Annotated in this window: 39 protein-coding genes; 23 read left to right on the plus strand and 16 right to left on the minus strand. The window is 63.8% G+C overall.

The window, feature by feature from the left end:
- Both AC2VNO_RS05330 and AC2VNO_RS05335 read right to left on the minus strand, forming a co-directional pair.
- Nucleotides 1-408: ATP-binding cassette domain-containing protein (locus tag AC2VNO_RS05330; protein ID WP_486933165.1), on the minus strand; the 408-nt coding region annotated here is incomplete at its 3' end.
- A gap of 32 nt (nt 409-440) precedes the next feature.
- A complete protein-coding gene (locus tag AC2VNO_RS05335; protein ID WP_486933166.1) occupies nt 441-1,433 on the minus strand; it encodes an arabinose ABC transporter substrate-binding protein in 993 nt (330 codons plus the stop codon).
- Nucleotides 1,434-1,587: 154 nt separating this feature from the next.
- Here AC2VNO_RS05335 and AC2VNO_RS05340 point away from each other — a divergent pair, with 154 nt between their 5' ends.
- Entirely contained in the window at nt 1,588-2,544 is a 957-nt protein-coding gene (locus AC2VNO_RS05340) for a LysR substrate-binding domain-containing protein (protein ID WP_486933167.1), read from the plus strand.
- Nucleotides 2,545-2,575: 31 nt separating this feature from the next.
- On the opposite strand, the gene AC2VNO_RS05345 is transcribed toward AC2VNO_RS05340, so the two are convergent.
- Complete coding sequence (locus AC2VNO_RS05345; RefSeq protein WP_486933168.1) at nt 2,576-3,502, minus strand: Gfo/Idh/MocA family protein; 927 nt, start codon at nt 3,500-3,502, stop codon at nt 2,576-2,578.
- A gap of 174 nt (nt 3,503-3,676) precedes the next feature.
- Here AC2VNO_RS05345 and araD1 point away from each other — a divergent pair, with 174 nt between their 5' ends.
- Nucleotides 3,677-4,675: an AraD1 family protein gene (gene araD1 / locus AC2VNO_RS05350; RefSeq protein WP_486933169.1), complete on the plus strand. Its 999-nt coding sequence runs from the start codon at nt 3,677-3,679 to the stop codon at nt 4,673-4,675.
- A gap of 152 nt (nt 4,676-4,827) precedes the next feature.
- Here araD1 and AC2VNO_RS05355 read toward each other — a convergent pair whose 3' ends face one another.
- On the minus strand, nt 4,828-6,543 hold the full coding sequence (locus tag AC2VNO_RS05355; protein WP_486933170.1) for a DEAD/DEAH box helicase: 1,716 nt from the start codon (nt 6,541-6,543) through the stop codon (nt 4,828-4,830).
- A gap of 440 nt (nt 6,544-6,983) precedes the next feature.
- Here AC2VNO_RS05355 and AC2VNO_RS05360 point away from each other — a divergent pair, with 440 nt between their 5' ends.
- A complete protein-coding gene (locus tag AC2VNO_RS05360; protein WP_486933171.1) occupies nt 6,984-7,439 on the plus strand; it encodes a YaiI/YqxD family protein in 456 nt (151 codons plus the stop codon).
- 5 nt (nt 7,440-7,444) lie between these two features.
- Here the strand turns inward: AC2VNO_RS05360 and AC2VNO_RS05365 are convergent, their stop codons facing one another.
- Nucleotides 7,445-8,449: a LacI family DNA-binding transcriptional regulator gene (locus tag AC2VNO_RS05365; RefSeq protein ID WP_486933172.1), complete on the minus strand. Its 1,005-nt coding sequence runs from the start codon at nt 8,447-8,449 to the stop codon at nt 7,445-7,447.
- 463 nt (nt 8,450-8,912) lie between these two features.
- Between AC2VNO_RS05365 and AC2VNO_RS05370 the strand changes: the two genes are divergently transcribed.
- From AC2VNO_RS05370 to AC2VNO_RS05390, 5 genes are all read left to right on the plus strand, one after another.
- A complete protein-coding gene (locus AC2VNO_RS05370; protein ID WP_486933173.1) occupies nt 8,913-9,968 on the plus strand; it encodes a sugar phosphate isomerase/epimerase family protein in 1,056 nt (351 codons plus the stop codon).
- A gap of 19 nt (nt 9,969-9,987) precedes the next feature.
- Complete coding sequence (locus AC2VNO_RS05375; RefSeq protein WP_486933174.1) at nt 9,988-11,154, plus strand: Gfo/Idh/MocA family protein; 1,167 nt, start codon at nt 9,988-9,990, stop codon at nt 11,152-11,154.
- Complete coding sequence (locus AC2VNO_RS05380; protein WP_486933175.1) at nt 11,151-12,665, plus strand: sugar ABC transporter ATP-binding protein; 1,515 nt, start codon at nt 11,151-11,153, stop codon at nt 12,663-12,665. The genes AC2VNO_RS05375 and AC2VNO_RS05380 overlap by 4 nt, the downstream gene beginning before the upstream one ends.
- Before the next feature lies 1 nt (nt 12,666).
- Nucleotides 12,667-13,662, plus strand: coding sequence for an ABC transporter permease (locus tag AC2VNO_RS05385; protein ID WP_486933176.1), 996 nt, complete (start codon nt 12,667-12,669; stop codon nt 13,660-13,662).
- Nucleotides 13,663-13,754: 92 nt separating this feature from the next.
- The gene (locus AC2VNO_RS05390) at nt 13,755-14,723 is read left to right on the plus strand and encodes a substrate-binding domain-containing protein (protein WP_486933177.1); all 969 of its coding nucleotides are present in this window, start codon (nt 13,755-13,757) and stop codon (nt 14,721-14,723) included.
- 45 nt (nt 14,724-14,768) lie between these two features.
- Here the strand turns inward: AC2VNO_RS05390 and AC2VNO_RS05395 are convergent, their stop codons facing one another.
- On the minus strand, nt 14,769-15,773 hold the full coding sequence (locus AC2VNO_RS05395) for a glutathione S-transferase family protein (protein WP_486933178.1): 1,005 nt from the start codon (nt 15,771-15,773) through the stop codon (nt 14,769-14,771).
- Between the two features lie 101 nt (nt 15,774-15,874).
- Nucleotides 15,875-16,774: a LysR family transcriptional regulator gene (locus tag AC2VNO_RS05400; RefSeq protein ID WP_486933179.1), complete on the minus strand. Its 900-nt coding sequence runs from the start codon at nt 16,772-16,774 to the stop codon at nt 15,875-15,877.
- 99 nt (nt 16,775-16,873) lie between these two features.
- Between AC2VNO_RS05400 and AC2VNO_RS05405 the strand changes: the two genes are divergently transcribed.
- From AC2VNO_RS05405 to AC2VNO_RS05420, 4 genes are all read left to right on the plus strand, one after another.
- Complete coding sequence (locus AC2VNO_RS05405; RefSeq protein ID WP_486933180.1) at nt 16,874-17,722, plus strand: pirin family protein; 849 nt, start codon at nt 16,874-16,876, stop codon at nt 17,720-17,722.
- Between the two features lie 217 nt (nt 17,723-17,939).
- Nucleotides 17,940-19,679: a peptidoglycan DD-metalloendopeptidase family protein gene (locus AC2VNO_RS05410; protein WP_486933181.1), complete on the plus strand. Its 1,740-nt coding sequence runs from the start codon at nt 17,940-17,942 to the stop codon at nt 19,677-19,679.
- An 89-nt stretch (nt 19,680-19,768) separates the two neighbouring features.
- Nucleotides 19,769-21,628 (plus strand): ABC transporter ATP-binding protein, encoded by a 1,860-nt coding sequence (locus AC2VNO_RS05415; RefSeq protein WP_486933203.1) that lies wholly within the window; start codon nt 19,769-19,771, stop codon nt 21,626-21,628.
- Nucleotides 21,629-21,959: 331 nt separating this feature from the next.
- Nucleotides 21,960-22,232: a hypothetical protein gene (locus AC2VNO_RS05420; protein WP_486933182.1), complete on the plus strand. Its 273-nt coding sequence runs from the start codon at nt 21,960-21,962 to the stop codon at nt 22,230-22,232.
- A 49-nt stretch (nt 22,233-22,281) separates the two neighbouring features.
- Here the strand turns inward: AC2VNO_RS05420 and AC2VNO_RS05425 are convergent, their stop codons facing one another.
- Nucleotides 22,282-23,910, minus strand: a complete 1,629-nt coding sequence (locus tag AC2VNO_RS05425) for a L,D-transpeptidase family protein (protein WP_486933183.1) — start codon at nt 23,908-23,910, stop codon at nt 22,282-22,284.
- Between the two features lie 167 nt (nt 23,911-24,077).
- Here AC2VNO_RS05425 and AC2VNO_RS05430 point away from each other — a divergent pair, with 167 nt between their 5' ends.
- The 6 genes from AC2VNO_RS05430 to AC2VNO_RS05455 all read left to right on the plus strand — a co-directional run bounded on the left by AC2VNO_RS05430 (nt 24,078) and on the right by AC2VNO_RS05455 (nt 31,222).
- A complete protein-coding gene (locus AC2VNO_RS05430; RefSeq protein WP_486933184.1) occupies nt 24,078-24,815 on the plus strand; it encodes a murein L,D-transpeptidase catalytic domain family protein in 738 nt (245 codons plus the stop codon).
- 295 nt (nt 24,816-25,110) lie between these two features.
- Entirely contained in the window at nt 25,111-26,463 is a 1,353-nt protein-coding gene (locus AC2VNO_RS05435; RefSeq protein WP_486933185.1) for an MFS transporter, read from the plus strand.
- Nucleotides 26,464-26,556: 93 nt separating this feature from the next.
- On the plus strand, nt 26,557-27,846 hold the full coding sequence (locus AC2VNO_RS05440; protein WP_486933186.1) for a nitrate- and nitrite sensing domain-containing protein: 1,290 nt from the start codon (nt 26,557-26,559) through the stop codon (nt 27,844-27,846).
- A gap of 324 nt (nt 27,847-28,170) precedes the next feature.
- The gene (locus AC2VNO_RS05445; protein WP_486933187.1) at nt 28,171-29,472 is read left to right on the plus strand and encodes a CmpA/NrtA family ABC transporter substrate-binding protein; all 1,302 of its coding nucleotides are present in this window, start codon (nt 28,171-28,173) and stop codon (nt 29,470-29,472) included.
- A 35-nt stretch (nt 29,473-29,507) separates the two neighbouring features.
- The gene (ntrB, locus tag AC2VNO_RS05450) at nt 29,508-30,362 is read left to right on the plus strand and encodes a nitrate ABC transporter permease (RefSeq protein WP_486933188.1); all 855 of its coding nucleotides are present in this window, start codon (nt 29,508-29,510) and stop codon (nt 30,360-30,362) included.
- 11 nt (nt 30,363-30,373) lie between these two features.
- A complete protein-coding gene (locus tag AC2VNO_RS05455) occupies nt 30,374-31,222 on the plus strand; it encodes an ABC transporter ATP-binding protein (protein ID WP_486933189.1) in 849 nt (282 codons plus the stop codon).
- Between the two features lie 51 nt (nt 31,223-31,273).
- Here AC2VNO_RS05455 and AC2VNO_RS05460 read toward each other — a convergent pair whose 3' ends face one another.
- From AC2VNO_RS05460 to AC2VNO_RS05475, 4 genes are read right to left on the minus strand one after another with little or no spacing between them, the layout of a single operon-like run.
- Nucleotides 31,274-31,636 carry an AtuA-related protein gene (locus AC2VNO_RS05460; protein WP_486933190.1) on the minus strand — a complete coding sequence of 121 codons (363 nt, stop codon included), beginning with the start codon at nt 31,634-31,636 and terminating at the stop codon, nt 31,274-31,276.
- Nucleotides 31,623-33,041 carry an acyclic terpene utilization AtuA family protein gene (locus tag AC2VNO_RS05465; protein ID WP_486933191.1) on the minus strand — a complete coding sequence of 473 codons (1,419 nt, stop codon included), beginning with the start codon at nt 33,039-33,041 and terminating at the stop codon, nt 31,623-31,625. The genes AC2VNO_RS05460 and AC2VNO_RS05465 overlap by 14 nt, the downstream gene beginning before the upstream one ends.
- The gene (locus AC2VNO_RS05470) at nt 33,038-34,966 is read right to left on the minus strand and encodes a TRAP transporter permease (RefSeq protein ID WP_486933192.1); all 1,929 of its coding nucleotides are present in this window, start codon (nt 34,964-34,966) and stop codon (nt 33,038-33,040) included. The genes AC2VNO_RS05465 and AC2VNO_RS05470 overlap by 4 nt, the downstream gene beginning before the upstream one ends.
- Before the next feature lie 18 nt (nt 34,967-34,984).
- Nucleotides 34,985-35,959 carry a TAXI family TRAP transporter solute-binding subunit gene (locus AC2VNO_RS05475; RefSeq protein ID WP_486933193.1) on the minus strand — a complete coding sequence of 325 codons (975 nt, stop codon included), beginning with the start codon at nt 35,957-35,959 and terminating at the stop codon, nt 34,985-34,987.
- A gap of 131 nt (nt 35,960-36,090) precedes the next feature.
- Here AC2VNO_RS05475 and AC2VNO_RS05480 point away from each other — a divergent pair, with 131 nt between their 5' ends.
- Both AC2VNO_RS05480 and AC2VNO_RS05485 read left to right on the plus strand, forming a co-directional pair.
- Nucleotides 36,091-36,990, plus strand: a complete 900-nt coding sequence (locus tag AC2VNO_RS05480; RefSeq protein ID WP_486933194.1) for a LysR substrate-binding domain-containing protein — start codon at nt 36,091-36,093, stop codon at nt 36,988-36,990.
- A 56-nt stretch (nt 36,991-37,046) separates the two neighbouring features.
- Nucleotides 37,047-38,159: a histone deacetylase family protein gene (locus AC2VNO_RS05485; RefSeq protein WP_486933195.1), complete on the plus strand. Its 1,113-nt coding sequence runs from the start codon at nt 37,047-37,049 to the stop codon at nt 38,157-38,159.
- Here AC2VNO_RS05485 and AC2VNO_RS05490 read toward each other — a convergent pair.
- A complete protein-coding gene (locus AC2VNO_RS05490) occupies nt 38,153-39,442 on the minus strand; it encodes a phospholipase D-like domain-containing protein (RefSeq protein WP_486933196.1) in 1,290 nt (429 codons plus the stop codon). The genes AC2VNO_RS05485 and AC2VNO_RS05490 overlap by 7 nt on opposite strands.
- A 183-nt stretch (nt 39,443-39,625) precedes the next feature.
- Between AC2VNO_RS05490 and AC2VNO_RS05495 the strand changes: the two genes are divergently transcribed.
- The 3 genes from AC2VNO_RS05495 (at nt 39,626) to nosR (ending at nt 42,061) form a co-directional block, all read left to right on the plus strand.
- On the plus strand, nt 39,626-40,048 hold the full coding sequence (locus tag AC2VNO_RS05495; protein ID WP_486933197.1) for a GFA family protein: 423 nt from the start codon (nt 39,626-39,628) through the stop codon (nt 40,046-40,048).
- 70 nt (nt 40,049-40,118) lie between these two features.
- The gene (locus AC2VNO_RS05500) at nt 40,119-40,604 is read left to right on the plus strand and encodes a redoxin family protein (protein ID WP_486933198.1); all 486 of its coding nucleotides are present in this window, start codon (nt 40,119-40,121) and stop codon (nt 40,602-40,604) included.
- Between the two features lie 92 nt (nt 40,605-40,696).
- The gene (gene nosR, locus AC2VNO_RS05505; RefSeq protein WP_486933199.1) at nt 40,697-42,061 is read left to right on the plus strand and encodes a response regulator c-di-GMP phosphodiesterase, NosR family; all 1,365 of its coding nucleotides are present in this window, start codon (nt 40,697-40,699) and stop codon (nt 42,059-42,061) included.
- A 30-nt stretch (nt 42,062-42,091) separates the two neighbouring features.
- Here the strand turns inward: nosR and AC2VNO_RS05510 are convergent, their stop codons facing one another.
- The 3 genes from AC2VNO_RS05510 to AC2VNO_RS05520 form a co-directional block, all read right to left on the minus strand.
- On the minus strand, nt 42,092-43,165 hold the full coding sequence (locus tag AC2VNO_RS05510; protein ID WP_486933200.1) for an AI-2E family transporter: 1,074 nt from the start codon (nt 43,163-43,165) through the stop codon (nt 42,092-42,094).
- A 152-nt stretch (nt 43,166-43,317) separates the two neighbouring features.
- Entirely contained in the window at nt 43,318-45,057 is a 1,740-nt protein-coding gene (locus AC2VNO_RS05515; protein ID WP_486933201.1) for a bifunctional protein-serine/threonine kinase/phosphatase, read from the minus strand.
- Nucleotides 45,058-45,066: 9 nt separating this feature from the next.
- A partial coding sequence (locus AC2VNO_RS05520; protein WP_486933202.1) for a formate/nitrite transporter family protein occupies nt 45,067-45,753 on the minus strand: 687 nt, incomplete at its 5' end.

The raw sequence follows: 45,753 nt of genomic DNA on the forward strand, positions 1-45,753 counted from the left end.
AGGGTGAATGCTGCCCTCGCCGAGCTCCGCGAGCATGCGCATCGCCCGTTCGCGCAGTCGCCGTCGGTCGATGAAGCCGTGATGAGCCGGCAGTTGGCCGAGAAGGAGGTTCTCGGCCACCGACATGTTGGGCGCCAGGGTCAGCTCCTGGTAGATGATGGCGATGCCCTGGCCGAGCGCTTCACGGGCGTTGGCGAACACATGGCGCTTGCCGCCGATCAACAGCGTCCCTTCAGTGACTCGGTTGATCCCACTCAGCACCTTGAGCAGGGTCGACTTGCCGGCGCCGTTCTCGCCCATCAGCGCATGCACCTGGCCGGAGCGGGCGCCGAAGCTGACCTTATCCAGCGCTCGCACGCCGGGAAAGACCACGCTGATGCCGTCGAATTGAAGATAGGGTTCGGTCATGTCGCTCTCCCGGTCACCGCGTTCCCTCACGTTCACAGCCCGAGTTCGGCGCGCACGTCCTGCCAGTTGTCACGCGTCATCAGGGTGCCGGAAGTCTCGGTGTTGGCCGGCGGCTCCTCGCCTTCGGCGATCCAGCGATAGAGGTTCTCAGCCGTCTGGCGCCCGTGCTGGGTGGAACTCACCGCCACGGTGCCGTGGAAACCCGTTGGGTTGCTGCGCGAGAACTCGGCAAAGGCCGCCCCGGAACCGTTGATGCCCACGCCGATCACGTCGTCAGCGGAAAGACCGTACTGCTCGGTGGCACGCACGCCGCCCAGCACGCTCTCCTCGTTGAGGGCGTAGATGATCCAGTGTTCGAAATTGCCGCGCTGGGAGATCACCGGCGAGGCGGCCGAGAAGGCGCTATTGGTATCGGTATTCTGCTGGGGTGCATCGAATACGTTCTCGGCAGGGAAACCCCAATCGATCAGCGCGTCGGTGGCACCGTCAGTGCGCTCCTTCGCCGTAGGCAGCTCGTTGTTGGTGATGCGCAGCGCCGCAACTTCCTGCGGGTCCCAGCCGCGAGCCTCGATTTCAGCGGCAATCGCCTCACCCACCTGCTGGCCTATCTTGTAGCCCGACATGCCCAGGTGCGGCACACCCTCGAGCGGCTCGCCGTTGCCGTCAACGAACTGATCGTCGACCGTGATCACCTTCATGCCGTACTGGTTGGCACGATTCATGACAGCCGGGCCCAGGCGAACGTCCGGCGGACAAATGACGAAGCCCTGGGCACCTTGTGAATAGAGGTTGTCGATGGCGCTGAGCACCTCCTGGCCGTCTTCGCCGCCCAGCCGGACGACACGAAAGCCCAACTCTTCGCCGACCTGCGTGGCGGCCTGCTGCTCGTTGATGAACCAGGCCTGCTCGGGCTTCTTGACGATGAAGCCGATACGAATATCGTCCTGTGCGTGGGCACTGCCCAACGTCGCCAGAGTCAAGGCGCCGCCCAACGCCAGACGGGAAAGTGTGGTAGTGATTGGCATGGGTCTCTCCTCTGAGGAGGTTATTGTTGTCGGAGCGACACGGTCGTCGCTGATACAGACGCTACAGTAGACAGCGCTGACATAACCAACCAATACGCAAATTCCCTTATCTTGATATACATATGGGTATCGATAAGTGAAGCGGAGAGGTGGCATGGGCACGTTGGATGACGACTGGTTCCTGAAAGCACGACTAAAGTTGCGACATTTCCAGTTATTCCTGGCCCTCGACGAGCAGCGCAACCTGCATCGTGCGGCGGCACAGCTGGGCATCAGCCAACCTGCGGCTTCGAAGCTGCTGGGCGATATCGAATCCCAGTTGGGGGTCAAGCTGTTCGATCGCCAGCCACGCGGGCTCGTGCCGAATTGGTACGGGGAGGTGATGGTCCGGCATGCGCAGGCCATACTTTCGGATCTTCACAACACCGGCAAAGAGCTCAACGCCCTGCGCGAGGGCAACGCCGGCAAGGTGGCCATCGGTACGGTAATGGCACCGGCAGTCACGCTGCTGGCCAGCGCCATCGAGCGGGTACACCGCAGCCACCCCAGGCTCAAGGTCAGCGTCGATGTCGACGTCAGCAAGCGTCTCGTGCCAAGGCTGCTGGAAGGAGAGCTGGATTTCGCCATCACCCGGATACCGGCCGGCTTCACGGCCGATCCGTTCGTGTTCGAGGAGATCGGCGAGGAGGAGATCTGCTTCGTGTGTCGGGTGGGGCACCCTCTGTCGGGAGCCGAGCCGTTGACGCTCGAGGCCATGGCCGCCTACCCATGGGCACTCCAGCCCCAGGGCGCATTGATGCGGCAACGCGTCGATGCGCTGTTTCTCTACCACGCCGTCGAGCCCCCGGCGCAGATCGTCGATACCACCGACATACTGGTGGCCATGGCCTTGATCGACCGCTCGGATACGATCACCGCTATCACGCGGCAAGTGGCTGAACTGCTGTGCACCCCCACACGCTTTCGCATCCTGCCCTACCACCAGCGGCTCAGCGTGCAGCCGTTCGGCCTGGTGAGCCTGAGGCGTCGCCGACTCTCTCCGGGAGCGGCGACGTTGATGAGCATGCTGCGCGAGCTGGTAGCCCACCAGCGCCAGCAAGGATTACTTTAGGTTTTTCGAAGACGGCCTGTGCTTCCCTGGCTCACTCGATGAAGGGCTCCGTCGGTTCGCGCCAGGCGGCAAGACAGGCATCCGCCACATGACGCAGGGGCGCCAAGTCAACGTCGTTGCGCCGCTCCCCAATCAGCTCGGCGAATCGAGCATAAAGATTCGGATACTCGCGCTCCTCGGCATCGAGTAAGCACTGGCCGTCGATCTCGAGCCGACGGCCGCCCTGTTGCAGGCTGAGCCGTCCCGCCTCGGTCTCGACGTGGATGCTCCAGATCGGTGGGCTCGGCTGGCGAAAGTCGAAGCCGGCCACGATCGGCGTGCCCTCCGCGTCGCTGAAGGTCAGCGCCGCGGCGATGGGGGCCTGGCAATTGCTCGGCACCCATAGCCGCGCATCGCGCAGGAAGAAGGCCCGAGGCAGTATCTCGGTGGCGATCGACAGCGCGTTGATGCCGGGGTCGAACACCCCCATGCCGGCCGGCTCCCAGATCCATGCCTGACCGGGATGCCACACCCGCACGTCTTCCCGCCAGTCGATCTCGACACGCTCTATGCGCCGCTCCTTCAGCCACTCGCGAGCCTGCGCCACGCCAGGGGCGAAGCGTGAGTGCCAGGCCGCGAACAGGGTACAACCCTTACGCTCGGCCAGCTCGATCAGATCCGCCACCTCGCTCAGGGTTGCGCCGGGGGGCTTCTCCAGCAGCACGCTCTTGCCCTGCTCCAGGGCGATGCGCGCCTGGGAATAGCGCAGGTGCGTCGGCGTGCAGATGGCCACTGCTTGCAGCTCGGGATGCGCCTCGAGCATTTCGCCCAGAGCTGCGTAGCCGGGCACCGTATCGTGGCGGGCACAAGGGTCCGCGGTAGCGACCAAGTTGAAATCGCGGCTCTCGGCCAGAGCCGGAAGGTGCTGGTCACGGACGATCTTGCCCACTCCTACCAGGCCTATGTGAATGACAGACATCGCGTTTTTCCTTCTTTCCAAGCGACAGTCGCTACGGACAGCGGGTGGAGGTATATACGAAAGTACAAATTGAACATGATTAACGATATGTTGAACATACGATCCTTGCAATCCACCCATCAGCGGTCGTGGCCACCGTCTGGCCTTGAGCGGATCTATCCAGGAGAACCATGCATGCGCTTGATTCAATGCAAGCACCAAGGCCAAGTTCAGGCGGCCAGGGTCGAAAACAACCGTGAAGTTCGTCTGCTCGACGCCGACACCTATACCCTGGCCCGGCGTGCCATCGCGGCGGGCCAGTCGCTAAGCGATGCCGTCGATGCAGCGCTTACCGAGACCATCCTCGACTACCAGCGCCTGATCGACGAGAAACGCCTGTTGCCGCCACTGACCCATCCCGACCCGGCTCACTGCCTGGTCACCGGCACTGGCCTTACTCACACGGGCAGTGCCGATACGCGTTCGGCCATGCATGCGTCGGCGCAACAACAGACGCAGCCAAGTGAGGAGGAGCTCACCGACTCCATGCGCATGTTCAAGCTCGGCATGGAAGGCGGCAAGCCGCCGGAAGGCAGCGTCGGAGCCCAGCCGGAGTGGTTCTACAAGGGTGACGGTGCGTGCGTTGTGGCTCCTGAAGCGGAGATTCCCGTGCCGCACTTCGCCGAGGATGCCGGTGAGGAACCGGAGCTCGCCGGTCTCTACGTGATCGGCGATGACGGTCAGCCGTGGCGGGTGGGTTATGCCATCGGAAACGAATTCTCCGACCACGTGACCGAGCGCTTCAACTACCTCTGGCTGGCCCACTCCAAGCTGCGCGCCTGCAGCTTCGGCCCGGAGCTGTTGGTGGGCGAACTGCCCGAGTATCTGGAAGGCGTGAGCCGCATCGTGCGCGGCAACGAGACCGTATGGGAGAAGCCGTTCCTCACCGGTGAGGCCAACATGGCCCACAGCCTGGCCAACCTGGAGCACCACCATTTCAAATACCCCGGCTTTCGGCGGCCCGGCGACGTGCATGTGCACTTCTTCGGCACCGCCACCCTGAGCTTCGCCGACGGCGTCCAGACCCAAGCAGGTGACCGCTTCGAGATCGAGCTGAGCGCGTTCGGCCACCCCCTGCGCAATCCCCTACGCTTCGAGACGGTCAAGTCCGTCATCAATGTGCAATCGCTCTGAGAGCAGGCAAGGGGTCCATCATGCCTAGGATGGGCAAGATGCTGCTCGGCCGTAGAGCCGTCAGCGGAAATTCCTGAGACAGCAAAAGGCCCCGACACCGTTGATGGTGGCGGGGCCTTTTGCGTCATACCGGGCCTATGGCCCGGCAGTTCTCAGGCGCTGGTGCGACGGCGCACCGGTGCATCGCCATCTTCACGGCGACGACGCGGAGCGCGCTCGGGAGCACCGCTATCCTCGCTGATCTCCAGCGGACGACCGGCAACGCGGGCGCGGGCCATCTTGGCCAGGATGCTGGGCGGCAGCGAGCTCGGCAGTTCCACCACCGAGAAGGCGTTACGGATGTCGATACGGCCGATCCGCGAACCTTCGATGCCACCCTCGTTGGCCAACGCGCCGACCAGTTGGCCCGGCTTGACGCCATCCTTGTGGCCGACAGCCACACGATAGCGGGTCATGCCTTCGCTGGGAGCACGGTCGCGACGCGGGGCCTTGCCGTCACGCGGGGCACGCTCGCCGCCACGCTCGACACGCTCCTTGCGCGGCGCCTGCAGGCGGCCGATGGGCGCTTCGTCGGCGCGGGCCAGGGCGGCAAAGGCACAGGCCAGCTCGACCGGGTCATGGCCTTCCGCCACCAGACGCTCGACCAGCGCACGCTGCTCGTCGGCACCGGCGGTCAGGGAACCGATGATGCGCTGATGGAAGACCTCGTCACGATGGGCGCGGATAGCGGTCTCGTCGGGCACTTCCATTTCGCTGAGCTTCTGGCCGGTGGCCTGCTCGATCCAGCCCACCTTGCGGCCTTCGCGGAAGCCGACGAAAGTGATCGAGATGCCGGTACGCCCTGCGCGGCCGGTACGACCGATGCGGTGAGTATAGGCTTCGGCGTCCTGGGGCAGGTCGTAGTTGAAGACGTGGGTGATACGCGGCACGTCGAGGCCGCGAGCGGCCACGTCGGTAGCGATCAGCACGTCGACCTTGCCGCGCTTGAGACGCTGGATGGTGCGCTCACGCAGGCTCTGGTCCAGATCGCCGGAGAGGCTTGCCACGTTGACACCACGGGCGGAGAGCTGCTCCATCAGCGTGGTACAGGCGGCACGAGTGCGCACGAAGACGATGGCGGCATCGACCGGCTCGACTTCGAGAATGCGTGCCAGCGCTTCCAGCTTGGCGCCGCCATCGACGCGCACCAGGCGCTGTTCGATGTTCTCGCCAGTCGTGGTGCGTGACTCGATGGCGACCTTGACCGGGTCGACCAGATAGCGATTGACGATGCGCTCGATCTCGGTCGGCAGAGTGGCCGAGAAGAACACCCGCTGGGCTTCCTTGGGGGTATCGGCGACAACGCGCTTGACGTCGTCGATGAAGCCCATGCGCAGCATCTCGTCGGCCTCGTCCAGCACCAGGGAGGACAGACCATCGAGCTTGAGGCTACCGCGATCCAGGTGATCGATCACCCGGCCCGGCGTGCCCACGACTACCTGGGCGCCACGCTTGAGCGCACCCAGCTGCTCACGATATTCCTGGCCACCGCACAGGGTGACGACTTCCAGGCCCTGCAGGTTCTGGCCGTACTTGCTGAAGGAGGCAGCTACCTGCTGAGCCAGCTCACGGGTGGGTGCCAGCACCAGCACCTGGGGTTCGCGGCGAGTCAGCTCGAGACGCGAAAGCAGAGGCAGCGCGAAAGCTGCGGTTTTGCCGGTACCGGTCTGTGCCTGGCCCAGCATGTCACGCCCTTCCAGCAGTGCCGGAATGGTCTGTGTCTGAATCGGTGAAGGAGTTTCGTAACCCAGTGTTTCGACAGCGGCGAGAACGGCAGGCAGCAGAGCAAGATCGCCGAAGCTCGGCGAGGCGACAGAAGTCGAGGTCATCAATCACACCTTGGTAGGCCGGCACTCGCCGGCAAATCACATTGAGGCATCCCCGACACAGCACATTGCAGGTCGGTGGCCCTGTCGTCGCTGGCCTACAAGGCCTGGACAGAGCGGATCACGTTATCGTGGGACGCCGGTCGCACCTGGCATCCGGTTCGCGCCTTCGGCGGGAACCGCTGTGGCGACCTTTTTGCGCCGATGTCGCCCGATTGGCGGCATCCTGTAGCGCTCCATCTTCACATCTCGGACGTTGCAGCAATCGCTGTCAGTCTCGGTGATTGCCTCTCAAGCGCGTGGCGCTTGGAGCGAATCGTCATGATGGCGGGGTCAACACATGCGAGGAGCGCGCATGCTAACATCAAGACTGGTTTCATGACCAGTACTTTCAACGCTACGATCACACAAACCGTAAATTTACCTTCGAGGAGCCTTCCTGAATGCCCACGCTCTGGGTCGATGCCGATGCCTGCCCACGGGTCGCGCGCGACATCATCGTTCGCGCCGCCGAGCGCACCTCTACAGCGACCTGGTTCGTCGCCAACCACGCGATCCCTCTGCCGCCCTCGAAATGGGTCAAGTCGCTGTCGGTGAGCCATGGTTTCGATGCCGCCGACAACGAGATCGTGGCGCGCCTCGAGCCCGGCGACCTGCTGATCTGCTCCGACCTGCCGCTGGCGCTGGAGGCCATCGACAAGGGGGCGGCGGTGATGACCACCCGTGGCGAGATTCTCGACAAGAACAACATTCGCGCTCGCGTCCAGATGCGCGATTTCATGGAAACCCTGCGCTCCAGCGGCGAGCATACCGGCGGCCCCAAGGGCTACAGCGACGCCGACCGGCGCGAGTTCGCCAATGCGCTGGACAGGTGGCTGGCGAAACAGCGCAGCCGGTAACCCCCTCAGGGGCCGGGACGCGCGGTGCTCTTGCGCACGATGAGCTGTGTGCTCAGGGTCTGCCGCCGCACCACGCCCTCCCCCGCCAGAATGCCCAGCAGCATGCGCATGGCCTGCTGCCCGATCTCATGACGGGGCTGGCTGACGGTGGTCAACTCCGGCACGCAGTACTCGCTGAACCCGATGTTGTCGAAGCCCACCACCGAGAGCGCCTGCGGTACGCGAACGTTCAACTGGCGAGCTGCCTTGAGTACGCCGATCGCCATCTCATCGCTATGGCAGAAGATGGCGGTAGGCCGCGTAGCCGCCTCGTCGAGCAGGGCCAACCCCTGCTGATAGCCCGAGCGAAAACCGAAGTCGCCCTCGACCACCCGCGCCCATCGCGATAACCCCCGAGCTGCCAGCGTGTCGCGATAGCCACGGGTTCGCTCGCGACAGATCGGGTTGCCGGCCGGACCGGAGACCGTGGCAATGCGCTCATGCCCCAGCGAGACCAGGTAGTCGATGGCATGAGCAGTGGCCTGATAGTTGTCGATGGCGACGGTCGGCAGATCGATATCGGCGAAAAATTCACAGGCCATGACCAGGGGGGCGTCCGCGCGGGTGTCGGCGTGCTTGACCAGCGCATGGGGAATGTCGGACGTCAGCAGGATGATGCCGTCGGCCTGGTTGGTAGGCAGCAGGTTGAAATAGGCCTCGGCCCTGGCCGGGTCGCGTTCGCAATCGCCTATCAGCACCTGGTAGCCGGCCTTGTGGGCCACCTCCTCCATGCCGTTGATGATCTCGGAAAAGAACGGGTTGGAGATGTCGGGCAGCAGCGTGACGATGGTCCGCGACTCGGCGCGGCGCAGGTTACGCGCTGCCACGTTGGGTGCGTAACCGACCTCGGCGATGGCAAGCGCCACGCGCTGACGGGTGGACTCCGACACTTTTTCCGGGCTGGCCAGAGCCCGCGATACGGTGGCCGTGGAACAGCCTGCTGCCTTGGCAACGTCCTTAATGGTGGGCATGAAAAGTGTTCGCCTGGAGAAGGTTCGCTGGGAGAAGGTTCGCCGGGGAGAATTCACTTCCTGCGGGCTTGGCTCTTAGCATAACGTGTCGTCCCGCCGGGGTAACGCAAGGCGGCCCTGCCCCGCCATGCTCGACATATTGTGGATTCACCCTCGAACCGATGTAAAGCGTTACACCTCAACTCGACCGCTCACCCAGCCCCGGAAGGCGCCCACCATGAAAGCGAAGCCGCCCTTCTTTAGTCTAATAAAAAGAAGCCCATCTCCAGATCCCACGCCCTCTTCAGGCCCGTAGCCACCGCTTCTCGTCCGCCAATCATGGCCCTTCCCAGCGCCTTCTCCGACCCCATCCCTCTGCTTGACCGACATTGACCTTGCTGCTGCAATGTAATCCATTACATCAAACGGACGTCTTGCCACGAGGCGTCGGCCGCGCCAACAAGACCAACACGCGAGGTGCTCGATGAAGACCATCAAGGGGCCGGCACTGTTCCTTGCCCAGTACGCCGGCGACGAGCCGCCCTTCGACAGCCTGGAAGGCATCGCTCGCTGGGCCTCCCGGCTGGGCTTCGAAGGGGTTCAGATCCCCACCTGGGACAAGCGCCTGTTCGACCTGGAGCGCGCCGCCGAGAGCCTGGAGTACTGCCAGGAGATCCAGGGCATGCTGGCCGAATACGACCTGGTCATCTCCGAGCTCTCCGCCCACCTGCAGGGGCAACTGGTGGCAGTGCATCCGGCTTATGACTCGCTGTTCGACGGCTTCGCGCCGGCTGAGCTACACGGCAACCCCGAGGCGCGCCAGGCCTGGGCCGTGGAACAGCTCAAGCTCGCTGCCCGAGCTAGCGCCAACCTGGGGCTGAGTGCGCTGGCCACTTTCTCCGGCGCGCTGCTGTGGCCCTTCCTGTACCCCTTTCCCCAGCGCCCCGCCGGGCTGGTGGAAGAGGGTTTTGCCGAACTGGCTGCTCGCTGGAAGCCGATCCTCGACGCCTGCGAAGCCGAAGGCGTCGACCTCTGCTTCGAGATTCATCCCGGCGAGGACCTGCACGACGGTGCCACCTTCGAGCGCTTCCTCGCCGCGGTCGACGAGCACCCGCGCTGCTGCATCCTCTACGACCCGTCGCACCTCTTGCTGCAACAGCTCGACTACCTGGCCTTTCTCGACCGTTACCACCGGCGCATCCGCATGTTTCACGTCAAGGATGCCGAGTTCCACCCCACCGCCCAGCAAGGCGTCTACGGCGGCTATAGCTCCTGGGTAGAGCGCGCCGGCCGCTTTCGCTCACTGGGTGATGGCCAGGTCGACTTCAAGGGAATCTTCTCGCGCCTGACCCAGTACGACTTCGAGGGCTGGGCGGTGATCGAGTGGGAGTGCGCCCTCAAGCATCCCGAACAGGGGGCCGCCGAGGGAGTCCGGTTCGTCACCGAACACATCATCCAGGTCACCGAGCGCGCCTTCGATGATTTCGCCGATGCCGGCACCGACCGCAACGCCAATCGTGCCTTGCTGGGGCTCGACTGACCGACCGAGGAGGGCGGATATGAGCGCAACACCACGCAACGAGGCACCGCGACGCCTGCGACTGGCCATGGTCGGCGGCGGCCAGGGCGCACTGATCGGCGGCGTGCATCGCATCGCCGCACGCCTGGACGACCGCTACACACTGGTTGCCGGCGTCTTCTCCTCGCAGGCCGATCGCAACCGGGCCACGGCACGCGAACTGGGCGTGGACGAGACGCGCTGCTACGTCGACTATCAGGCCCTGCTGGCCGGCGAGGCCGACCGCGAGGAAGGCGCCGAGGTGGTTGCCATCGTCACACCCAACCACCTGCACTTCCCGGTGGCACTGGCCTGCCTGGAAGCGGGCAAGCACGTGATCTGCGAAAAGCCGATGACGCTAGACGTCGACGAGGCGCAGCAGCTGTACACCGCGGTGAAGACCAGCGGCAAGCGTTTCGTACTGGCGCACAACTACGTCGGCTACCCACTCGTCCAGCATGCCCGCGAACTGGTGGCTCGCGGTGAGCTGGGGCGTATTCGCAGCGTGCAGGTGGAGTATCTGCAGGAGTGGCTCAGCGAAACGCCGGGGGCTGACAATCGCCAGGCCGCCTGGCGCCTGGACCCGGCCAGGGCCGGGGCGGCGGGCTGCCTGGGCGATATCGGCGTGCATGCCTTCCATCTGGCCCAGTTCATCTGCGGCCAGCACGTCAGCGAGGTCAGCGCCGACCTGTTCAACGCCGTGCCGGGGCGCAGGCTCGACGACAACGTACACGCCCTGCTGCGCTTTACCGGCGGTGCCAGGGGCATGCTGTGGGCCAGCCAGACCGCCCCCGGATTCGAGAACGAGCTGAGCATCCGCGTGATAGGCGAGAAGGCCAGCCTGCGCTGGGCGCAGGAGTCCCCCAACGAGCTCCACTTCTCCCCGCTCGACGGCCCCTCCCAGCGCCTGACGCGCCGCGACGACCGGCTCGCCGCCGACGTCTCCCGCGGCATTCGCATCCCAGGCGGTCACCCGGAGGGCTATCTGGAAGCCTTTGCCAATCTCTACCAGGCGCTTAGTGACGGTCTCGATGGCGATATCGACTCGCCCTGGCTGCCGGGCGTGGAGGATGGCCTCGACGGCATGCGCTTCATCGCCGCCGCCATCGCCTCGAGCCGTTCGGCCGGTGCCTGGACCGTGCTGCAAGACACGGGAGGCGAATCATGAGTAGCCCCCTTCTGCGCCTGGAAGGGATCCGCAAGGCCTTCGGTCCGGTCACGGTGCTCGAGGACATCGCCTTCGACCTCGCTCCCGGCGAGGTGCTGGGTATCCTCGGCGAGAACGGCGCGGGCAAGTCGACGCTGCTCAAGATCATCAGCGGCGTCTACACGCCCAGCGCCGGCCGGGTAATCCTCGACGGCCAGGCCTTCAGCGCACTCGACCCGATCACGGCGCGCCGCCACGGTGTGGCGATGATTCCCCAGGAGTTCAACCTGATCTCGACCCTGCGGGTCTACGAGAACGTCTTCCTGGGTCAGGAGATTCGTCGCGGCGGTCTGCTCGATCGCGCGCGAATGCGTCAGCGCACCCGCGAAGTGCTGCACTCGCTGGCGGTGGAACTCGACCCCGAGCTGCCCATCGAGCAGCTCAGCGTGGCGGAGCGTCAGATGGTCGAGGTGGCTAGGGTGCTGGTCAACGATGCGCGCATCGTGATTCTCGACGAGCCGACCACGGTGCTTACCGATCGCGAGGTCGCGGTGCTGTTCGAGGTGGTGCGCGCCCTGGTCGCCAAGGGGGTGGCGGTGCTGTTCATCTCGCACAAGCTCAAGGAGGTCAAGCAGCTGTGTGACCGGCTGTTGATCCTGCGTGACGGCCAGCAGATCGAGCTGTGCCAGGTCGGCGAGCTCAGCGAAGAGGACATGGCCTGCAAGATGGTCGGTCGCGAGCTTTCCCAGATCTACCCCGACAAGCACTCCACGCCGGGCGAAGCGGTGCTGCAAGTGCGCGGCCTTGGTGTTACCGGCCTGCTCGCGGACATCGATTTCACCCTGCGTCGCGGCGAGGTGCTGGGGCTCTCCGGTCTGGTCGGCTCGGGGCGCACCGAGATCGCCGAGACGATCATGGGCCTGCGCCGCAAGAGCACAGGCGAGATCGAGTTCGACGGCAAGCCGCTGACCATCGATTCACCGCGCGCCGCCCATGCCAACGGCCTGGCCTACCTGTCGGAGGATCGCCAAGGCAAGGGGCTGGTGCTGTCGTTCAACGTGATGGAGAACATCACCGCCCTGAGCCTGCCGCGCTATGTGCGTGGACTGATACGCCATCGCGCCGAGAGGCGACGCGCCGAGGAGTACCAGCAGCGCCTGGCGATCAAGGCGGCGCGACTCAGCGACCCGGTGCAGCTGCTCAGCGGCGGCAACCAGCAGAAGGTGTATCTGGCCAAGCTGCTGGACATCGACCCCGAGGTGCTGATCCTCGATGAGCCCACCCGCGGCATCGACATCAACACCAAGCAGCAGATCTATCGCCTCATCCGCTCGCTCACCGACCAGGGCAAGGCGGTCATGGTCATCTCCTCGGAGCTGGAGGAGATCATCGGCCTGTGCGACCGGGTACTGGTGATACGCGAAGGGCGCATCGCCGCCGAGCTCAGCGACGACCAGATCAACGAACGAGACATCATGCTCTATGCCGCCGGAGCGCGTCAGCGCGATCCGGCGGGGGGAGAGGTACATTGAAATGAACGACGCATCGAATACCAAACCGACGGGGCAACTGGGCCTGCAGCGACTGCGCCGGCTACCGGTCAACGCCACCATCCTGGCACCGCTGCTGGCGCTGCTCATCCTCTTCGTGCTCTCCTCGCTGGCCAGCGAGTACTTTCTCAACGCGCGCAACATCACCAACGTGATGCGCCAGGTCTCCTACACCGGCATCATCGCCATCGGCATGACCTTCGTCATCATCGCCGGCGGCATCGATCTCTCGGTGGGCTCGATGGTGGCACTGGTAGGCGTACTGCTGCTCTACGTGGTCAATACCATCGCCGACCCCATCCAGGCCGTGCTCCTCGGCATGCTGGCCGCCGTGGTGGCGGGGTCGCTGTTCGGTTTGTTCAACGGGTTGCTGGTCACCCGAGGGCGAATGGCTGCCTTCGTGGTCACCCTGGCCAGCATGTCGATCTTCCGCTCACTGGCGCTCTATTTCACGGACGCCGGGGAAGTGACGACCCGCAACCCGTTCTTCTCCAGTATCGGCGGTGGTTTCTTCCTCGGCCTGCCGATTCCGGTCTGGGCGTTCTTCGGCCTCGCCATCGTCGCCCATATTCTGCTGTTCCATACCCCCTATGGACGGCATGTCTGTGCCGTGGGCGCCAACCCGCAGGTGGCGCGCTACTCCGGCATTCGCGTCGAGCGAGTGGTCCTCAGCACCTTCGTCATCGCCGGGGTTTGCGTGGGCATAGCCGCCATCATGCTGAGCTCGCGACTCAACTCGGTCAGCCCCAGCGACGCCGGCTACTTCTACGAACTCGACGCCATTGCTGCCGTCGTCATCGGCGGTACGGCGCTGTCCGGCGGGCGCGGCTCGATCTGGGGCACGGTCATCGGCGCGCTGATCCTCGGCATCATCAACAACATGCTCAACCTGACCGGTGTCTCGCCCTACCTGCAGGGCCTGGTCAAGGGGGCCGTAATCCTGCTGGCGGTGCTGCTGCAATACCGGCGCACCGGCTGACTGGAAGATGGCCGACGGCCCCGATACCGTCGCGCCGTCATCACTGGGTACGCCAGCCCATTCGTTCGACCCATGCAACGGGAGTGACAACAATGACGATAACACGCGTTCTCAAGCAAACCGCCGTGGCCACCGCCTTGGCCGCCACGTCGCTGATGGCCAGCGCCGACGATTACCACATCGGCGTCACCGTACCTTCTGCCGATCATGGCTGGACCGCCGGCCTGCTATGGTGGGCACAGCGCGCCACCGAGGAGCTGGCAGAGCAGTATGACGACGTCAGCTTCACGGTGCTGTCGGCCAGCTCAGGTACTGCCCAGGTGTCGAATGTCGAAGACCTGATGATCCGCAACATCGATGCCCTGGTAATCCTGCCCCACAACCCCGCCACGCTGCAGCAGGTGATCGCCGAGGCCTACGAGTCGGGCATCTATACGGTGGTGGTCGACCGCGAACTGGAGGAGCCCAATCAGAACGTCTTCATTGCCGGGGACAACCCGGGGCTGGGCGAAGTGGCGGCCCGCTACATGGCCGAAGCGCTAGGCGGCCAGGGCGACATCCTGGTGCTCGAAGGCCCCTCGATCCCGATCAACTCACAGCGCGTCAATGCCTTCAATGCGGTGATGGAAGATTACCCGGGCATCAACATTCTCGACTCCCAGACCACGGACTGGAACCCGCAGCGGGCCCTGAGCGTGACCGAAGACCTGCTCGGCAGCAATTCGCATGTCGACGCGATCTGGGCCGGTGACGACGACGTATTGATTGCCGCCCTGCGGGCGGTGGAAGAGAACCAGCGCGACGACATCCAGTTGATCGTCGGCGGTGGCGGCTCGCAGCGGGTCATCGAGATGATCCGCGACGACCACCCGGTGGTGCGCGGTACGGTCACCTACCCCCCCAACATGATCGCCTCCGCCATCGCCTTGGCCGTGCATGGGGTCAAGGGTGAACGTCTCGGCAGCATGTATCACGGCGTGCCGTCGCGGGTGATCCTGGCAGCCGACCTGATCACCGCCGACAACGTCGAGTCGTTCTACCAGCCGGATGCCGCCTACTGAGCGAACGGCAGCTGAGATACCGCCGCTCCCGCGGGGGCGGCGGCGTCACCCCTTCTCGCGAATCCCCCGCCCCGCCAGCCGCTCGCGATCGTGCGGCCGCTCGAAGTCGAGCTGGGGGCCCTTGGGCACGATGCGGGTCGGATTGATGGTCTCGTGGCTGTAATAGTAGTGACGCTTGATGTGCTCCAGGCTCACCGTCTCGGCCACGCCCGGCCACTGGTACAGCTCGCGCAGGTAGTTGGAGAGATTGGGATAATCCTCTATGCGCTGGAAATTGCACTTGAAATGGCCGTAATAAACGGCATCGAAACGTACCAGGGTGGTGAACAGACGGATATCCGCCTCGGTAAGCCACTCCCCGGCCAGGTAGCGATGTTCGCTCAGTCGCCTTTCGACGCGGTCGAGCGCCTCGAACAGCGCCGTGACATGCTTTTCGTAGACCTCCTGCTCGGTGGCGAAGCCCGATTTGTACACACCGTTGTTGATATGTTCGTAGACGTCTTCGTTGATCGCGTCGATGGTCTTGCGCAGGTCGACGGGGTAGAAATCGAGGCGATTGTCGGCGAGATCGTCGAAAGCGTCATTGAGGATGCGCACCAGCTCAGCCGACTCGTTGTTGACGATACGACCTTCCTGCTTGTCCCACAGCACCGGCACCGTGACACGGCCGGTGTAGGACGGGTCGGTCAGGGTATAGAGTTCGCGATGATACTCGACGCCATTGACGGGATCGCCACTCGCGCCTTCGTCCTCATGGTAGCTCCAACCCTGGTCGAGCATCAGGGGACTCACCCAGGAAACGCCGATCAGCTCGTCAAGGCCCTTGAGCTTGCGCATGATCAGAGTGCGGTGGGCCCAGGGACAGGCCAGCGAGACATATAGATGAAAACGCCCCGCCTCGGCCGGCACGGCGCGCTGACCGTCGGCGCCGGGGCTGCCGTCACGCGTTACCCAGTCGCGCAGCTTGGCGGACTCGCGCACGAACTCACCGCCATGCTTCTTGGTGTCGTACCACTGGTCATGCCACTTGCCATCGATCAACAGGCCCATTACGTCCTCCGGAAAAGCATCGTGTAGTAAACCAGAGTAAACCGCCCAGGCTTTCACTCAAGCGCAGTTTTTACGCCGCTGGCATCGAAAAAAATGAACGATCACGCCGCTGCAGGGCACTCGCTGACGACAGCCTCCTGCAGCGCTCGCGCCATGGCACGAGTCGCCGGGCCAGCCCGGTCGCGATCGCGGAAGATCATCTGCATGGGCAGCTCCCTGGTGCCGCCGGCTGCCAGCGGCAGCGGTCGCAGCGCGCCGCTTTTCAGCTCGCCGTGGATTCGCGTTTCGGGCAGCCAGGCAAAACCCAGGCCGCGCCGGACCATGTCGATGGAGGTCTCGAGATGGCTGACGGTCCAGCGCTGTTCCGCCTTGAGCCAGCCGGCATCCATCGATTGGCGCAGCGCCGAATCGCGTACTACCAACTGTCGGTGGCGCTGCAGGTCGCGCAAATCGAGCTCGCGATCGAGTGCGTGCAGCTCATGCTCGTGATGAGCCACGGCAATGAACCGAACCGACACCAGAGGCTCACCGAGAAAACCCTGAGCGGCCAATCCGGAAACGGCGATATCGGCTCGGCCGTCGTACAGCATCTCGATGCCGCCGTTGAGCACCGTCTCATGGAGCTGAACGCGGACATAGGGATACGCGGCAGAGAAACGACTCAGCGCCACTGCCAGGGCATCGGGGGGAAATATCTGGTCGATCGACAATACCACCTCGGCTTCCAGCCCTTCGGAGAGACGTTCGGCGACGTCTTCCAGGGCATCGGCGCTTTCGATCAGTTGACGGGCTCGGCGCAGCAACATCTCCCCCGCCTCGGTCAGGCGTACCTGTCGGCCTACCGGCTCCAGAACCTTGACGCCCAGCTGCTGCTCCAACTTGTGCACGGCATGGTTGAGCGTCGAGGGGCTCTTGTGAACCGCCTCGGCGGCACGGGCGAAGCCGCCATGGTCGACGACTGCCGCCAGCATCTGCCACTGGGCCAGGGTGACACGAGACATATTCGACTTCCTCGAATGAAAGGTGCGAAACGTTGCGCTTAATTTTCGAAAAAAACGGCCTAGAATGCCAGCTATATCCACTACCGGAGACCGCACGCCATGGCTACCAACTTCAGCTCTCGTCGTATCGAGCGTCTGATACAGAGTCACCCGAGCCAGGATGGCGACGGCGTTCGTATTCAGCGCATCCATTGCTTCGATGGGGAGCTCGATCCCTTTCTGATGCTCGACGAGCTGGGCTCGGACCGAGCCGACGACTATATCGGCGGCTTTCCCCCGCACCCCCATCGTGGCATCCAGACCCTGACCTACATCGTGCATGGCGGTATTACCCATGAAGACCACCTGGGTCACAGCAGCACCATCCAGGCGGGAGATGCGCAATGGATGCACACCGGGCGCGGCATCGTGCACTCGGAGATGCCTCTCACCGATAGCCAAGGCCTGCACGGATTCCAGCTGTGGCTCAACCTGCCGGCCCGAGAGAAGATGAGCGAGGCACGCTACCGCGACGTGCGTAGCGGCGAAATGCCACGTCTTGAAGGAAAAAAAGCGGAACTGATCGTGCTCGGCGGCAGCTGGACGACGCTGGATGGCGAGAGCATCTCCGGCCCACTGGATGCCCTGGCCGGCGAGGGCGGTGTTGCCCATGCCCGGCTCGAGGCCGACGGCCAGCTCTCTCTCTCGGCACCCAGCGAAACGCTGGCGGTGTACGTCTTCGCAGGCACGCTGGCCATAGAGGGAGAAGAGGTTTCGGCGGGTCAGCTAGCCCGCCTGGGCGCTGGCGATAGCGTTAGCCTGTCGAGCCCGGAAGGCGCGCAGTGCCTGCTGCTTACCGGCACGCCCCACCGCGAGCCGATTGCCCACTACGGCCCCTTCGTGATGAACCACAGACACGAGATCGACCAGGCCCTGCGCGATTATCGTGACGGAAGTTTCACCGGCTGACGCCGTTACAGAAAAGGGGTTGTCACACCCCTTTTCTTCACGTTCAATGGACATTGCTGAACACTGTTCGGCAATGTAACCGCGGCTTGGACCCTTCTCCAGAAGGCCCCGAGCAGCGCTACTGTATGCACGTACAGTCTAGGCAGGCCATATATCATGGGTTAAGGTTCCCCGTGCCTTTTTTTATTCTTGTCATCTTTTTATATGGCCGATACACATGTTGCGAATCCTTCATTCGCTGCCCCGTACGCATAAGTTATTGCTGCTACCTGTTGCCACCATGGTGACCGTACTGGGCGCGCAAAAGATTGTTACCCTCGTCGAGAATACTCAGCGTCAAGGGCAAATTCCCGAAACCGTACTCTTTCCGCTTTCTCCCGAGGCCCAGCCCGGCCTCCCCGCTCTCAACAGCGAACGTTATTCTGTCGCCGATGCCATCGAAATCGCCACCCAAGCCATCGACGCCACGCGAGACTACATCCCGCTATCCCAGCTCAGACCCAGCGAAATCATCGATCTTTCCGGCGTCGCTCTGGCCCAGGCCGAGCCGGCACCAATGGCCGCACCGACCCCAGCTCCCACCGCTGTCGAGCTCGATACCGCTACCCTGACTGACGACAGCGGTATCGAACTGACAACGGAAATCGATTCCGGCGCACTGCACATGGCTCTGGTGATCGGCACCCTGGCCAACGGGATGCTCGACGATACCTTCACCGACGACGAAGCCCTGGCCGCCGATGCCACCTCCTATGAGGACTATCCGGACGAGGAGCTGACGCTGTTCGCCGACGGCCCCCTCCACTTCGATCTGGAAGTCGCGGCGGCCGAGCCCTTCGTGCCGGAGTGGCGTACCTACACCATTCAGCAGGGCGATACCTTCGCCGTGCTGGCTCAGAACGAACTCGGCCTCGGCTACAGCGAAGCGATGCGCCTTCTCGACAGCCTGCCCGACAAGCGTCTGCTGACCAACTGGCGGGTAGGCAACACCTTCGAGTATCAGCTCGACGAACAGGATCGGCTGCAGGCCATGCGCGTCATGCGCAATGCTCGCGAAGGTTTCATGCTCGAGCGCGACGAAGACGGTTTCGACGTCGCCACCATCGAGCGTGCCGGCGAAGCCACCCAGCGCCTGTTCGCCGGCAGCGTGAGCGGCAGCTTTGCCCGCTCGGCCCAGGCCACCGGCCTTTCCAGCACCGAAGTGGCCCAGGTCACGCGCCTGCTGGAGAAGAAGCTCGACTTCCGTCGTGACACTCGCCGCGGCGATGAATTCCAGGTACTGGTCGAATCCGACATCATCGATGGCACCAGCTTCGACTCCCGTGTACTGGCTATCCATTACCAGGGCGCGCGCATGGACCTGACCCTGGTGCGCAACGGCAGCGACAACAATTTCTACACCCCGGACGGCCAGAGCCTCGATCCTGCCTTCGCCCGCTACCCGTTCGAGGGTAGCTACCGCATGAGTTCCGGTTTCAATCCGCGCCGCACTCACCCGGTGACCGGACGCGTCAGCCCCCACCGCGGCACCGACTGGGCGATGCCCATCGGCACACCGATCGTCGCACCGGCCGACGGCCGCGTCGAGAAAGTGGGCAATCACCCCGTGGCAGGCCGCTACATCGTGGTTCGCCACGACAACGGCTACCGCACGCGCTATCTCCACCTTTCACGGGCCATCGTGAATCGCGGCGACCGCGTCACCATGGGTGAGCGCATTGCTCTCTCCGGCAACACCGGACGCAGTACCGGGCCTCACCTGCACTATGAGGTAATCGTCAACAACAACGCCGTGGATGCCTTGAAGGTGGACCTGCCCGAGAGCAAAAGCCTCGAAGGCGAGCGCCTGATGGCCTTCCAGCGCGAGGCGGAGCCGTTGCTCGCCGTACTGCGCTCCGGCCAGACCGGCCCGGTGGTGGCCCAAGCATCGGTCGACAGCGAAAGCGACGACGACTGATCGAGAATCGCCAAACAACGGTACGATGAACGACGCCCTGCTCTCGAGCAGGGCGTCGTCTCTTGAACGGAGCCTTTACCCACCCGACCATGCGCCGCACCACTCCCGTACCCGTGCCGCCCAACGGCAGCCGTCTGGCCGCCTTCTTCGGCGTATTCCGCTACAGCCGTCGGGCGCTGGCCCTGGTGTGGCAAACCTCTCGTACGCTCACCCTGGGTTTGGCGATCTGCACGCTCATTGCAGGCGTACTGCCGGCGGTCGCCGCCTGGATCGGCCAGCTGATCGTCGATGGCGTAGTCGAAGCCATGGCCTATCACCGGGAGACAGGAGCCGCACTGACCCTGGAGAGCGCCTGGCCGGTGCTGCGCTACGTGCTGGCAGAAGCCGCTGTGATTGCCGCTATCGCGCTGGCACAGCGCGGACTGGCGGCACAGCAGTCACTGCTGAGAGCGCTGCTGGGGCAGAAGGTCAACGTCATGATCCTGGAGAAGGCAGGCAGCCTATCGCTCGCTCAATTCGAGGACTCGGAGTTCTACGACAAGCTGACCCGGGCCCGCCGTGAGGCATCGATTCGACCGTTGGGGCTGGTCAACAAGACCTTCTCGCTGCTACAGAACGCCATCTCTCTGGTCAGCTTCGGCGTACTGCTGGTGCAGTTTTCGCCCTGGGCGATCCTGATTCTGGTGATAGGCGCCCTGCCGGTATTCGTCTCCGAGGCCAAGTTCTCCGGCGACGCCTTCCGCCTGTTCCGCTGGCGTTCGCCCCACACTCGCATGCAGATGTATCTGGAAACCGTGCTGGCGCGCGAGGACAGCATCAAGGAGGTCAAGCTGTTCGGGCTGGAGCCGCTCCTGCTCGAGCGCTACCGCAAGATCTTCGAGACCCTTTACGGCGAGGACCGCCGGCTGACCCTTCGTCGCGAGACCTGGGGCTTCCTGCTCGGCCTGCTGGGCACGCTGGCGTTCTACGGCGCCTATGCCTGGGTAGTGGTGGAGACGGTTTCCGGCACGTTGACCCTGGGCGAGATGACCATGTACCTGATGGTATTCAAGCAGGGCCAGGCGGCGCTCTCCGCCAGTCTCACCTCGATCAGCGGCATGTACGAGGACAATCTCTACCTGTCGAATCTCTACGAATACCTGGAGCAGCCGGTGGCTCCCGAAGCCGGCCGCCTCACTCAAGGTGCCCAGCCCGGCGACGGCATTCGTTTCGAACAGGTAGGCTTTCGCTACCCCGGCGCCGAGCAGCCTGCGCTGCGAGACATTTCGCTGCACGTGGCTCCCGGCCAGAGTCTGGCCCTGGTCGGTGCCAACGGCTCCGGCAAGACCACGCTGATCAAGCTGCTGACCCGCCTTTACGTTCCCAGCAGCGGCCGTATTCTGCTCGACGGCAGCGACTTGAATGAATGGGACGTTGCCACCCTGCGGCGACGGATCGGCGTGATCTTTCAGGATTTCGTGCGCTATCAGCTCAAGGTCGGTGAGAACCTCGGTGCCGGCGACGTCGAGGCCTTCGCCGATGAAGCGCGCTGGCAGGAGGCCGCCGAGCGCGGCCTGGCCGATGAATTCATCCGCAACATGCCCGGTGGCTACCACACCCAGCTTGGCCGCTGGTTCAAAGGCGGCCAGGAGCTCTCCGGCGGACAGTGGCAGAAGATCGCCCTGGCGCGAGCCTACATGCGCGAGAGCGCCGACATCCTCGTGCTCGATGAACCCACGGCCGCCATGGACGCCGCCGCCGAAGCTGCCGTGTACGCCGACTTCCGTGAGCATCGTCGCGACAAGATGACCATTCTCATCTCGCATCGCTTCTCCACCGTGCGCGCCACCGACCAGATCCTCGTGATCGACGACGGGGAAGTCATCGAGCGCGGCGACCACGACAGCCTGATGGCCCAGAACGGTCGCTATGCCCGGCTCTTCCGGCTGCAGGCCGAGGGTTATCGCTAAGGGCGGACAATCTCGCCTCCATCCGTTGACGCTTGTTGAGCGATTGGCTATAAGAAAAGAGTCGCATCGTCGATGCGGCGCACAACCCAACACCCATACATCATCCAGAGAAGCGTTCCTCATGCGCTGGCTAACCTCAGGCAATCAGGCAAATTGGCAGCATCGCGTATTTCATAACGCGATGCGCACCCGTTTGCTGCTGCCGTGGGCCGGCCGTCGAATCGACGACACCTGAAGGACGCTGGCCGCGGCACTTGTCGCGGCCAAGCCAGTTCGTCTTCTCGCTTTCCCCGCACAAGTTCCCGGCCTCCAGATCAAGGAGACCGAGATCATGGCTGTACTAACCACCACCCGTCGTCTGCTGCGTGCCATATGCGCCCACTATGCCGGCCGTCGTCGCGACGCCTCGCTACGCGACTGTGACCCGCGCATGCTCAAGGATATCGGCCTGCGCTGGGAGCGCGGCAAGCTGGTCGCGCTCCATCCGGATCGGTTCGCCAACGCCAAGCCCATGGAAGCGGCAGCCGATACCTTACGCAGCACCTCTGCTGCAGCGGCCTTCGCTGACGACTCATGTCCACACTGCGGGAGCAAACTGACGTAGCCCGGGCCCCGGCCACAGGAAGTGGCCGGGGCTTCTCCCCGCCCGTTGGTTACAGTGCCAACGGTCGATCCAGCTCGCGCAGCAGCTCGGCGTCACGCTCGTAGATATCGGGGCGGAACGAGAGCATGCCGTCGTCGTCCGGATTGACGGTCCAGTAGTGCAGGATGACCGGCATGCGGTTGGCGAGCGAAACGTTGCGCGTCTCACCGCTGTCGATTCGCGCCCCGATGTCCTGGTCGCTGTCGGTATCGTCGAAGAGCAGCTGAGCCAGTTCACGAATGTTCTCGACGCGGATGCAGCCGGAGCTGAATGCGCGCTGATGACGAGAGAAATTCCCTTGGGCAGGGGTATCGTGGAGATAGACCATGTGATTGTTGGGAAAGCGGATGACAAGCTGACCCAAGGCATTCCGCGGCCCCGGCGCTTGGCGCAACACGATGTTGCCGGGGTTGTCCCAGTCGACTTTCCAGGGATCGAGAGGCTGGCCGGAACGGTTCAGCACCTGGATTCGCTCACGCCAGAGGTAGCCGAGATCGCGACGCACCGCAGGCAGCACGTCCTGACGCAGGATAGTGGGCGGAATCGTCCAGGTCGGATTGACGGTCATATGGGTAATGTCGGAGCGCAGCGAGGGCGTGCGCCGATAGGGTTGACCCACTACGATTCGCGAGCGCCAGATGTCGCCGTCAGGGCGATAATAGCTGAGCTGGTAGCCGGCGATGTCCACCAGCACGTAGGCATCGGGCAGGCCGTGCAGCAGCCAGCGGGCCCGCTCCATGTTCAGCCTGATCTGATCGACACGTCGCTCGACCGACACATTCAGCTCTGCCAGCGTCTGGCGCCCCACGATTCCGTCGGGCTCAAGCAGATGACGCCTTTGGAAGCGTTTCACTGCCGCTTCGAGCTTCTCGTCGTAGCGGCGCGGGTCGGAAACCTCACGCTGCGCACCGGCGGAAGCATCAACGTCGCTCGCCCTCTCTTCTAGCTCGCCCTCCACGGCCAAACGTTCACGCAGGAGCTCCACGTCGTCATCGGTGTCGCCGGGGCGAAGGGCACTGTCCCGTTCCGGCAGACGCTGCCAGCCACCCTGACGCTCGATGGCACGATAGCGGGCCAGCCCGTCACGCAGACGCTGATAGGGCGTATAGGGCGGGCGAGCTTCGTCGAGGATGCGGCCGAGCTGCTGCCGTTCCACCGCGTCGGCAATTGCCGCGAGATCCAGATCAGGCGCCTCGACTGGCACTTCCCAGTCGGCATCCAGCGCGTGGGGATCGACCTTGCCCCGCTGAAGATGCTTGAGCGAGGTCAGCAGCATCTGGCTGGCCAACAGGTCGAAGCGAGCCAGCTGCGCATTGTCGGCCTCGCCCTCTTGCACGGCACGATACTGCGCCTGGATGTCCTCGGGAAGATAGTCCGCGGGCGTCAGACCATCCTCTTCCAAAGCATGAAGCGTTGAAAGCAGTTCGTCGACACTGCCCTCTTGCTGCCACAGCGGCCGATAATCACGCTGCGCATAAAATTCCTGCAGCGCGTCGCTCTCATCGGCCAGCAGCCGCGAGATTTCGGCGTCGAACTCTCCGCTATCGGCATCGACCTGCGGCGGTCGAACCTCTGCCCAAGCGCCCGGCAGCGTGCCCAGCACCAACAGCACTGCGCCCATCCATGTAATACCCCGCATCTATCGCTCCTGCTTCGTTGATGACCGGTCTGGCCTTCCTGGCCTCTCACTTCATAATAGTGGCTGGTTAGCACCAGCGAGCCAGCCTATTTCATTACATTCTTTCATACTCGTTTACGCACCGACTTTTGCCAATCGGCGCGACGGACTTTCCAGGGCATTTCTCCATGCGAACGCTACTGTCTTCTTTTCTCCCCTTGCCGACCCTCGCCGCCGCTCTGCTCGCCACTCTGCCCGCCACTCTGCCCACCGCCCATGCCGGCGGCTTCATGGCTCAGGCAGGGCTGGTTTTTTCGGCCGCCGCGCCACTCGGACAAACCTTGCAGCGCCTGGCCCCCGGCGCCGACTCCCATGTGCTCGAGCTTGCCGCCAACGCCCTGGCCTGTGCCGAGCCCGATGCGGAGCGCCTCGCCGTCATCGACTTTTCCCGCTCTTCCAGCGAGCCTCGCCTGTGGGTCTTCGACCTGGCGCGAGAACAGCTGATGTTCGAAGAGCTGGTCTCGCACGGCCGCGGTTCGGGCGACGCCGAAGCTACCGTGTTCTCCAATACGCCGGAGAGTTATCAGTCGAGCCTGGGGCTGTTTCGCACCATGAACAGCTACTACGGCCGCAACGGCTATTCGCTGCGCCTGGAGGGCCTGGAGGCTGGCGTCAACGACCTGGCCTATCAGCGCGCCATCGTCATCCATGGGGCCGACTACGTCAGTGAAGCATTCATCCGCAAGACCGGACGCCTGGGACGAAGCCACGGCTGCCCTGCGGTACGCCAGGAGGTGACCTACCCGCTGATCGACAGTCTCAAGGAGGATCATTATCTCTTCGCCTACTACCCCGATCCCGAGTGGCTGGAAAGCTCGGCGTTTCTTCGCTGCGACAGGGCTGAAGCTCAGTTGGCGATGTACTGATCCCCCTTCGCCAGCCCGCCGCCCCCTGCGGCACCAGCAGGGGGCAAACGCCTTCCGCACTGCACCATCACGGAACCGCCGACAGGCGGCCCAACGCCTCCATAGTGGTTAATTCAAAAACTAAGCAACTGAATAACAAAGACAAGATAGAAAAGTGGCAGATCTGTTGCTTGATACAGATCAATGCCGGGTAGGCGTAGACCAGGCTTCCAGGAGGAAGTACGAGTGCGTCAGACCTGACCTTCAACGGAGAAGGGCGAACGCTTGAATCGACAATCCGTATGAGGTCACTCCCATGGAAATTCTCAACAAGGCGAACCGCATTCGTCTCTTGAGCCTGAGCACGCCTCAGATGCGTGCCTTCCATTTCTCCTGGTTCGCTTTCCACATCTGCTTCTTCGGCTGGTTCGGCATCGCTCCCTTGATGGCGGTGGTGCGCGAAGATCTGGCCCTGACCCAAACCCAGATCGGCAACACCATCATCGCGTCGGTGGCCATCACCGTGATCGTTCGCCTGTTGATCGGCGTGCTGTGCGATCGGATCGGCCCGCGCAAGACCTACACCGGCCTGCTGATACTCGGCTCGTTTCCGGTGATCAGTATCGCTTTCGCCAATAGCTTCGAGACCTTTCTGCTGGCACGTCTGGCCATCGGCGCCATCGGTGCCTCCTTCGTGATCACCCAATACCACACCACCATGATGTTCGCTCCCAATGTGGTGGGCACGGCCAACGCGACCAGCGCCGGCTGGGGCAACCTGGGTGGCGGTACCACGCAAATCGTGATGCCGCTGATTTTCTCCGGCTTGTTGATGCTGGGCGTCAGCGAGACGCTGGGCTGGCGTCTGGCCATGGTAGTGCCCGGCGTGGTGATGTTCTTTACCGGTATCGGCTACTGGCTGTTCACGCAGGATGCGCCCAACGGCAACTTCGATGAGCTGCGCGAACGCGGCGAGCTGCCACCGGCCGGCGGCGAGAACGGTGCCGGCAAGAGTTTCCTCGCCGCCGCCAAGGACATTCGGGTATGGGCGCTGTTCGTGGTCTATGCCATCTGTTTCGGGGTCGAGCTGACCATCAACAACATCGCCGCCATCTACTTCTTCGACCATTTCGATCTGACGCTGGCCACCGCCGGCATGATCGCCGGGCTGTTCGGGCTGATGAACGTCTTCGCCCGCACCATGGGCGGCATCTTCTCCGACCTGTTCGCCAAGAACGGCGGGCTCAAGGGCCGGGTACGCTGGCTGTTCATCGCGCTGATCTGTGAAGGGCTTGCCCTGGTGGCCTTCTCGCAGATGCACGTGCTCTCCTACGCCATCGGCATGATGCTGGTCTTCAGCCTGTTCGTGCAGATGGCCGAAGGCGCCACCTACGGGGTGGTCCCGTTCATCAACAAGAAGGCCTTGGGCGCTGTGGCGGGAATCGTCGGTGCCGGGGGCAACGTGGGGGCCGTAGCCGCCGCTTTCCTGTTTCGCAGTGAAGCCATTACCTACCAGCAGGGCCTGTTCTATCTAGGGTTGGTGGTACTGGTACTGGCCTCCTGTGCGCTGCTGGTGCGCTTCAGCGACGAAGTGGAAGCGGTCGAAGCGGAAGCCTACCGCGATGCCGTAGGTGAGGATACCGGCGCCGGCGCGCTGTCGCTGCGCTGATCGCAGGTGTCGTAGCAGTTGGCTGCCACGACGCTTGCCCAATCTGGCCGCCGCCCTCGAGGCGGCGGTCATCGTGTGAGCATGAGGTGAACCATGACACCTGCCGAACGCCTGCTACTGGCAGCCAAACGCTGCGAAATCGACGATCTCGAACACCTCACCGCCGCCTGCGACATCGTCGGCGACATCAGCCGTTTCGTCCATGCCCTGCAAAAGGAGCGCGGCGCCTCGAACGTCTATCTGGCCTCACAGGGCCGGCGCTTCGCCGAGCGTCGTCACGAGCGTATCGCAGAGTGCCTGGAAACCGAGCGGGCGTTGTGGACCAGCCTCGAAGCCTTGGGCGATACCGCCGGGCGTCCTGCCACCAACGCCCGCCTGCTCAAGCGCATCGCCTTCGTCTGGCATGCACTCGACGGGCTGCAAACGCTGCGCAGCGCGATCGAAGCCCTGCAGACCAGTCCGGATAACGCAACGCAGTCCTATAACCAGCTGATCAGTGCACTGCTATCGGTCGTGTTCGAGGTGGCCGATACCGCCGGCGACCCTGAGGTCACGCTCGCTCTGGTGGCCATCTTTCACCTCATGCAAGGCAAGGAACTGGCCGGCCAGGAGCGTGCCTGCGGCGCCGCCGGCTTCACCTCCGGAGAGTTCGACGATGCCCACCGCCAGCTGCTGCTGCATCTGATCGACGCCCAGCAGCGCTGCTTCGATATCTGTCTCGAGTTCACCACTGCACAGGGTCGTCAGCAGTGGCAGCACGAAATGCCCGCCCGCACTCTGGCCGGTATCCAGCAGCTGCGCGAAATGGCCTGCGGCGACACGACGCTGCCAGAGAGCGCCACTACCCTGGGCGAAACCTGGTACGAACTGACCACCCGCCGTATCGACGCCATGCAGCGAGTGGAGGCCTACCTGATTGGTGAGCTGTCGAGCCTGTGCCTGGCCAAGACGCTCGACGCCCGCCGCAGCCTGTCCTGCCAGGGCGAGCTGGGCAAACAGCTGGACGAGGCTTCGCCGGGGGTCTGCCAGCAGTTGGTGGAGCTATTCGGGGGCAGCGCCACCCAGGAGCTTGGCGAGGTAACCGCCCGCGTGGTGGGCTCTTCACTCAACCGCTCGCTGGTAGAGTTGATGCGCGCCCAGGCTGGCCGCCTGGAGAGCCTGAGCGACGAGCTGGAAAACACACGCCGGGCGCTGCGCGAGCGGAAGCTGATCGAGCGCGCCAAGGGGGTGATCATGACGCACCGGCAAATGACCGAAGAGCAGGCCTATGCCTTCTTGCGCAAGATGGCAATGGATCAGAGCAAGGGTATGGCCGAGATCGCCCAGACCTTACTCGGCCTGTCCGACATTCTCGCGCCACCAGCGCTGAAAGCGACACCGTAGCGCCCGTCACGAGCGCGAACGGCAATGGTGCAATGCACAACCGTGACGCACCTTCAGGGCGCTCAGCACGACGAACGGGAAATTGACTCGAATCACGCAAAGCAATTCAATTTTTTGATTTATTTATAGTTTTTAAACAAAACAGGCGCAATGGCACCCAAGCTGCAATGGCTGATCGTCCGCTGAGTCAACGACGGTTCAGCGCTTCCATGCAGCATCAGGACCAGACAACGGCGTCTGCCCGGATTCCCATGACATCGTCATGCGAATCAGGGCAGGCGCCGTTTTTTCTCTTGGTCAGCCACTTTCTCTGGGAGCCATACAATGAACAAGACACGCAAGGGCCATACACTCGACCGCCGCCGTTTTCTCAAGCAGACAGCCAGCCTCGTGGGCGGTACCGCCCTGCTCGGCAGCCTACCGGCCAGCTGGGCCTTCGCCAGCGGCAACCCGGAAACCACCTCGGCCAAGCTCGGCTTCATTGCCCTGACCGATGCCGCTCCGCTGTTCGTCGCGGTGGAGAAAGGTTTCTTCGCCGCCCACGGCATGAGCGACGTGGAGGTACTCAAGCAGTCCTCCTGGGGCACCACCCGGGACAACCTGGTGCTCGGCTCGCAGCGCAACGGCATCGACGGCGCCCACATTCTCACGCCCATGCCCTACCTGATGAGCGCCGGCGCCATTACCCCGAACAACCGGCCGGTGCCCATGAGCGTCCTGGCGCGTCTCAATCTCAACGGCCAGTGTATTTCGGTCGGCAGCGAGCATGCCGACCTCGAGGTGCGTCTCGATACCAGCGAGTTCGCCCAGGCGATCGCCGCCAAACGTAGCGGCGGCGACGCAGTGAACGCCGCCATGACCTTCCCCGGCGGTACCCACGACATGTGGATTCGCTACTGGATGGCTGCCGGCGGCATCGACCCGAATCGGGACATCTCCACCATTACCGTGCCCCCCGCGCAGATGGTGGCCAACATGCGTGTCGGCAGCATGGACACCTTCTGCGTCTGTGAGCCGTGGAACCATCAGCTGATCAATCAGGGCATCGGCTACACCGCCAACACCACCGGCGAGCTGTGGAACGACCATCCCGAGAAGGCGTTTGCCATGCGCTCCGACTATGTCGAAGCCAACCCCAACGCCACCAAGGCACTGATGATGGCGATCATGGAGGCGCAGATGTGGTGTGAAGACCCGGCCAACCACGAGGAGATGGCTCAGATCTGCTCCCGTCGGCGCTGGATCCATGCCCCCTATGCCGACCTCATCGATCGCATTCAGGGCAACTTCGATTTCGGCACCGGCCTGGTGATCGAGGACCATCCGCAGATGATGCGCTACTGGAAGCATCATGCCTCCTACCCGTTCAAGAGCCACGACCTGTGGTTTCTCACCGAGAACAAGCGCTGGGGCTACCTGCCCCAGGATTTCGACAGCCAGGCGCTTATCGAGCAGGTCAATCGTGAGGATTTGTGGCGTGAAGCGGCCGCGGCCCTCGGCATCGACGCCGCCGACATTCCCGACTCCACCTCACGCGGCGTGGAAACCTTCTTCGACGGCAAGACTTTCGATCCCGAAGACCCCCAGGCCTATCTCGACAGCCTCGAGATCAAGCGGCTCGCCTGAAGCGCCAACGCACCGCATAGGAAGGAGACAGTATCATGAGCACAGTGCAACGTAGCGACAGCATGTCCCGCTCGGCCCGGCTCGGCTGGGTTCCCGACCTCAGCAGCCTGCAGCACATGCTGATTCAGAAGGTAGTGCCACCGGTGGTCATCATGGCCTTGTTGGTCGCGGTATGGGAGATCCTCTGCTCGACCCCGGGCGCCGCCTTGCCGGCCCCTTCACAGGTGCTGCGCGATACCTGGGATCTGATCGTCAATCCCTTCTACGACTACGGCGGCAACGACGTGGGCATGGCTTGGCAGATCCTCGCCAGCCTCGAGCGGGTGGCGTATGGCTACTCACTGGCGGTGGTCGCCGGTATCAGCCTGGGCGTGCTGGTCGGCCAATCGACCTGGGCCATGCGCGGCCTCGACCCGGTGTTCCAGGTGCTGCGCACCGTTCCGCCGCTGGCCTGGCTGCCGATCTCGCTGGCCGGCTTCCAGGACAGCGCTCCCTCGGCGATCTTCGTGATCTTCATCACCGCCATCTGGCCGATCATCATCAACACCTCGGTGGGGGTACGCATCATCCCCGAGGACTACCGCAACGTGGCCCGGGTGCTGCGCCTCAACGGCTATGAGTACTTCACCCGCATCATGCTGCCCGCCGCCGCCCCGTACATCTTCTCGGGGCTACGCATCGGCGTCGGCCTGTCGTGGCTGGCCATCGTCGCCGCCGAGATGCTGATCGGCGGCGTGGGTATCGGCTTCTTCATCTGGGACGCCTGGAACGCCTCGATGATCAGCGACATCGTGCTCGCCCTGATCTACGTCGGCATCGTCGGCTTCGCCCTCGACCGCCTGGTCGCCTTCATCGGCAATCGCGTCACCCGCGGCACCGCCCAAGGCTGAGGAGAAAGAACATGAGCAACCGTTATCTGAGCATCGAGAACGTCGACATGACCTTCCATGGCAAGGGGGTGGAAACCCAGGTGCTCAAGAGCATCGACCTGACCGTGGAGCGTGGCGAATACATCTCCATCATCGGCCACTCCGGCTGCGGCAAGTCCACCCTGCTCAACATCGTCGCCGGGCTCATCGAATCCACTTCCGGTGCGGTGATCCTCGACGGCAAGGAAGTCAACTCGCCGGGGCCCGACCGCAGCGTGGTGTTCCAGAACCACTCGCTGCTGCCCTGGCTCACCGTCTATGAGAACGTGGCCCTGGCGGTGAACAAGACCTGTGCGCGCACCAAGAACAAGGCCGAGCGCCACGAGTGGATCGTCAAGAATCTGGAGATGGTGGGCATGGGCCATGCGCTGGCCAAGCGCCCGGCGGAGATTTCCGGTGGCATGAAACAGCGCGTGGGCATCGCCCGAGCACTCGCCATGGAGCCCAAGGTGCTGCTCCTCGACGAACCCTTCGGCGCACTCGACGCCCTGACCCGGGCTCACCTGCAGGAGGAGGTGATGCGCATTCAGGACGAACTGGGCAACACCGTGATCATGATCACCCACGACGTCGACGAGGCGGTGCTGCTCTCGGACCGCATCGTGATGATGACCAACGGTCCCTCGGCGCGCATCGGCGAGATACTCGATATCGACCTGCCACGCCCCCGCGACCGCATCGCCCTGGCCGACGACCCGCGCTACAACCACTACCGCCAGGAAGTGCTGCGTTTCCTCTACGAGAAGCAGCGCAAGGTGGAAAGCCTGGCCCAGCGGCGCAGCGCCGCCAAGCAGCAGAACAAGGTCAAGGCCCAGGCATAGTGCTGGATGAAGTGACATCGGGCCACCTACGGGTGGCCTTTTTCTTGGTCGTCACTTGCCCTCGAGCGTTACGCTCATGCCCAGCAGCAAATAAGAGAGCGTCTTGCCGTGGCCATCCAGGTTCAGTGCCCCGTTGACGCCACCCTGCAGCACGTCGTCGATCACCAGATTCATCCCCGAAAGGCTCGGCATCAGGTAGCGGCGAACGCCGCTGGCGCCGCGGTGCGCGAACAGCGTCAGCACTCGCTCCTCGGTGACCTGCTCGACCAGCGTTTCGTAGTGGCGAGGGTCGTAGGCGAAAAGCGCCAGATTGAGCCGGTCGCCCTTGTCGCCGGCACGGGCATGGGCCAGGCGATGAAGGGGCATCGAGCCCTCCACAGGGCTTGCGCCCAGGTTCGCTTCAACGTGTGCCATGGGCAACTCTCCTTTCGTTGGCCATCTTCGTCTCGAAAAGAGTGGTATCGAACAGCGTGGCGAAGGCTTCCACGTCGCTGCGTTTGACCAGGTAGGAAGCCGTGCATACCCGCCGCTGGAACTGGCGACGCACCCCCCCGCCCCCTGCCGGGCCGGCGCAGTAGAGCGCCAACAGCTCCTGGGTGGCACGTTCCACCCAGCGCCGCTCGGCGTGCTCCACGGCCAGTCGCAGGCGGTAGTCGCCGCCGGCCGGGGATGGCGCCGTACGCTGCAGGTCGCCGGCGTCGCTGTCGAAAACGCTGGCGTGCCCGACGATATCCAGCCGCGAGCGCAGCTCGGGCGGCGCCCGGAACGTCAGCCGCTCGCGCAAAATCTCGGCAGCCAATTGCGCCCGTGCCAGCGCATTGGGCCCGGCGTAGGAAATTTCCGCCTCGCCCTGCCAACCGCCTTCGTAGCACACGGTGGTCTTGAACCGTTGCGGCGCAGGCTTGCCGCGAATGCCGCTTACCGCCACCCGGTCGGGTCCGATCTCCTCCACCCGCACGGCGGAAAGATCCACCACCACGTCGGGCGTCAGGTAGTTGGCCGGGTCGTGCACCTCGTAGAGCAGCTGCTCCTTGACCGTACGCTCGGTGACCATGCCACCGGTTCCGGCGGGCTTGGTCACTACCAGGCTGCCATCCTCTTCCACTTCGATGATCGGATAGCCGACTCGCGCCAGGCCCGGCACATCCTTGCAGCCGGGGTCGGCAAAGTAGCCCCCGCTGACCTGGGCGCCGCACTCACCCAGATGACCGGCCATCATGCCGGCGGCCAGGCGGTCCCAGTCGTTCCAGGCCCAGCCGAAATGGTGCACCAGAGGCGCCAGGAATAGCGCCGGGTCGGCCACCCGGCCGGAAACCACTACCTCGGCGCCGAGTTCGAGCGCCTCGACCAGGGGCGCCGCCCCCAGATACACGTTGGCCGAAATCAGCGCCTCCTCGCCCGGCAGCTCGCGACTCTCCGCCTCCCAGCGCCGCAAGTCCAGCTCACCGAGGCGGGCGCGAATGTCGTCGCCGTGGACCCGGCCGATGTTGACGTCACCCCGCCCGCCGCTTGCGGCCAGCTCCGCCACCACCCGGCAGGCGCCGTCCGGGTTGGCCGCACCGAAGTTACCCAGAATGGCGATGCCGTGGCGCAGGCAGTCGTCGAGTACCGGCGAGAGCAGCTCTTCCAGTAGCGGCTCGTAGCCCGCCGCAGGGTCGTCACGCATGGCGCGATGGGCTGCCGCCAGGGTGCGCTCTCCCAGGGTCTCAAAGAGCAAGGCGGCAGGCTGACCGCGGCGGATCAGCTCGGCCACCACCGGAATGGCCGCATCGGTACGATCGCCGGAGAAGCCGGCCCCGCTGCCCAACAGGAAGGTCATGAGTGGGTCTCCTTGGCAGGCATGGTTGGGGCGCTCGATGTCTTCCCGGCGTATGTCTTCTCGCAGTTTGTCTCGGCAGTCAGGCGCTGGCGGCGCCGGGCGTAGAGTGCCACCAGTACGAGCAGCGCACCGGCCGTCGTCAGCCAGCCGGGGATGAGCGCCAGACCCACCACCAGTACGAGCCCCGCGATATCGAGCAGCCGGTTGCCGGTGATCGCCACTCGCGACATCAGCGAGGCGAAGGCGAGCACGAAGACCACGCCCTGGGAGCTGGCCAGCAGAATATCGACCGCACTGCCGAAACCCGCCAGGGCCGGATAGATCAGCAGCAGGAACGGAATCACGTAGATCGCCGCCGCCAGGCGCACCGCCTCCCCCGCTGCCGGCAGCCAATTGGTCCCGGCGATGCCCGCCGCAACGAATACCGCCACGCACACCGGCGGCGTGATCACCGACAGGGTGGCGAAGTAGAACACGAACAGATGGGCGATCAGCGGCTCGACGCCGATGGTGGTGAGCGCCGGCGCCAGCACCGAGGCCACCAGCACGTAGGCCGCCGTAGTCGGAATGCCCATGCCCAGGATCAGACACACGCCGCCGACGATGAAGGCCACCAGGAACAGCGACTCACCGCCCACATTGACGATCAGGCTGGCCAGGGTCACGCCGATACCGGTCATGCCGATCATTGCCACCAGCATCTGCGCCCCGGCCAGCAGAACGCCGATGATCACCATGCCCTTGCCGGCGTCGATCAGCCCCGCAAGCAGCTTGCCGGCGATCTCGCGCAGCGGCCTGCGCGCCAGCAAGGCGAAGGGCACGAAGGTCAGCACCGTCATCAGAATGCCGTAGAAGGCCGACATCTGGATCGAGCGTCCCGACAGCACGCCGTAGAAGAGCCCGCCCAGCGCAGCCAGGATCGGAATGATCCGTTCCGGACGCAGCACCTCGGGCCAGCTCGGCAGCTCATCATCGGGCACCACCTGCAGGTTGCGCCGCCGTGCCACCAGATGAATGGTCAGGAACACGCCGAGATAGAAGAGGATCGCCGGCAGCAGCGCAGCGAGTGCGATACGCAGGTAACTCTCACCGAGGATCTCGGCCATGATGAAGGCCGCGGCGCCCAGGATCGGCGGCGCGATCTGGCCACCGGTGGAAGCCACCGCCTCCACCCCCGAAGCGAAGGGTGCCGGGTACTTGAGCCGCTTCATCATCGGAATGGTGAAGTTGCCTGTCGTCGCCACGTTGGCCACGGCGCTGCCGCTGACCATGCCGAACAGCCCCGAGGCCACGGTGGCCACCTTGGCGGCACCGCCCGGCGAGCGACCGCTGATGCGCAGCGCCAGGTCCATGAAGGTCTGGCCGCCGCCGGTGTGCAGCAGCAGGCAGCCGAACAGCACGAAGGCGGCAATGGTGGTGGCGGCCACGCCCACCAGCATGCCCCACACCCCCAGATCGCCGAGATAGAGCGTTTCGGTGATGTAGAAGAGGTCGAAGCCGCGATGCCCCAGCGGCCCGGGAATGGCCGCCCCGAGCCAGGCATAGGCCAGCCCCGCCAGCACCAGCAGCGGGAAGATCACACCGATGGCGCGCCGGGAGAGCTCCAGTACCGCCACCAGCAGCACGCCGGTGAACAGCATGTCCCGCGGCGTGGCCCAGGGCAGCTCGACGAGAATCCGCTCATGGTTCGTCGCCACGTAGCCGCAGGCCAGCACCACGCCGACGGCAAGCGTCAGGTCGACGCCAAGCCCCAGCGGGCGCCAGCGCTTGCCGGCACCCAGCGGATAGAGCGTGAACCCCAGCAGGATTACCAGCGCAAGAAAGATACTCCGCTGAACCAGACTCTCGAAGGGGCCGGTCGCCGAGGTGTAGAGGATCAGCCCCCCCAGTGCGAGGGCCAGCAGCTTGGTCATATGCTCGCGCATGGCAATCACCTTCGAGGGTTATTCGACGGGCCGCAGGGAATCGGGAATCTCGAGTCCTTGCTCCTCGAAGTAGCGCGCCGCGCCGGCATGCAGCGGTACGGTGCCGACCTCCAGGGTCATCTGTGCCAGGTCCGCATCACGCACGGCAGAGAAGGCGTTGGCCTGAGGCTCGGGGTTTTCCATCACCGCCTTGACGATGCGGTAGGCGGTCTCCTCGTCGAGGTCCGGGTGAGCGTGCACCGCTACGCCGAAGGCCCAGGTGGTATAGGCCGCAATGCCGTCGCCGGCACCTTCGGGTACGTCGACGATAGCGATATCGGGCATTTCTTCACGCAGCGTATCGGCCTGCTCGTCGGTGAGCGAGATCACGCTGATCGGGGTGAAGGTGGCGATATCCATGCTCGAGCCGTCGAGCCGGTTGCCGACCCCTGACTTGGCCGAACCCATCACCCGGCCATCCTTCATCGCATCGACGATGTCGGTGGTGGAACCGCGTACGTAGTCGGGCGAGATGCCCAGGGTGCGCATCACCGCCTCGGTGGTCTTCTCGGTGGCAGAGCCGGTGATACCGGGATTGAAGCGTACGCCTTCGAGATCATCTAGCGTCGAGACGCCGGCATCCTGGCGCATCACCACGTTCTGGGGCGCCACGGTGTAGACCCACAGCAGGCGGCTATCAACCGGGCGTCCGTCGAAATCCTCCTGGCCGGCATAGGCGTGGTAGCCGGTATTGGTGGTGACCAGGCCCATATCGATCTGGTTGCGGCCCAGACGACGCAGGTTGTCGACGGTGGCACCGGTTTCGGCGACCGAGGCGCTCACGCCCTCGACCTGGCTGTTGATGATCTGATTGACGGCAACGAAGTAGCCGTAGTGGCTCGACGAACTGGACGTCGAACCGATCAGCAGGCGCTCGTTGGCCTGTGCCATGCCCGCAGTGAGGAAGGCAGCGCCGGCGGCGGCCGCCAGCAACGTCTTGAGAGTTGGCTTCATGAGTGGCTCCTTGGCCCGGCTTAGCGGGCTTGTTCTTGTCGTAGCGAATGTGGGTTTCCCCATGAAGCAGCTTGGAGAGACGCATTAATTTTGTATATTGAATTGTTTTTAAAATGTGTTTTACTTTTTAAATGAAGCCCAACATAAAACAGCTGCAAGCCTTCGTCGCCGTGGCCCAGTCGAGCAGCCTGGCCGAAGCCAGTGAGCGCATTCACCTTTCCCAGCCGGCAATCTCCATTGCCCTGCGCAAGCTGGAAGAGGCGGTAGGCGGTGCACTGTTCTCGCGTACCACACGGCAGTTGGCCCTGACACCCGAGGGAAAGGCCTTCCTGCCGGTAGCCGTCAGGCTTCTCAATGACTGGTCGGAAGCGTTCGAGGATCTGGGGGAACGTTTTTCAAAGCAGCGCGGCAAGGTCACCGTGGCAGCCCTGCCTACCCTGGCGGCGGGGCTGCTGCCGGGCATGATCGCCACCTTTCGCGCCCGCTATCCGCGTATCAACCTGAGCCTGCACGACGTGCTGGCCGAACAGGTCAGCCAGATGGTGCGCGAGGGCCGCGCCGACCTGGGCCTTTCCGTGGCTCCGCACGATACCGAGGAGCTCTCCTTCGAGCCGATCCTGGTGGATCGCTACGTGGCGGTCTGCCCTCATGGCCACCCGTTGCTCGAGCAGCAGAGGGTGGCTTGGGCGCAACTGGCCGGTCACCCCTTCATCGGCATCAGCCGTCTTTCGAGTTCGCGTCAGGACATCGACCGCATCATGGCCGACGTGGGAACACCGCTGGACATTCTCTGCGACGCCAGCCAGATCGCCACCGTGGGCCGCATGGTCGCCGCCGGGCTGGGCATCAGCGTGCTGCCTGAGTTGAGCTTCAGGCAGATCGCCACCGACGGTATCGACTACCGTCCGTTGACGGCACCCGAGGTCGAACGGCCGCTAGGTATCGTCATGCGCCACCGTCACCCGCTTTCAGCCGCCGCCGCAGCGCTGCGCGAGCTGCTTCAGGAGCAGGCCCGGGATTCACGCGGCTAGCTGCCTCAGTAGGCACTATGCTGGGAAAGAACCCTGACCCAGCTCTGGAGCAGCAAGTGGCCGAACCCAACAGCGTAATCGCCTTCTATGACGAGCGAGTTCTCAACCACCAGCCCGACTCCGACGCACCTTTCCTACCCGGCCGCATGGACCGACGAGTGCGCGAGCTACTCTCGGCACTCAAGGTTCCCTGGGTGTACCCGGAACATGCCGGAAGGCTAACTGCCATTCATCATTTGCTGGAACTCGAACCGGTGCCCGGTGTTGCCTTCGAAACGGGAAAGGCAGCCACCCGCGAGCAGTTGGGTCGCGTCCATACCAGCTCCTACCTGGACCATGTGTTTGATCTGCGCGGCCAGAATGCCTGGCTCGATGTCGACACCACCGCCGTCTCTCCCGGCAGCGTCGATGCAGCGGAGGTCGCCGCCGGCACGACCATCGCCGCGGTGGAAGCCGTCATGCAGGGACGCAGCCAAAGCGCCTTCGCCCTGGTGCGCCCTCCCGGCCACCACGCCGAGCCCGTCCGCGCCCGCGGCTTCTGCCTGTTCAACAACGTGGCGGTGGCTGCGGCCCATGCCAGGGCCGAGCTTGGCTGCGAGCGTGTTTTGATCGTCGACTGGGACGCCCATCACGCCAACGGCACCCAGGACATCTTCTGGGCCGACCCCGACGTGATGCTGTTCGATATTCATCGCGGCTCGCCCTTCTATCCCGGCTCCGGCAATCTCGAGGATGTCGGTGTAGGCCTAGGGGAAGGTACTACCATCAATGTGCCCATGCCTGCAGGAGCAGGCGACCGGGCCTACCTCCAAGCCTTCGAGGAGATCCTAATCCCCGCTGCGGACTGGTTCCAACCGGACCTGATCCTGGTCTCGGCCGGCTTCGACCCCCACCCGTTCGATCTTGCGCTCAACGTCTCCTACGAGGGTTTTGCCGCCATGACGAGCATGCTGCAGAGGCTGGCCAAACGGCACTGCGAAGGACGTCTGGTCTTCGTGCTGGAAGGCGGCTATCACCTGCTCTCGCTGTCACGCGGGGTGAGAACGGTACTGGAGGTCCTGGCCGGCGCAGCCGCCCCCGAGCCCGGGTTCATCGGCGTTGCCGAAGCCAGGGCAGCGGCGGACTTTCACCGTCGCGCCTTCGTCGCCGGTGACCCCGACGCTCAATAATGTGCCCCGGCGATCATGCTCACCCGCCCCGCCAGCCGTTTGTGCCAGGGCCGCTCCTCCCAGCGTTCCAGGGTATAGCGGTCGGCGGCGTCCAGGTCCTCTTCGACCAGGCCGCGCACGTAGCGGGCGAAGGCCTCATCATAGACGTTGAGGTTGCCCTCCTTGTTGATGCGAAACGAGCGGTTGTCGATGTTGGTGGAGCCGATGCTGGCCCAGCGGTCGTCGACGCTGATCAGCTTGGCGTGATACATGGCCGGCTGGTACTCATAGATCTCTACGCCCGCTTCCAGCATCGGCCCCCAGCGATTGATGGAAGCCTGCCGAACGAAGCCGTAGTCGATGCTATCGCCAGGTAGCAGGATACGCACTTCTACGCCGCGCCTGGCGGCCTCGGCCAGCGCATCGAGGGAGCTTGGGTCGGGGTAGAAATAGGCCGAGGAGATCGTGATGCGCTCCTGGGCAGCAGCGACTGCATACTTGAACATCATGCGGATGCGGTGCATGCCTTCACGGGGCTTGCTGCTGACCATCTGCATGGCCAGATTGCCCTGGGGTTCGAGCTCGGGGAAGTAGGCATCGCCATGCAGCAACTCACCGCTCGCCTCAAGCCAGACTTCTGCGAATGCGGCCTGCATGTTGCCTACCACGGGGCCGGTGACGCGGAAGTGATGGTCACGGTAGCCCGGTTCGTCATCCTCGGGTAGCCAGCTGTCGGTCACGTTGGCACCGCCGGTGAAGCCGATCTCACCATCGACCAGCAATAGCTTGCGGTGGGTTCGGTGGTTGAACTGGGGTAATTGGTACCAGGCCGGCTCACGCCAGCGGATCACGTCGACACCGGCCTCTTCCATGCGCTCGAGGTGCTCCTCCTCGGCCGGCATGGAGCCTACGTAATCGAGCAGTGCACGCACCCTCACGCCCCGCTCTGCCGCCTCGGACAAGGCATCGGCAAACGCCGCCGCCGCCTCGTCGCCGAAGAACTCGAAAACTTCGAAGTTAATGGTGCTCTGCGCCGCCTCGATCGCCTCGAGCTTGGCGGCGTAGATGGCTTCGCCACCCTCGATATGCTCGATGGCATTGCCCGCGACGATGGGGTGGGGAAGGATGTGCTGCAGCGATCTGACGAAGCGCGGGTCGCCGACACCGTAATCGACCACCACAGGCTCGACCAGGCGCTTGGGCTTGGGGGTGGCATTGGAAAGTATGACGCCGCCTATCGCAAACAGAATTGCGACCACCAGCGCAGTCGCACCGATCAGCCTGATTTTGATCCTTCGCTTCAAAGCGGCTCCTTTTCTCACTTTTCTTCGCTCTACATACCCTAGCAAACTTAGCCTCCCGCCGGCTTTCCTTTGCCCCCCCTCGTTTGGCCTGCCAGCGTGGAAAGCGAACGAGTCGCGTGGCACGGATGTGTCTAAACTGCTGGGGTCAGAGACATCTTTCGCCTTGCGCTACAGGAGGAAACCATGAAGGACGGAATGAATGCGCGCGGCAGCTGCCTGTGCGGTGCCGTGAAAGTGGCGGTAGCCACCCACAAGCAAAATGTCGGTGCCTGCCATTGCAGCATGTGCCGCACCTGGGGTGGCGGGCCGCTACTCGCGCTGGAATCGGTCAGCGAGGTCGAAATCGAAGGCGAGGACAACGTGTCGATCTACGCTTCCTCGGAGTGGGCCGAACGCGGCTTCTGCAAGCGCTGCGGCACCCACCTCTTCTACCGCCTCAAGACGGGCGACCACTATGCGGTGCCGGTGGGACTGGTTGACGGCGGCGAAGCCTGGAACTTCGACAGCCAGATATTCATCGACCAGAAGCCGGAGTATTACCACTTTGCCAACGACACCCACAACATGACCGGCCAGGAAGTCTTCGACGCCTACCAGGGCAGTTGAAACCGCAAAACCCCAGGCTAGCTCGCCGAGCTACGCTAGAGTGTCGCAAGCCCACACAAGGAGTTGCCCTATGCCCATCTCAGTAGGTGACAAGATTCCCGACGTCAGCATCAAGACGATCGGACCCGACGGCCCTGAAGATACCTCCACGCAAGAGGTCTTCGCCGGCAAGCGTGTCGTGCTGTTCGGCGTTCCCGGCGCCTTCACGCCCGGCTGTTCCAATACCCATATGCCGGGCTTCGTGATCAAGGCCGACAAGGTGCTTGAGAAGGCCGATACCCTGGCCTGCATGGCGGTCAACGACGCCTTCGTGATGCGCGCCTGGCAGAAGGATCAGAATGCCCAGGCGATCCTGATGCTGGCCGACGGCAACGCCGATCTGGCCCGTGCCCTGGGTATGGAGAAGGACGCCAGCGGGGCCGGCATGGGCATTCGCAGCCTGCGTTTCGCTCTGATCGCCGAGGATGGCGTGGTCAGCTATGTGGGTATCGATACCGAGCGTGGCGTGGTCGATAAGAGCAGCGTCGACACCGTATTGGCACATCTGGAAAATTGAGCCACCGCCTCTCCTAAAGCTTTCTCCCGCTGAGCCGATAGAGCAGTTAAAGCCGTATTAGGCTCACTGCGTCATCCTCGGGGGGGAACAGCATGGAAGGCGAAACGATAGACGACGTACAACGCCAGCCAGACCCGGTGCCGGCTCAGGCCAATCCCGAGCCGGCAACACTGCTGCTGGTGATCGAAGATCCCGAAACGCTAGCGTCGCTCTCCACGATCGTGGAGCTGGTGGGCTTTCGCGCCCAGAAGGCGGAAAGCGCCCAGGCCGCCCTGACGATCCTGGAGCGTGAACCCGTCGACGTGGTGCTTTGCGATTCGCTCATGCCAGGCCCGGATGGCCATGCAGTGCTGGAGCTCGTTCAGGAACGATGGCCGGACTGTGTTCGCCTGCTGCTGAGCGATGTTTCCACCGGCCTCGAAAATGCCCTGCGTGCTGTCGACGAGGGGCATGTCTACGGCTGTATTCCCAAGCCATGGGACGATGACAATCTTCGCCTGCTGCTTCGCCAGGCGCTGGAACATCTCGCCACCCAGCGCGAATGGCTGCGCCGCGAGATGGCGCTGCAGGAAGAGAACCAGACTCTGCTCGCCCTCAACGCCACGCTTGAGAAACGCATCGAGGCCACTCAGCAAGAGCTCAAGCAGACCGGTGAAATGCTGGATACGGCTTACGACGAGCTGCTTCACATGCATGTGACGACTGCGCGCACGATTGCCGATCTGCTCCATCAGCGGTTGCCACGCCATCTCCAGACGAACGATCAGGTCCGTGCCCTGGTCACCGCCTTCGGCGAGGCCCACGCGCTGGATCATACCTTGCAGCACGACCTGCAACTGGCTGCCGAACTCTACAACATGGGCAAGCTCACTTGGGACGATCATCTGCTCGTCACCCCGTCCGAGCAGCTATCGGCCCATGAGCGGGCTACCTACCAGCATTACCCGATCAACGCCGAGAACCAGCTGATGGCGATGCCTCAGCTGAAAAGAGCGGCCAAGATCATTCGCCACCATCGCGAGCGCTGGAACGGCAGCGGTTTTCCCGATCGCCTGGAAGGCAGTGACATTCCCTACGGAGCACGCCTGCTGGGGCTGGCCGTGGATTTCATCGAGCTTCAGCGTGGCATGGTGCTGCCACGAGAGGTGCCACGCCCGCAGGCCTTGTCACTGCTGCGCAAGTTTGCAGGACGCATCTACGACCCCGAGCTGTGCCAGGAATTCGTCAAGCTGTGTGTCGAAAAAACGCCGGACCTGCAAACCGGTGGCAAAGCGGTCATATCGCTGGAAACGAGCCAGGTAAAACCGGGCATGATCCTGGCCCAGGACATCCACTGCTCCAGCGGCATGTTGCTGCTGCATGAAGGCAAGCGGCTCGACCAGCACCTACTGGAAAAGCTCAAGAACTTCGAAGAGATCGAGGGGCGTAGCTTCACGGTACTGGTCTACCGTACCTGAGCGCTGGCGCATCGGGCCGCTCCGGGCCCGCTAGGTTTCCTGGCGCTCACCCAGCACCTCGATTTCATCGCCCAGCACATCGTTGATGTAGAGCGCCTGCAGCGTAACAACGGCCACCACCGCGATGGGCGTCGAGAGGATTACGCCGGCCACCCCCGCCACCGCCGCCCCGGCCAGCTGCACGATGACGGTATAGGCCGGGGGCAGGCGCACCAGCCCCTTGGCGGCCAGCGGCATGACCAGGTTCGACTCCAGCGTCTCGACCACGAAATAGAGTATCAGGGCATACAGCGCCAGTTGCGGCGATTCGAGAAAGGCGATCAGAAGGGTCGGAATGGCCCCGATGATCGGTCCCAGATAGGGAATGAAGGTGAACAGCCCGGCGATCAACCCCAGGGCACCGGCCATGGGCACGCCGAGGAAGGCCAGCCCCAGCGCCACCGAAACGCCCACGAACACCATCGAGACGAGCCGGCTCAGCAACCACAGCCGCAGCGCCCGCCCCTGCAGGCACAGCACCCTAGCCACCCGCTCCCGCTTTGCCGGCGGACACAGCAGCACCACATTGCCGATATACTTCGCCGGACTGAGCACCAAGTAGAAGCCGATCAGCAGGATGAGGAAGAAACTGGCGATGGCGCCGAAGGTGGTGGAAAAGAAGTTGGTGAAGTAGTCGATCACCGGCTCGCCCAGGAGCTGGGCCGGGTCCTCGACTTCCGCCATGGCCGTTTCGATGCCGGGCAACTCGCGGAAATTGTTCAACAGCTGAAGGAACGCCTCGGGCAGTTCGGCGATCAGCTGTGGCAACTGCTCACCGATGCGCGGCCCTATCAGCGCCCCCATCCCCACCAGAATCAGACTGATCAGCGTCAGAGCCAAGGCCAGGGCCCATTGTCGCCCCAGTGGCAGGTAGCGTTGGCACAGGCGAACGGCACCGTCGATGGCCACGGCCACCAATACGCTGGCGAAAACCAGCAGCAGCACGTCGATGAGATGGCTGGCGAACAACAGCATGACCGCCACCAGGCTGACCAGCCCGATGGTTATCAGAACGCGCCGGGTAAAACGGGAAAGCGAGCTGCTATTCTGCTCGAGGTCACTCATGTCAGCTCCTTGCCGTACGAAAGGGCATCCTGCCCGCCCGAGAGGTTTCACACACAGCCTGCAGGCGTCTCATTCAGCCTAGCCAGGATCCGCTTCCGTGCCCACCGGTTCATCGAAATGAACTGGCCCATGATGCACCAGAAGACGCCGGGCTACTCCAACAACAGGAACAGGACAACCCCCAGCAGCACGGCGGAAACCCCTTTCCAGAACAGCACCGGGTCGCGTTCGAGCAGCGGTGGGCGTGACTTCTTCAGAAACATGGCGCTGGGTTTGCGCAACTCATGGGTGAATTCCGAAAGCGCCTCGAAGCGCCGCTCCGGCTGTGGGTGCAGCGCCTTTTTCAGCACTTCGTCCAACCATGGCGGCAGGTCGCGATTCACTGCCAGTGCGGAGTGGAAGGCAAGACGATGCTGTGCCGCCCGGGTGCGAGTCTTGGCCACCTGCGTGCCGTAAGGCAGGGCTCCGGTAAGCAGGCGATAGGCCATCACCGCCAGCGAGAACTGATCGGAGCGCGGCGTGGCCGGCTCGCCGAGAAAGCACTCCGGTGCCGTGTACGCCGCCGTGCCCAGCAGGTCGCCGTCCTGCCCCGGCCGGCTTTCCGCGATTCCGACCACGCGTACCGAGCCGAAGTCGATGAGGGTGGCATGGCCGGTGTCATCGATCATGACGTTCTCCGGCCGAACGTCCTGATGCACCATTTCCAGGCGATGGAAGGCACGCAGCCCCCGGGCCACCTGCTCGACGATGGTGCGCACCGTTTCCAGCTCTGGGGCAGGGTTGTCTCGCTGCCACTGAGCCAGCGTGCATCCTTCGATGTATTCCGTCACGCTGTACAGATAGCGGCGCCGCCGCTCGGCGCGATACGCCTTCACCACGTGGGGGCTGTCGATGCGCCGGGCGATCCACTCCTCCATCAGGAAGCGTTCCACGTGGGCCGGATCTTCCCTCAGTTCGGTGGCCAGCGTCTTGAGCAGCACCCGCTCGGAGGTGTCGAGGTCAACGGCGAGAAAGGCATGGCTACGTTGGCTGGCGTGCACCTGACGGACGATACGATAGCCATCGAAGCACATGCGCGGCTCCAGCTGCGGCGGGAACGGCAAGGCCGAATCTCCCCCATGCAGCTCACCGGCATGCCCCAGCGGCACCTCGTCCACCCTTACCACCTGCACCGTGAGGTTGTCGTCGCTGCCGCTTTCGTAAGCGGCCTCCACCAGGGCGCGAGCCGCTGCGTCCAGGTCGTTTTCGTACTCGGTTAGAACGGCGCACATGCGCGCTTCGCTGAGGTGTTCGTAGATGCCGTCGGTCATCAGCAAAAAGCGATCGCCCGCCGTGATGGGCACGGCCAGGTAATCGATCTCCAACTGCTCGCTGACGCCCATGGCACGGCTGAGGTAGCTTCTGTCCGGTGCCACCCAGGTGCGATGCTCACGGGTCAACGGCTCCAGGCCATCTCCGGTCGCCCGATAGAGCCGTGCATCGCCGACATGGAAGACGTGGGCCGTTCTCGACTTCAACACCAGGGCGGTAAAGGTGCAGACGTAGCCGCGGTCCTTGTCCCAGCGGTACTCGCTGCGCCGGGTCTGGGCATGCAGCCAGGAGTTGGTGGCCGTCAGCACCCGCTGCGCTGCGGTCTTCACCGTCCAGCTCTCGGCGGTACAGTAGTAGTCCTCGATGAAGCTCCTCACCGCCGCCGCGCTTGCCACCTGGCTCACCGTGCTGGTGCTGATGCCGTCGGCAAGCGCGACCACGATGCCCTTGTTTGAAAGCTGCGGCTCGTCAGGCAGGTAGGCGCCGTGGAAGTCCTGGTTGATCGGCTTGCGCCCCTTTGCCGAACACTGGCCCAGGGCGACGCGCAAGCGCGCCTTCTCCGTCGTTTCCTTCGCTGGCACGCCGTCTGCTCACATTTCGCGCAGCGGCGCGGTGCGGACGTGAGTGGCGTACAGCGTCAGGCCGGTCAGCGACAGGCCGCCGATCAGGTTGCCGATCACCACCGGGATCTCATTCCAGATCATGTAGTCCATGATCGAGAACTCGCTGCCCAGCATCAGCGCCGAGGGGAACAGGAACATGTTGACGATGGAGTGCTCGAAGCCCATGTAGAAGAACAGCATGATCGGCATCCACATGGCGATTACCTTGCCGCCCACCGTAGTGGAGATCATCGCCCCGACCACGCCGAGAGAGACCATCCAGTTGCACAGCACGCCGCGGATGAACACCGTGAGCATGCCGGCGGCGCCGAACTCCTTGTAGCCCAGGGTACGGTCCTTGCCCACTTCGGAAATCGCCACGCCCACTGCGTCCGGCGGCGTGGAAAAGCCGTAAGTGAAGACGATCGCCATGAGGAAAGCCACCGTCAGGGCCCCGAGCAGATTTCCGGTGAAGACCACTCCCCAGTGCTTGAGGATGCGATTGATGGTCACCCCCGGGCGCTTGTCGAGCCAGGCCAGCGGCGTGAGGACGAAGACCCCGGTGAGCAGATCGAAGCCCATCAGGTAGAGCATGCAGAAGCCCACCGGGAACATGGCCGCCCCGAGGAAGGCGGAGCCGGTCTGTACGGTGATGGTCACGGCGAACACGGCGGC

It is taken from the genome of Halomonas sp. TH-94, assembly GCF_057473365.1.

Coding starts and splice junctions, on each gene's coding strand:
- AC2VNO_RS05445 (WP_486933187.1), top strand. CDS start 28,171: ATGAACAAGACACGCAAGGGCCATACACTCGACCGCCGCCGTTTTCTC.
- ntrB (WP_486933188.1), top strand. CDS start 29,508: ATGAGCACAGTGCAACGTAGCGACAGCATGTCCCGCTCGGCCCGGCTC.
- AC2VNO_RS05395 (WP_486933178.1), bottom strand. CDS start 15,773: ATGGGCCTGTTGATCGATGGCAAGTGGCATGACCAGTGGTACGACACC.
- AC2VNO_RS05385 (WP_486933176.1), top strand. CDS start 12,667: ATGAACGACGCATCGAATACCAAACCGACGGGGCAACTGGGCCTGCAG.
- AC2VNO_RS05370 (WP_486933173.1), top strand. CDS start 8,913: ATGAAGACCATCAAGGGGCCGGCACTGTTCCTTGCCCAGTACGCCGGC.
- AC2VNO_RS05455 (WP_486933189.1), top strand. CDS start 30,374: ATGAGCAACCGTTATCTGAGCATCGAGAACGTCGACATGACCTTCCAT.
- AC2VNO_RS05475 (WP_486933193.1), bottom strand. CDS start 35,959: ATGAAGCCAACTCTCAAGACGTTGCTGGCGGCCGCCGCCGGCGCTGCC.
- AC2VNO_RS05375 (WP_486933174.1), top strand. CDS start 9,988: ATGAGCGCAACACCACGCAACGAGGCACCGCGACGCCTGCGACTGGCC.
- AC2VNO_RS05405 (WP_486933180.1), top strand. CDS start 16,874: ATGGCTACCAACTTCAGCTCTCGTCGTATCGAGCGTCTGATACAGAGT.
- AC2VNO_RS05495 (WP_486933197.1), top strand. CDS start 39,626: ATGAAGGACGGAATGAATGCGCGCGGCAGCTGCCTGTGCGGTGCCGTG.
- AC2VNO_RS05365 (WP_486933172.1), bottom strand. CDS start 8,449: ATGCCCACCATTAAGGACGTTGCCAAGGCAGCAGGCTGTTCCACGGCC.
- AC2VNO_RS05410 (WP_486933181.1), top strand. CDS start 17,940: ATGTTGCGAATCCTTCATTCGCTGCCCCGTACGCATAAGTTATTGCTG.
- AC2VNO_RS05440 (WP_486933186.1), top strand. CDS start 26,557: ATGACACCTGCCGAACGCCTGCTACTGGCAGCCAAACGCTGCGAAATC.
- AC2VNO_RS05390 (WP_486933177.1), top strand. CDS start 13,755: ATGACGATAACACGCGTTCTCAAGCAAACCGCCGTGGCCACCGCCTTG.
- AC2VNO_RS05465 (WP_486933191.1), bottom strand. CDS start 33,041: ATGACCTTCCTGTTGGGCAGCGGGGCCGGCTTCTCCGGCGATCGTACC.
- AC2VNO_RS05435 (WP_486933185.1), top strand. CDS start 25,111: ATGGAAATTCTCAACAAGGCGAACCGCATTCGTCTCTTGAGCCTGAGC.
- AC2VNO_RS05400 (WP_486933179.1), bottom strand. CDS start 16,774: ATGTCTCGTGTCACCCTGGCCCAGTGGCAGATGCTGGCGGCAGTCGTC.
- AC2VNO_RS05335 (WP_486933166.1), bottom strand. CDS start 1,433: ATGCCAATCACTACCACACTTTCCCGTCTGGCGTTGGGCGGCGCCTTG.
- nosR (WP_486933199.1), top strand. CDS start 40,697: ATGGAAGGCGAAACGATAGACGACGTACAACGCCAGCCAGACCCGGTG.
- AC2VNO_RS05425 (WP_486933183.1), bottom strand. CDS start 23,910: ATGCGGGGTATTACATGGATGGGCGCAGTGCTGTTGGTGCTGGGCACG.
- AC2VNO_RS05345 (WP_486933168.1), bottom strand. CDS start 3,502: ATGTCTGTCATTCACATAGGCCTGGTAGGAGTGGGCAAGATCGTCCGT.
- araD1 (WP_486933169.1), top strand. CDS start 3,677: ATGCGCTTGATTCAATGCAAGCACCAAGGCCAAGTTCAGGCGGCCAGG.
- AC2VNO_RS05420 (WP_486933182.1), top strand. CDS start 21,960: ATGGCTGTACTAACCACCACCCGTCGTCTGCTGCGTGCCATATGCGCC.
- AC2VNO_RS05360 (WP_486933171.1), top strand. CDS start 6,984: ATGCCCACGCTCTGGGTCGATGCCGATGCCTGCCCACGGGTCGCGCGC.
- AC2VNO_RS05460 (WP_486933190.1), bottom strand. CDS start 31,636: ATGGCACACGTTGAAGCGAACCTGGGCGCAAGCCCTGTGGAGGGCTCG.
- AC2VNO_RS05355 (WP_486933170.1), bottom strand. CDS start 6,543: ATGACCTCGACTTCTGTCGCCTCGCCGAGCTTCGGCGATCTTGCTCTG.
- AC2VNO_RS05480 (WP_486933194.1), top strand. CDS start 36,091: ATGAAGCCCAACATAAAACAGCTGCAAGCCTTCGTCGCCGTGGCCCAG.
- AC2VNO_RS05380 (WP_486933175.1), top strand. CDS start 11,151: ATGAGTAGCCCCCTTCTGCGCCTGGAAGGGATCCGCAAGGCCTTCGGT.
- AC2VNO_RS05340 (WP_486933167.1), top strand. CDS start 1,588: ATGGGCACGTTGGATGACGACTGGTTCCTGAAAGCACGACTAAAGTTG.
- AC2VNO_RS05510 (WP_486933200.1), bottom strand. CDS start 43,165: ATGAGTGACCTCGAGCAGAATAGCAGCTCGCTTTCCCGTTTTACCCGG.
- AC2VNO_RS05415 (WP_486933203.1), top strand. CDS start 19,769: ATGCGCCGCACCACTCCCGTACCCGTGCCGCCCAACGGCAGCCGTCTG.
- AC2VNO_RS05470 (WP_486933192.1), bottom strand. CDS start 34,966: ATGCGCGAGCATATGACCAAGCTGCTGGCCCTCGCACTGGGGGGGCTG.
- AC2VNO_RS05430 (WP_486933184.1), top strand. CDS start 24,078: ATGCGAACGCTACTGTCTTCTTTTCTCCCCTTGCCGACCCTCGCCGCC.
- AC2VNO_RS05500 (WP_486933198.1), top strand. CDS start 40,119: ATGCCCATCTCAGTAGGTGACAAGATTCCCGACGTCAGCATCAAGACG.